Genomic DNA, 57,671 nt, shown 5'->3' with positions numbered 1-57,671 from the left:
GCCTTCAAGTACCCGCCGGAGGAGGTCACCACCAAGCTGCTCGACGTCGACGTCAACGTGGGCCGCACCGGCCGGGTCACCCCGTTCGCCGTTCTCGAACCGGTGCGGGTTGCCGGCTCCACCGTGGCGCTGGCCACCCTGCACAACGCCCGGGAGGTGGAGCGCAAGGGTGTGCTGATCGGCGACACGGTGGTGCTGCGCAAGGCCGGTGACGTGATTCCCGAGGTGCTCGGCCCGGTGGTCGAGCTGCGCCCGCCCGACGCCCGGCCGTTCGTCATGCCCACCACCTGCCCGGCGTGCGGCACCCCCCTCGCGCCGTCGAAGGAGGGCGACGTCGACATCCGTTGCCCCAACACCCGCAGCTGCCCGGCGCAGCTCCGCGAGCGGGTGTTCCACCTCGCGGGTCGCGGCGCGTTCGACATCGAGGTGCTCGGCTACAAGGGTGCCGCGGCGTTGCTGGACGCGCAGATCATCACCGACGAGGGTGACCTGTTCCAGCTCGACGCCGAGCAGCTGTCCCGGTCCCCGTTCTTCGTCAACAAGGACGGCAGCCTCGGCTCCAACGCCACCAAGTTGCTGGACAATCTGGCGGTCGCCCGTGAGCGCGACCTGTGGCGGGTGCTGGTGGCGCTCTCCATCCGGCACGTCGGCCCCACGGCGGCCCAGGCGCTCGCCCGGCACTTCCGCTCCATGGAGGCCATCGACGCGGCCAGCGAGGAGGAACTCTCCTCGGTCGACGGGGTCGGGCCGACCATCGCGGCCAGCATCCGAGAGTGGTTCGCCGTGGACTGGCACCGCGAGGTGGTCCGTAAGTGGGCCGAGGCGGGCGTACGGATGGCGGAGGAGGCGGTCGACGAGGGGCCGCGCCCGTTGGAGGGGCTGACCGTGGTGGTGACCGGCACGCTCGCCGGCTTCTCCCGGGACCAGGCGGCCGAGGCGGTGCAGAGCCGGGGCGGCAAGGTGAGCGGGTCGGTGTCCAAGAAGACGAGCTTCGTCGTGGTGGGCGACAACCCCGGGTCCAAGGCCGACAAGGCGGCCGGCCTCAAGGTGCCGGTGCTCGACGAGGACGGGTTCCGGCTGCTGCTGGACGAGGGTCCGGACGCCGCGCGGGGGGCCGCCCGGGTGGAGGGCTGATCGTCACCGGTGGCCGGCGGGCTGGCTGCCCGCGTATACCAACTTAATTACGACTACGACCGATTCGTGACTGTCATACCGGGAAACCGGGGGCCGAGGGCGTTTCATAGGGTCACGGCGTGCGCACCGCACGCCGACCGTCGGTCGGGAGGTGTGATGGAGGTCGCCGACCCGCGCAACTTCGTCCCTCCCGGACGGGTGGCGCCGTTCGCCGGCTTCGTCATCGGCATCCTGGCGGTCGCCGCCCTGACCGCCGCCGGTCCACTCGCGACACTGCCCGGCGAGTTGTCCCGGCTGCCGGTGGCGTTCTGGACGATGGCCGCGCTCGCCGTGGTCTGCGACGCCCGTCCGTTCGTCCCGCCGGGGCGCCGCCAGTCCTCCGCCGTCTTCCCGTCCACCTGCTTCACCTTCGCGATCCTGCTCGGGTGGGGGCTCGGTCCGGCCGTCGCCGTGCAGGCGGTGGGGGTGGTCGTGTCGGGCTGGCGGATGCGGCACGCCGCGTGGCGGACCGCGTTCAACGTCGGCCAGTACGCCTGCGCCCTCGCCGCCGCGTACGCGGTCATCCAGCTCGGGCCGGGCGCCATCTTCTCGGGCGGCCGGTTGCACTGGACCGACGTGGCCGCCGTCGGCGGCGCCACGATGGCCTGGTTCGTGGTCAACTACGGGCTGGTGAGCTGGGCGGTGCGGCTGCGCTTCGGCGGTCGGTGGTGGTCCACCGTCCGGCAGGGCCTCGGCTTCGAACTGCTCTCCACCGGCTCGCTGCTGCTGCTCGCACCGGTGCTGGTCGCTGCCGCGCGGGTCAGCGCGGCCCTCATCCCGCTGGTGCTGGTGCCGCTCTTCGCCGTCTACCGGATGGCCCGGCTCACCGTGGAGCAGCAGCACCTCGCCGCCGCCGACCCGCTCACCGGGCTGCCCAACCGCAAGGCGCTGCTGACCGAGGTGGCGGAGCAGGTGCACCTGCACGCCGAGCGGACCGCGCGCGGCGAACCCGACGGGCACCTGGCGTTGCTGCTGATCGACCTGGACCGCTTCAAGAACGTCAACGACGCGCTCGGGCACGCCGTGGGCGACCGGCTGCTGGTCGAGGTCAGCGCCCGGCTCACCGACGTGGAACCCCGACCGCAGATGGTCGCCCGGCTCGGCGGGGACGAGTTCGCCATCGTGATGACCGGGCTGACCGACGCGAGCCAGGCGCGTGACCTGGCCGACCGCGTGGTCGCGGCGCTGGCCGAGCCGGTCCCGCTGGACGGGTTGCCGTTGGACGTCGGCGGTTCGATCGGGATCGCCCTCTTCCCCGAGCACGGCGAGGACTTCGCCACCCTGATGCGCCACGCCGACGTGGCGATGTACGACGCCAAGCACCGCAACGACACGGTGGCGCTGTACGCCCCGGAGTCCGACCACAACTCCGCCGAGCGGCTCGGCCTCCTCGCCGACCTTCGCCGCGTGCTGGAGTCCGGCCCGTCGGCCGACGAGCGACTCGACTCCGGGCCTGCGGGGCAGACTCACCCGGCGGGGCAGGCCGACGGGAACGGCCCGGCTGAGCCGGAGCCGGCCGTCGACGTACCCCTCCCGGCGTTGGCGGAGGTGCGCGGCGGCGATGGTGCGGCCCTGCCCGACGGTGACCTGGCCGTCGAGGCCGCGCCGCACGCGGGTGCGGCCCCGGTGATCGCCGCCGCGCCGCGCGTCGGCGGCCGGTGGTGGGGTCGCCGGCCGCGGCCCGACGCCGGGTTGGTGCACGCTGACGAGCTGATCAACCGGATCGCCACCGGAGCGGACCCGATCCGTGGCCGCAACACCCGCGCCACGGTGGCCGGCACCCGCACCGGTCCGGCCCGGGACCGGCACTCCGGGGGTGGGCGGGGGCGTCGTTCGCCGAACGGAAGCGCGGCGCCGGCTCTCGCGCCGAGCGACGGAGGCCCCGGCCCTCGGCGTGACGTCGGGCCGGGTCTCGGGGGGCAACCGCTCGAATCGACCGGGTGGGCGCACCCCGGCGGCGAGCCGGCCGACGATGCCGGCGAGATCACCATGTACTACCAGCCCCAGATCGCCATCGCGACCGGCGAGGTGGTCGGCGTCGAGGCCCTGCTGCGGTGGCGGCACCCGCGCCGGGGCATGGTCGACCCGGAGGAGCTGATCCGGGTCGCCGAGCAGAGCGCGGTGATGCGGCTGCTCACCCGGCGGGTGGTCGACGACGTGGTGGAGCAGCTCGCCAAGTGGTCGGCGGCCGGCATCGGGCTGCGCGCGGCGTTGAACGTGAGCGTGCGAGACCTGCACACCGGTGAGATCGCCGACCAGATCGCCGACCGGCTCGCCCGCTACGGGGTGCCGGCCGAGCGACTGCAACTGGAGATCACCGAGGGTGCCCTGATGGCCGACCCGCGTCGGGTGCTGGCGACGATCTCCCGGCTGCACGGCATCGGGGTGGCCATCGCCCTGGACGACTTCGGCACCGGGTATTCCTCCCTGCAACACCTGCGTCGGCTGCCGCTGTCGGAGGTGAAGGTGGACCGGTCGTTCGTGCTCGGCATGGCCGACGACGCCGACGACGCGGCGATCGTCCGATCCATGATCGAGTTGGCCGGTGCGCTGGGCCTGCGGGTGGTCGCCGAGGGCGTCGAGGACGAGCGAACCTGGCGGATGCTGCACGCCGCGGGCTGCGACGCCGCGCAGGGCTGGTTCTACGCCCGACCGATGCCCGCCGAGGAACTGGTCACCTGGCTGGCCCGGTACCGGCCGGTCCGCCCGACCGGTGGCCCGGAACCGGACGGCGGCCGTCGTCCCACCCGTTGACCCGGCGGAGGGGGAGTCGGGGACGCGGCACGGGAGCGGAACAATAGACTCGCTCCGGTCACCGCGCGTCACGCTCCACCCGTCGCGCGGCCGGCACACCGCCCGACCAGCAGGACATCAGAAGGGGGCACGGATGGCCGCCATCTCCCGCGAGGAGGTCGCGCACCTGGCGCGCCTGTCGCGGCTCGCCGTCACCGAGGAGGAGCTGGACACCTTCGCCGGCCAGCTCGACGTGATCCTCCAGGCGGTCGCCCAGGTCGGCGAGGTCGCCGCGGCGGACATCCCGCCGACCTCGCACTCGGTGCCGCTGACCAACATCTTCCGCGAGGACGTGGTCACGCCGTGCCTGACCCCGGAGGAAGTGCTGTCGGGCGCGCCGGACGCCGAGGACCAGCGGTTCCGCGTACCGCGGATCCTGACCGAGGATGTGGCCTCATGAGCGAGCGTCAGCGAGCGAATCAGCGTTGCAGCGCGGTGGTGCCTCATGGCGTCACGGAGCGAAGCGGAGTGACGGCATGAGCGATCTGACCAGAATGACCGCGACGGAGATCGCCGCGCTGGTCGCCGGCGGTGAGACCTCCGCCGTCGAGGTGACCCGGGCCCACCTGGACCGGATCGCCGCCGTGGACGACCGGGTGCACGCCTTCCTGCACGTCGACACCGACGGCGCGCTCGCCGCGGCCCGCTCGGTCGACGAGCGCCGGGCCGCCGGCGAGGAGCTGGGCCCGCTGGCCGGGGTGCCGGTCGCGGTGAAGGACGTGCTCGCCACCCGTGGCGTGCCGACCACCGTGGGGTCGAAGATCCTGGAGGGCTGGCGCCCGCCGTACGACGCGACGATCGTGCAGCGGTTGCGCGACGCCGGCACGGTGATGCTCGGCAAGACGAACATGGACGAGTTCGCGATGGGCTCCTCCACCGAGTACTCGGCCTACGGCCCCACGCACAACCCGTGGGACCTGAGCCGGATCCCGGGCGGCTCCGGTGGCGGCAGCGCCGCCGCGCTGGCCGCGTACGAGGCGCCGCTGGCCATCGGCTCGGACACCGGCGGCTCGATCCGCCAGCCCGGCGCGGTCACCGGCACCGTCGGCGTGAAGCCCACCTACGGCGGCACCTCCCGCTACGGGCTGGTCGCCTTCTCCTCGTCGCTGGACACTCCCGGCCCGTGCGCCCGTACGGTGCTCGACGCGGCCCTGCTGCACCAGGTGATCGGCGGGCACGACCCGCGCGACTCCACCTCGATCCCCCAGCCGGTGCCGGACGTGGTGGCGGCGGCGAAGCTCGGCGCGACCGGCGACCTGACCGGCGTACGGCTCGGCATCGTCAGCGAGTTCGTCGGCGAGGGTGCCGAGCCGGGCGTGATGGCGGCGTTCCGGGAGTCGGTGGACGCCCTCGCGAAGCTGGGTGCGGAGATCGTCGAGGTGTCCTGCCCGACGTTCGCCTACGCGCTGCCGGCGTACTACCTGATCGCGCCGAGCGAGTGCTCCTCCAACCTGGCCCGGTTCGACGGTGTCCGGTTCGGCCTGCGGGTCGGCGACGACGGAAACCGGTCGCTGGAGGAGGTCATGTCGCTGACCCGGGAGGCCGGTTTCGGCCCGGAGGTCAAGCGCCGCATCATGATCGGCACGTACGCGCTGTCGTCGGGTTACTACGACGCCTACTACGGGCAGGCGCAGAAGGTCCGGACGCTCATCACCCGGGACTTCACCACCGCCTTCGAGCGGGTCGACGCGCTGATCTCACCGACCACCCCGTCGGTGGCGTTCCCGATGGGCGCGCGCACCGCCGACCCGTACCAGATGTACCTGGCCGACCTGTTCACCATCCCGACCAACCTGTACGGCGGGCCGGGCATCTCGGTGCCCTGCGGCCTCTCCGAGGGGCTGCCCGTCGGCCTGCAGGTGATGGCCCCGACGATGGCCGACGACCGGATGTACCGGGTCGCCGCCGCGCTGGAGTCCGCGGTCGGCACGTTCACCCCACCGGCACTGTGAGGCAGGAGCCCAGATGACGACGACGCTGCCCGCGTACGACGAGGTCGTCGCGCGCTACGAACCGGTGATCGGCCTGGAGACCCACGTCGAGCTGGGCACGAACACCAAGATGTTCTGCGGCTGCCCGACCGACTTCGGTGGCGAGCCCAACACCCGGGTCTGCCCGGTGTGCCTGGGCCTGCCCGGTTCGCTGCCGGTGGCCAACAAGGCGGCCATCGAGGCGATCATCCGGATCGGCCTGGCGCTGAACTGCTCCATCGCCGAGTGGTGCCGGTTCGCCCGGAAGAACTACTTCTACCCGGACATGCCGAAGAACTTCCAGATCAGCCAGTACGACGAGCCGATCTGCGTCGACGGCTACCTGGACGTCGAGGTCGGCGGCGAGACGGTGCGGATCGAGATCGAGCGCGTGCACCTGGAGGAGGACACCGGTAAGACGCTGCACGTCGGCGGCGCCACCGGGCGCATCCACGGCGCCACCGAGTCGCTGGTCGACTACAACCGGGCGGGCATCCCGCTGGTCGAGATCGTCACCAAGCCCATCGCGGGCACCGGCTCGCTCGCCCCCGACGTGGCCCGGGCGTACGTCGCCGAGCTGCGGGACGTGATCCGCACCCTCGGCGTCTCGGACGTGCGGATGGAGGAGGGTTCGCTGCGCTGCGACGTGAACACCTCGCTCAACCTGCCGGGGCAGGAGTGGGGCACCCGCACCGAGACCAAGAACGTCAACTCGCTGCGTTCGGTGGAGCGGGCGGTCCGCTCGGAGATGCTGCGCCAGGCCTCGGTGCTGGACGCCGGCGGCCGGATCACCCAGGAGACCCGGCACTTCCACGAGGACACCGGCGACACCACCCCGGGTCGCTCGAAGGAGACCGCCACCGACTACCGGTACTTCCCGGAGCCGGATCTGGTGCCGATCGCGCCGGACCCCGCCTGGGTGGCCGAGTTGAAGGCCGCCCTGCCGGAGCTGCCCCGGGTGCACCGGCGTCGGCTCCAGCAGCAGTGGGGGCTCTCCGACCTGGACATGCAGTCGGTGCTGAACGCCGGTGCCGTCGAGCTGATCGAGGCCACCGTCGCCGCCGGCACCACCCCGGCCGCCGCCCGCAAGTGGTGGCTGGGCGAGCTGTCCCGCCGGGCCAACGAGACCGGCGTGGAGCTGGCCGACATCGGCGCCACCCCCAACCAGGTCGCCGAGCTGCAGGGCCTGGTCGACGCCGGCAAGCTCAACGACAAGCTGGCCCGCGCGGTCCTGGAGGGCGTGGTCGACGGCGAGGGCTCGCCCACCGAGATCATGACCAACCGGAGCCTGGAGGTCGTGTCGGACACCGGCGCGCTCACCGCCGCCGTGGACGAGGCGATCGCCGCCAACCCCGGCATCGCCGACAAGATCCGCAGCGGCAAGGTCGCCGCCGCCGGCGCGCTGGTCGGCGCGGTCATGAAGACCACGCGCGGCCAGGCCGACGCGAAGACCGTCCGCGAACTGGTCCTGGAGCGCCTCGGCGTCCAGGGCTGAGACCCACCCGGAGCAGGCCGTCGCCGTGACCCGGCGGCGGCCTGCCACCCCTGTCGCGTACGCGGCCACCCCGCGTCCCCCTCGCGAGGGCGTCAACGGCGACGCCCGGATGGAGTCACCGTGAACCACCACGACCTCGACGTGCTCGACGAGATCCAGCGACGGGTGCTCTGGCTCGCCACCCGGATCGTGGACGCCGCCAACCACGACCGGGCCACCGGTGACGGGGTGAAGGTCGGCGGCCACCAGGCGTCCAGTGCCTCGCTGGTCACGGCGATGACCGCGCTCTGGTTCGCGCACCTGGACGCCGAGGACCGGGTGGCCGTCAAGCCGCACGCCTCCCCGGTCTTCCACGCCATCCAGTACCTGCTGGGCAACCTGGACCGCTCGTACCTGCCCCGGCTGCGGGCCCGCGGTGGCCTCCAGTCGTACCCGTCGCGCACCAAGGACCCCGACGAGGTGGACTTCTCCACCGGCTCGGTGGGTCTCGGCGCGGCGGCACCGCTCTTCGCCGCCGCCACCCGCCGCTACGTCGACGCGCACTTCGGCGCCCGGCCGCACTCCCGGTTCGTCGCGCTGATCGGCGACGCCGAGCTGGACGAGGGCAACATCTGGGAGGCGGTCGCCGACCCCGCCACCACCGGCCTGGGCAACGTCATGTGGCTGGTGGACTTCAACCGGCAGTCCCTGGACAGGGTGGTGCCGGGCATCCGGATCAACCAGTGGCGCGGCCAGTTCGAGGCGGCCGGCTGGCACGTCGTGGAGGTCAAGTACGGCCGCCGGCTCGCCGAGGCGTACGCCCGGCCGGGTGGCGCGGTGCTGCGCGACTGGATCGACGCGATGCCCAACGAGCAGTACCAGTCGCTGTTCGGGCTGGCCGGCCCGGCGCTGCGCAAGCAGTTCCTGGACGGCGCGCCGGCCGAGGTGGGCGCCTTCGTGGAGGGCATCGACGACGAGGAGCTGGGGCCGCTCGTCACCGACCTCGGCGGGCACGACCTCCAGGCGATGCTCGACGCGTACGCCCAGTGCGACGCGGTCACCGACCGGCCCAGCGTCGTCTTCGCGTACACCGTCAAGGGGTGGGGGTTGCCCATCGCCGGCAACCCGCGCAACCACTCGGCGCTGCTCAGCACCGAACAGGTCGACGCGTTGCGCGCCGCGCAGGGGTTGACCGCCGAGACCGAGTGGGACCGCCTCGACCCGGCGTCACCGGCCGGCATCCGGGCCGGCGCCCGCCGGGAGGCGCTGTCCCGCGCGCCCCGCGAGCGGGCGCTGGGGGTCACCGTCCCGGAGAGCACGGGAGTACGCGCCAACAAGCCGATCTCCACGCAGGAGGTCTTCGGCCGGGTGCTGGTGGACCTGGCCCGGGACCGGGAGGTCGGCCGCTACCTGGTCACCACCGCGCCGGACGTGGCCACCTCCACCAACCTGGCCGGGTTCATCAACAAGACCGGGGTGTTCGCCCCCACCGAGCAGCGTTCCTGGACCGAGGACCGGATGCTGCGCTGGACCGAGAGCCCCGCCGGGCAGCACATCGAGCTGGGCATCTCCGAGATGAACCTGTTCCTGCTGCTCGGCCAGCTCGGCCTGTCCTGGGACCTGTCGGGGCAGCCACTGCTGCCGGTGGGCACCGTCTACGACCCGTTCGTGCTGCGGGGCCTGGACGCGTTCCTGTACGGCACCTACTCCGGCTCCCGGTTCGTGGTCGCCGGTACCCCGTCGGGCATCACCCTGGCCCCGGAGGGCGGCGCGCACCAGTCCACCATCACCGCCTCCGTCGGCCTGGAGCTGCCCGGGGTGACCTTCCTCGAACCGGCGTACGCGGCCAGCCTGGACTGGCTGCTCTGTGACGCGCTCGGGCAGATCGCCGGCGGTTCCGCCCCGGCCGCGACCGCCGCACCCACCGAGGACGGGGCGTACTACTTCCGGTTGAGCACCCGGCCGCTGGACCAGGCGCCGTTCGAGACCGCCCGGGCCCGGCTCGGTGACGCGGTGCTGCGCCGGCAGGTGGTCGCCGGGGCGTACCGGCTGGTCGACGCGCATCAGGCGTACCCGCACCTGGCCGACGCCCCGGTGGTGCAGCTCGCCGCCTCCGGCGCGGTGCTGCCCGAGGTGCTGGCCGCCGCGGCCGAGTTGGCCGAGGAGGGCGTCGCCGCGCACGTGGTGGACGTGACCTCGCTGGACCGGCTCTACCGGGCCTGGCAGCGCACCCTGCGTCAGGGCGTGCGGACGGCCACGGTCCCCAGCGTGCCGGGCGCGCTGCGGTCCGCGTTCGCCGACCGGGTGCCGGTGGTGACCGTGCACGACGCCGCGTCGCACGCCATGGCCTGGCTCGGTTCGGCGCTGGGCGCGCCGGCGGTGCCGCTGGGGGTGGACGAGTTCGGCCAGTCCGGCAGCGTGGCCGAGCTGTACGAGCTGCACGACCTGCTGCCCGGCAGCATCGTCAACGCCGCTCTGGCCGCCCTCGCCCTGCGCTGACCTGCATGCTCCCGACGCCGCGACTTCAACCCTCGGGGCTCAGCGGGTCGGGGTGGGGGTGACCGAAGGGGATGGCGCGGCGGTCGGCCCCTCCACCACGTGGCGTTCCAGGTTGACCTGGGCCTGCCCGGTGCCGCCGACGGTGATGTCGTCGTACGCCTGGAGCATCTTCTGCTGGTCGAAGTAGAGCACGCTCATCGACAGCGGGGTCGGCTTCTCACCCTCCAGGCCGCGCAGCCCGGCACCGCCGGTGGAACCCTCCACCATGAGCGTGGTGGGCTGCTGACCGGGCTCCTGGGGCAGCTTGGAGACCTGCCGGGAATGGGTGTGCCCGGCCAGCACCAGCGGGCACGTGCCGGCGAGCGGCCCCGCCGACGCCGGATCGTGCACCAGCGCGATGTTCACCGGCTGCGGCGAGCGGCGCACCGTGGTGGCGAGCTGCTCGCCGGCCCCGATCACCTGGTCGGCCACCTGCTGGGTCAGGCCGCTGCCCGCCGGAGAGGTGTTCTTGTCCGGGGTGAAGCGGGGGTCGCCGATGCCGGCGATGGTCAGCCCGGCCACCGTGGTCGTCGTGTTGTTCAGCACGATCGCGTTCGGCTGCCGGGCCACCGCGGCGCCGGTGCGGCCCGAGTCGTGGTTGCCCCGGATGAAGACGTACGGCTTCTTCAGCAGGCCGATCGACCCGACGAAGGAGGCTTCCGGCTCGCTGCCCCAGTCGGTGATGTCCCCGGTGTCGATCACCACGTCGATGCCGAACTGCTCCACGACCGTCCGGATGAGCTGCCAGCCGGTCGGGTTGAGGTGCATGTCGGAGACGTGCAGCACCCGGGTCGTGCCCGGCGCCGGCTCGTACACCGGCAGCGCCGACACGGTCGTGTAGAGCTGGCTGACGTTGCCGACGATGCGTTGCAGCTGCTCGGCGTACTTGGTGTAGTCGTTGGCGATGCGCCGGGCGTCGCCCACGATCGCCGGGGCGTTGACCAGCAGCCCCTCGTAGCGCGGCTCCTCGATCGCCTGCGGCCGCAGGGTGGCCGCCGCCGTGCCGAGGCTGCCGGCGGTGACCAGCAGGGCGAGCCCGCCCGCCCAGGCCGTCCGCCGGGTGTCGCGGAAGATCAGCCCGGCCAGGATCAGGGTGACCAGCACCGCCGAGGCCAGAGTCCGCAGGCCGAGTCGCATCACCCCGGACCGGACGTCCTCGACGGCGCTCTGGCTGGCCCGGCTGATGCTGGCCGGGTCGTCGAGCAGGGCCTCCGTGCGCCCCTGGTCCAGCGCGCCCAGCCGCACCGTGAGGTGGGTCGGCCCGTCGTGGCTGTCCAGCAGCAGGGCGCCGAGCGGAGGCACGTCGACGGTGGTGCCGCCGTCGCTGGCGGGGGAGAGGCTGAGGTTGGCCCGGAACGGCCCGATGTCGGTGGCCACCCGGCCGCCGGCCAGCACCCCGAGCACCGCCCCGGCCAGGGCCACGGCGAGCACGGCGAGGATCACGCCGGTGCGGCGCACCGGACCCGGCCGGCCGCCACGAGCCGAGGGCCGCGTCTCGCCACCGGTCACCGGGTCGTCCCGGTCACCGGCGTCGTCGTGCTGCTCGTCGTGCTGCCCGTCCATGCTGAGATTCTGACCTGCCCGTCGGAGGATCTTGGCAAACCTGAACGGATGGTGACGAAGGTCAGCTCCGGCCGCCGTCGCCGCCGGCGAAGACCACCCGTAGGAGGCGGTCGTCGTCGGCCGCGGGGTTGCCGCGCCCGTCGTGGTTGGAGGTGCTCACCCAGAGCGATCCGTCCGGCGCGGCGGCCACCGCGCGCAGCCGGCCGTACCGGTTGGTGAGCAGCTCGCTGGGCTGACCGAGCAGCGTGCCCGTGTCGGTCAACTCCATCACCCACAGTCGCTTGCCGCGCAGGCAGCCGGTGACCAGCAGCCGGTCCGTGGCGGCCAGCCCGGAGCAGGAGGCGTCCGAGGTCCCCCACTGGGTGATCGGGTCGCTGAACTTCCGGTCGCCGGCCCGCCCCTCGACCTGCGGCCAACCGTAGTTGCCGCCCTTGGTGATCTGGTTGATCTCGTCCCAGGTGTTCTGGCCGAACTCCACGGCGTACATCCGCTTGGCGGCGTCCCAGGTGAAGCCCTGCACGTTGCGGTGCCCCAGTGACCAGACCGGGGACCCGGGGTACGGGTTGCCGGCGGAGGGCTTGCCGTCCGGCGTGATCCGCAGGATCTTGCCGCCGAGGCTCTTCGCGTCCTGGGCGGCGGGGCGCTCGCCGGCGTCGCCCGTGCTCACGTAGAGCTGCCCGTCCGGCCCGAAGCCCAGCCCTCCGCCGTTGTGGACGTTCGCCTTGGGGATGCCGGTGAGGATCGGGGTGGGCTGCCCGCCGAGTTGCAGCCGGACGACCCGGTTGTCCTGCTCGGTCGTGTAGTAGACGAAGAGCGTGCGGTCCTTGGCGTAGCCGGGGGAGACGGCGATGCCGAGAAGACCGCCCTCGCCCGCCGCCGCCACGTCGGTGATCGTCTGCACCACCCGGACCCGTAGCCCGTCCGGCCCGGACTCCGGGCCGACCTGGAGGATCCGGCCGCTGTCCCGCTCGGTGACCAGCGCGCCGCCGTCGGGCAGGAAGCCGATCGCCCAGGGCACGCGCAGGCCCTTGGCGAGCACGGTCGCCACCGCCTGCTGGCCGGCGCCGCCAGCGCTTGCCGGCGCCGACGGGGTGGGCAGGTTGGGCGGCTCACCGGCCGGGTCCGGCTCCGGCTCGCCGAAGCTGCAACCGGCGGCGAACAGCAGCGCCGCGCAGGACGCCGCGAGGGCCGCGCGGAGACGGCGGCTGCGGGAGTACGGGGGACGGGCGCTCACCCGGCCCAGGGTAGCCCGCCGGCGCACCCGGCCGTGCCCGACGCGATCCGACAGTCGCCGCTCGCAGCGACCGGGCGGCCCCGCCGGAGGACTCAGTGGGCCCGTACGGCCAGCAGCGCGGTGTCGTCCTCACGGTGCTGGATCGAGGCGAGCAGCAGGTCGCACAGCTCGTCGAGGGGCAGCTTGTCGCTGCCGGCCAGCCGGCTCCGCAGCTCGGACAGGCCGTCGTCGATGGACCGGTCCCGCCGCTCGACCAGCCCGTCGGTGTAGAGCAGCAGGGTGTCGCCGACGGCCAGACCGGTCGAGTGGCTGGTCCGCCGTACCGGCCGGGCCAGGCCGAGCAACGCCTCCGGCGGCGCCTCGAGGCTCTCCACCGTGCCGCCGGCGCGGATCACCAGCGCCGGCGGGTGACCGGCGTTGCACCAGGTCACCTCCCGGACGCCGGAGGACCGGGGACGGATGCGGACCAGCGTCGCGGTGGCCGCGATCGGGAGCCGCAGGCCGCGGATGGCGCCGTCCAGGTGCGTCATCAGCTCGCCGACCGCGTCCTGCCGGCCGAACGCGTTGCCGCGCACCAGGTTGCGCAGCTGACCCATGGTCGCCGCCGCCTCGATGTCGTGCCCGGCCACGTCCCCGATCGCCGCGATCAGGTCACCGTCGGGCTGGACGAAGGCGTCGTACCAGTCGCCGCCCACCTCCACCCGGTCGGCCGCGGGCTGGTAGCGGGCCGCCAGCTCCAGCTCGGGTACCAGGGGCAGCCGCGGCAGCATGCTGTGTTGCAGGACCTCGGCGACGTGTCGTTGCTCGCCGTACATCGAGCTGTTGCCGATCGCCTGCCCGGCCCGGCGGCCGATGTCCACCGCCGTGAGCAGGTCGCGGTCGTCGAACTGCTGGCGCTGCGGGCCGTTGACCAGGGTGATCGCCCCCAGCACGGTGCCACCGGCGGCCGACACCGGCACGCTCAGGTAGGAGGCGATCCCGAGGCGTCGGGCGATCGCCGCCATCTCCGGATCCGTGGTGCCACGTGCCACGTCGGCCACCGACGCCACGCCACCGAGCCGGGGCTGGCCGGTCCGCAGCACGGCCCGGATGACCGAGTCGGTGCTCAGCCCGGTACGCACCAGCTCGGCGAAGCGGTCCACGTCCGCCGTCCGGGCCGGGTCGCAGTGCACCGCGACCACCTCGCGGGGCAGGCCGGTCGGCCCGACCAGGGTGAGCAGGCACCAGTCGGCGAGCAGCGGCACCATCGTGGCGGCGAGCCGGCGCAATGCGATGCCCACGTCCAGCGTGCCGGCCAGCGTCTCACTCACCCCGGCGAGGAGTTCCAGTCGCTCGTGCGCCTGCACGGCCCGTCGGCCCGCCTCCTGCGCCCCGTCCAGCGCGATCCGCAGCCGCAGTTCCGACGAGCAGGCGGCGGCGAGGTCGGCCAGCGTCCGCAGCTGCCCGGCGCTCCAGGCCCGGGGCTTGCTGTCGATGGCGCAGAGCGCGCCGAGCACCCGGCCGGACAGGTCGGTCAGCGGCATCCCGGCGTACGCGACCACACCGAGGTCGGCGATGGCCAGGTTGTCGCGCACCCGGGGGTAGAGCCGGGCATCCGGCAGCACCATCGGCACCTCGATGTCGACCACGTGCTGACAGAACGAGTGGCTCAGCGGGGTCTGCCGGCGTTCCGCCCAGGGTTCGGGCAACCCGACCGCTCCGGGAAAGAACTGCCGGTCGGCGGAGACCAGGGAGACCAGCGCGACCGGCACGTCCAGCAGGTCGCTGACCAGGCGGGCGAACCGGTCGAACGCCTCGTCCGGAGCGGCGTCCAGCCCGGTGTCGGCGAGCGCCCGCAGCCGTGCGGGGTCGCCGAGCGCCGGGGGTGGGGCGGTCGCGCGTCGGGGGCGCGCGGTTGAGCCGTCGGTCATCGAGCACCTGTCTGCCGGGGCGGAGGCCGGGCGGCCGCCGACCCTTCGTTATACCTTCTCCGTGCCCGAGCCGAACCTCGGTGTGCCGAGTCTCGCCCGCCCCGACGCCGCGCGCCACCCGGCGGTTGCCGCCGTGCCCGCACCGGCCGCCCCGGCGGGGGCTATCGTCGGCGGACGTGAAGGTATGGATCCCGCACCAGGCCGGCCTGGACCTCATCGGCGAACTGCCCCCGGACGTGACGGTGGAGGTCGTCGAGCACGCCGACCGGCTGCCCTCGCCGGTGGCCGGCGTGCGGTTCTGGGTACCGCCGTTCCTCGCCGGTTCGGACGCGACCGCGCTGCTGCACGAGCTGCCCGACCTGGCGGCGGTGCAGCTGCTCTCCGCCGGCGCGGACGCCTGGGCGGGCCGGACACCCCCGGGTGTCACCTTGTGCGACGCCCGGGGCGTGCACGACCCGTCCACCGCCGAGTGGGTCGTCACCGCGATCCTCACCCAGCTGCGGGCGTTCCCGGCGTTCGTGCGGGCGCAGGCCGACCGTCGGTGGGCGTTCGGCGAGTTCGCCCCGACCGACGAGTTGACCGGCAAGCGGGTGCTCATCGTCGGTGCCGGCTCGATCGGCACCGCGGTGCGGGACCGGCTCGCCCCGTTCGAGGTGAGCTTCACCCTGGTCGCCCGCACGGCTCGGCCGGAGCAGCGGGTGCACGGCGTCGAGGACCTGCCCCGGTTGCTGCCCGAGGCCGATGTGGTGGTGGTGCTGGTCCCGCTCACCGACGCGACGCGCGGCCTGATCGACAAGGAGTTCCTGGCCGCGATGCCGGACGGTGCGCTGCTGGTCAACGCGGCCCGCGGGCCGGTGGCCCGTACCGAGGCGCTCGTGGCCGAGCTGAGCACCGGGCGGATCTCGGCGGCGCTCGACGTCACCGACCCGGAGCCGCTGCCCGCGGACTCCCCGCTGTGGACGATGCCGAACGTTCTGCTCACTCCGCACGTGGCCGGGTCGGTGCGGGGTCTGCTGCCGCGCGCCTACCGGCTGGTCGGCGATCAGGTGCGGCGGTTCGCCGCCGGCCAGCCGTTGATCAACACGGTGGTCGACGGCTACTGATCGGGTGGCTCAGCCGGTCGCGCCGGGCAGCGTCTGGCCGGTGGCCGAGACGAGCCGGGGCAGGTCGGTCCCGCGTACCGCCGGCAGGACGACCTGCTGGCCGTCGTCGAGCCGGGCGACCGCCCGCCCGCGCGGGTCGGTGGCCAGCTCGACGACCCGGTCCCAGGCGATGCGGCGCTGCCCGGCCAGCGCCCGCAGGCGCAGCTCCCGGGCGTCGGCGTCGGTGCCGGCCCGCCATGCCCACAGGCCGACGGCGAGCGGGATGAGCAGCACCGGCAGCAGGTACCCGCGGGCGTTGGCCAGCGGGAGGGCACCGATGAAGGCGATGACCGCCGCGGCCAGGATGGCTTGGTTGTACCGGAAGCGGACCGTGTCGGGCGTACTCACCCTCCGATGATCCCACCCCCGGCCTGTCCGGGTCGCGGCGGGCGGTGCCCGGTCGGCCCGGCACACCGTACAGTGACACGGGTCACTGGCTCCTCCGGTGACCGGCGCGTAACCGATTTGGCCGCCGCTCGTTCTCGACTGTTGGGCAGCGGACCCGCAACGTCCGATGCCCGCACCGCCGCACCGCCCCGTGCCCCCTCACGAAGGCGACCGCCGTGCTCCTCGCGTACCCGTTCCGCGTCCTCGTTCCCCGCCGAGCGGCGCCGGAGGCCGCCGTGTCCACGGCGGTGGCGCTGCTTGTCATCGCTGGCGCCGCCGACCTGGTCCCGACCTCGGTGGTGATCGCGCTGGCCGGTGGCGCGGGCGCCACCCTCGCCGGGGTACGGCTCTCCCGCCTGGCAACGCGCCGATCCACCGATCCGCCGCCCACCGATCCGCCGCCCACCGAGCCATCACCCGCCGATCCCTCGCCGCGTGCGGCGGGGGTGCTGCTCGACGCGGCGGTGGTGGCGGCCGGCCTCAGCGCCGCCGTGCTGCCACTGGTCGACACCGGGCACCGGGTCGCCGCGCTGGTCGGGTCGCTCGTCGTGGCGGCACTGTCGGCGGCCGGGCTGCTCCAGCTCCCGGGCCGGACGGCGCCACCGGCCCGAGCCACGGCGCGCTCGCTGGTCGAGGCGGCCGTCCCGGCGATCGGGCTGGCCCTCGCCGGCTGGCTGCTGCTGCCCCGCGACACGCTGCCGGTGCCCGGCCGGCTGGTTGCCGCGCTGGTCCTCGGCGTGCTGGGCATGGCCGCGCTCAGCGCGTTCACCGGCCCGCACCGGCGTGCGCCCGGCGCGATCTGCCGGGGTGGGGTCCTGCTCACCCTGGTCGGGTTGGCGCTGCTGGCCACCCTGCCGCCCGCACCGACCGACCGGGCGGCCCTGCTGGCCGTGCCGCCGTTGGTGCTGGGCATGCTGCTCACCGCACTCGGCGCGGGCGACGCGGTGGCCGGAGCCGGCGAGCAGCCAGGGCCGGTCGCCGCGGCCTGGCCCCGGGCGGTGCTCCCGGCAGCGGTGCTGCTGCTGGCGGCCGGCCTGCACCTGGGCGCCGGCCGGGCACCGGACCGGACGAGCGTGCTGCTGGCTCTGGCGGCGGTGCCGCCACTGGCGCTACGTGAGCTGCTGCGCGCCGGTGACGCGGCCGCCCCCGAACGGCGTGCCGCCCACCGGCGGCGCAGCGGCCGCGCGGTCCGGCACCGCCGAGCCGGCCAGCCACGCCGGCTCGGGGCGCCGACCGGCAGGACCGCCGACACGCCGGCCAGCTCCGACGGCGTCGGCTCGAGCTGGCCGCCCGACGGCGGTGCGACCTGGTCGTCGCTCGGCGGCCGGCCCGCTCCGGTCGGTGGCGGCGTTCCCGGAGACCGGGCGGCCCTGCTGGACGCCCTCGCCGCCATCGGCGACGTGCCGGTGCCGACCGGCGCGCTGCTGCTCGTGGACCTGCACGGGGCCGACGGGGTCGGGCCGACGGGCCGCGAGGACGTGCTGGCCGAGGCGGTCCGCCGGGCTCGCGCGGTCATCGCACCCGATGACCTGGTCACCGGGTGCACGAGTGCCGGCTTCGCCGTGGTCACGGCGGCGGGTCCGGTGGTGGCGTACGCGCTGGGCACCCGGCTGCTGACCGCGCTCGCCCCGCCGTACGACCTGGCCGGGGCTGTGCTGCGGGTGCAGTCGAGCATCGGGCTGGCCGAGGTGAGCGGCGCCGGGCCGGCCGACGTGCTCCGCCAGGCCGAGTTGGCCCGGCGGCGGGCCGTGCAACTGGGCCGGGACCGGGTCGAGTGGTACGACGCGTTCCTGGAGGAGCAGCTCGTCCGCCGGCTCGACCTGGAACGGGAACTGCCCGGAGCGGTGGCCCGCGGTGAGCTGGACCTCGTCTACCAACCGGTGCTCGACCTGGCCGACCGGCAGCCGGTGGGCGCCGAGGCGCTGCTGCGCTGGCGCAGCCCGGTGCTCGGCACGGTGCTCCCGGCCGAGCTGCTGCCGGTCGCCGAGGACCTGGACCTGGTCGGCGAGCTGGAGTGGTGGGTGCTGGACCGGGCCTGCCGCCAGTTGGCCGACTGGTCGGCGGGCAACCGGGAGTTGTGGATGGCGGTCAACGTCACCACCCGGGAGTTGACGACCCCCGACTTCGTGCAGCGTGCCGCGGCCGTGCTGGCCGCGTACGGGGTGTCGCCGGAGCGGCTGGTGGTGGAGGTGGCCGAGCCGAGGGTCGCCGCCGACCTGTCGACGGTGGTGGCCCGGTTGGCCGGCCTGCGGTCGCTGGGCGTCCGCACCGCCCTGGACGACTTCCGGGCCGAGCACGCCTCGCTGGCCCAGCTCCGCCGGCTCCCGATCGACCTGCTCAAGGTCGGCCCGGAGCTGGTGGGCGCCCGACCGGACGGGCAGCCGCCGCTGATCGACGTGGTGGTCAACGTCGGCGAGCGGCTGGGCGTGGAGATCGTCGCCGAGGAGTTGGAGTCAGCGGCTCAGGTCGAGGGGGCGCACCGGGCCGGCTGCCGGTACGGGCAGGGCTTCGCGCTGGCCCGTCCGGCGACGGCCGAGCGGGTCGAGGCGTACTTCGAGGAGTTTCCCTCGGCGTCCCGCTGACCCGCCCTCGGGGTGAACCGGTTCACCTGTCTCGGGGCGGTGCGGTGCTGCCACGCGGGGTGAGCTGCGGGGTCTCGTCCTGCACGCGGGTCGCGGGCTGCCCGGCGATGACGGCGAGCAGTTGCCGGGCGGCGTGTGCGCCGTACGCCGGGATGTCCCGGCCCAGCGCGGTCAGCGGTGGGTGCACCAGCCGGCAGAGCGGCGAGTCGTCCCAGGCCACGATGGACAGGTCGCCCGGCACGGTGAGCCCCATCTCCTGGGCCACGGAGAGCCCGGCGATGGCCATCACGTCGTTGTCGTAGATGACCGCGGTGGGTCGCTGCGCGGAGCTGAGCAGTCGGCGGGTGGCTCGGCCGCCCTCCTCGCCGGTGTAGTCCGACCAGACCGTGACCGCGTCGACCAGGCCGAGCCGCTGGCACACCGCCGCGAAGGCCTCGGTGCGGATCTCGGTGTGCCGCAGGTCGGGCAGGCCACCGACCCGGGCGATCCGCCGGTGCCCGAGCGCGACGAGGTACTCCACCGCCTCGGTGAGCGCGGCCGCGTCGTCGGACCAGAGGCTGGCCAGGCCGCCGGTGCCGCCGGGCCCGCCGATCACCACCGCCGGCAGTTGGAGCTGTTCCAGTGCGGGGATGCGGCGGTCGTCGGTGCGCAGGTCGCAGACGAGCACCCCGTCGACCCGGCGCTCGCCCCACCAGCGCCGGTAGACCGCGATCTCGGCGTCGTGGTCGGCCACCACCTGGAGGGTGAGCGCGTACGAGCGGGCGGAGAGTTCGGCCTCGACGCCGCTGATCAGCTCCATGAAGAACGGCTCGATGCCCAGTATCCGGGCGGGCCGGCAGAGGGCCAGGCCGACCGCCTCGGCGGTGGCGGCGGAGAGGGCGCGTGCGGCGCTGCTCGGGCTGAACCCGATCTCCTGGGCGATGGCCAGGATGCGCTGGCGGGTGGTCTCGGAGACGCCGGGTTGCCCGTTCAGCGCGTACGACACGGCGCCCTTGGACACCCCGGCGCGTCGGGCGACGTCGGCGATGGTCGGCCGCTTCACCGGCGTGCTCCTCCACTCTCCGCCCACGGGGGTCGGGTCGCTTCCCTGCCGCGGTCACGCGTGGTGCTTCGGCGGCCTCAACCTAGCGCAACCGACGCCGACGGCCACCGGCCGACCGTCCAGGGTCGACCTCGACCGGTGTACTTGCCCGGTTCAGCGTACCGGTGCGGGGTCGGTACCTGAGCGTCGCCAGGTGCGCGGAGCAGCGAGAGAAAGCGCTCCACCACGCCTGTTCGCGCTCCCACGGGCACCACCTTGGCGGTGGCCGTGCGCCTTCTTGACGAGCCGTTGACACTCCCGGAACCGGGCCGTACGGTGACGGCACTTATCCGGTTCAGTCAACGTCTCTCGATGTCGGGAGCGTTCCCACTTGCTCGGAGGATGCCATGAAACGCTCCTGGACCCGGTGGGCCCGCGCGGTCACCGTGGGCACGGTCGGTCTCGCCCTGGTCGCCGCGTGCAGCGGCAAGAGCGGGCAGGATTCCGGTGCGGCGGACGGGCAGGTCACCCTGAAAATCAACTTCTGGGGTGACTTCGGCCTCCAGGACCTCAAGACGACGTACGAGGCGGCCAACCCGAACGTCAAGATCCAGCTGAACTCCGGGGAGTACAACGCCCAGCACGAGGACCTGCAGAAGAAGCTGGTCGCCGGCTCCGGCGCGCCGGACATCGCCGCCATCGACGAGGGCTTCATGGTGCAGTTCCGCAGCCAGTCCGACAAGTTCGTCAACCTGCTCGACAAGGGCGCCGGGGGCTACGAGAGCAAGTACCTGCCGTGGAAGTGGAAGCAGTCGCTGTCGGCCGACGGCAAGACCCAGATCGGCCTCGGCACCGATGTCGGCGGCCTGGCCATGTGCTACCGCACCGACCTGTTCAAGGCCGCCGGGCTGCCCACCGAGCCTGACCAGGTCTCCGCCCTCTGGCCCACCTGGGACCGGTTCATCGAGGTCGGCCAGCAGTACACCGGCACGACCAAGAAGAAGTTCATCGACGCCGGCAGCAACCTGTTCAACCCGATCCTGGGCCAGCAGCCGGTCGGCTTCTACGACCAGCAGGACCAGCTCCGGATGGAGCAGGGCCCGAAGATCGCCTTCGACTACACGATCAAGGCGATCGAGGCCGGCCTCTCCGCCAACCTGGCCACCTTCCAGGCCGACTGGGACAAGGGCTTCACCAGCGGCTCCTTCGCCGTGCTCGCCTGCCCGGCCTGGATGCTCGGGCACATCAAGGACACCGCTCCCGGCACCCAGGGCAAGTGGGACATCGCCGCGGTGCCCGGTGGGGGTGGCAACTGGGGTGGCTCCTTCCTGACGATCCCCAAGCAGAGCCGGCACGCCGACGAGGCGTACAAGCTGCTGGAGTGGCTGGTCCAGCCGGAGCAGCAGATCGAGATCTTCAAGAAGGTCGGCAACCTGCCGTCGCAGCCGGCCCTCTACAGCGACCCGGCCATCGCCGACTTCAAGAACCCGTTCTTCAGTGACGCGCCGGTCGGCCAGATCTTCCCGAAGATGGCGCAGGGGCTGACCCCGCAGTACCTGGGCAAGAAGAACGGCCCGACCCGGGTGGCCGTGGAGAACGTGCTGATCCGGGTGCAGAACAGGACCCTGAAGCCCGAGGCCGCCTGGGCCGAGGCGGTCAAGGAAGCGGAGAAGGCCAGCACCTCCTGAGCCCGCCGGCGCGGGGGCGGGCCGAACAGCGGGCCGCCCCCGCGCCGCCCGCGCGTACCCCGTCTCTTCGGCCCTGGAGTGTCCCGATGTCCACCACCCGCGCCGCGCCCGCGTCGTCGGGCCGCCCTGCCGCCGCCGGGCGGCACGGCCCCGGCACCGACCCGGACGACCGCCGGCTCAGCTGGCGCGACCGGCTGTACCGGTTCGACATGCGCTACATGCCGTACGTGTTGATCGCGCCGTTCTTCCTGATCTTCCTGGTCTTCGGCCTGTTCCCGCTGGTCTTCAACGGCGTCGTCGCCCTGCGGAACTACCGGCTGGACGATCCGACGCTGACCGGCTGGGCCGGCCTGGCCAACTTCCGCCAGCTCTTCGGCGACGAGGACTTCTGGAACGCTCTCTACAACACCTTCGGCATCTTCCTGCTCTCCTCGGTGCCGCAGCTGCTGCTCGCGCTGATCGTGGCGTCGTTGCTCAACCGCCGGCTGCGGGCGCAGACCTGGTGGCGGGTGGGCGTGCTGCTGCCGTACGTCACCCCGATCGTCGCCTCGACCATGGTGTTCAGCGTCTTCTTCTCCCGCGACTTCGGGATGGCCAACTGGGTGCTCGGCCTGTTCGGCATCGGCGACGGCGAGCCGATCAACTGGCGGGCCGACAAGCTGCACGCCTGGATCGCGATCGCCACGATGGTCAACTGGAAGTGGATCGGCTACAACGCGCTGCTCTACCTCGCGGCCATGCAGTCGATCCCGCGCGACGTCTACGAGGCCGCCGCGGTCGACGGGGCCGGCCCGTGGCGTCAGCTCTGGCGGATCACCGTGCCGATGATCCAGCCGGTGATCGTGTTCACCGTCATCCTCTCCACCATCGGCGGGTTCCAGCTCTTCATCGAGCCGATGCTCTTCGACCTCAACGCCCAGGCCGCCACCGGGGGACCCGACGGCGAGTGGCAGACCATCGCCCAACTGATCTACAAGGTGGGCTGGAAGGACCTCAACCTCGGCTACGCGGCTGCGATGAGCTGGGCACTCTTCCTGATCATCCTGGTCGTGGCCGGGATCAACACGCTGCTGACCAACCGACTCTCCGGAGGGCGATCCAGGTGAGCGCCGTCGACACCGCACCGCCCCGGCCGGCGGCAACCAGGACCCGCCGCCGTCGGGCCGCCCTGATGGGCCGCGCCCCGCAGGACACCCCGGCCGGCGTCGGGACGTACCTGCTGCTGGCCACCACCATGCTGTTCGCGGCGTTCCCGCTGTACTGGATGTTCGTCATCGCCACCAGCAACGACGAGGCACTGGCCCAGATCCCGCCGGCCGTCACCCCCGGCGACCGGTTCCTGGTCAACCTGGACGAGGTCTTCTCCCTCCAGGACGTCTACTTCGCCGCCTCGCTGATCAACAGCGTCATCGTGTCGACCGTGGTTACCGTCTCGATGCTGTTCTTCTGCTCGCTGGCCGGGTTCGCCTTCGCCAAGCTGCGCTTCGCCGGCAGCCGGTGGCTGATGCTCTTCGTGGTGCTCACCCTCACCGTGCCCAACCAGCTCGGCGTCGTCGCGCTGTACATCGTGATGGGCAAGCTGGGCTGGAACGGCACCCTGCTGGCGGTCATCGTGCCCGGCCTGGTCACCGCGTTCGGCGTCTTCTACATGCGGCAGTTCATCGTCAACACCGTCCCCGACGAGCTGATCGAGTCCGCCCGGATGGACGGCGCGACCACCATGCGGGTCTACCGGTCCATCGTCCTGCCGGCGATCCGGCCGGCCCTCGCGGTGCTCGGCCTGCTCACGTTCGTGGCGACCTGGAACGACTTCCAGTGGCCGCTGATCACGCTGGGCGGCACCGACTACCCGACCTCGATGGTGGCCATCTCCGACCTGGCCAGCGGCAACTACGTCATCTACCGTCGGGTGCTCGCCGGCGCGTTCGTGGCTACCATCCCCCTGCTGATCATGCTGTTCATCGGTGGACGCCAGATCGTCCGCGGAATCATGGAAGGTGCGGTGAAGTCTTGAGCCGACAGGCACTTCACGACGGTTGGACCCTGCGGGCGACGCCCGGGGCGCAGGTGCCGGCCGGGATCGCCGGGTTGGACGTGCCGGCCACCGTGCCCGGTTGCGTGCACACCGACCTGCTCGACGCCGGGCTGATCGAGGACCCGTACCTCGACGACAACGAGCTGGCGCTGGCCTGGATCGGGCGCACCGACTGGAGCTACCGGACGAGCTTCCGGCGCCCGGCGGGCGATCACGAGCGGGTCGACCTGGTCTGCGCCGGCCTGGACACCGTCGCCACGGTCACCGTCAACGGCGTCGAGGTCGGCCGCACCGAGAACATGCACCGTGGCTACCGGTTCGACGTCCGGTCTCTGCTGCGCGACGGCGACAACGACCTGGTCGTCACCTTCGACTCGGCCTACCGCTACGCCGAGGCGCAGCAGCAGCGGCTCGGCGACCGGCCCAACGCCTATCCGGAGCCGTTCCACTTCATCCGCAAGATGGCCTGCAACTTCGGCTGGGACTGGGGGCCCACGCTGGTCACGGCGGGCATCTGGCAGGAGATCGGCCTGCACGCCTGGTCCACGGCCCGGTTGGCCACCGTCCGCCCGCTGGTGACCCTGGCCGGCCGGGACGGGCAGGTCGAGCTGCACGTCGAGGTCGAGCGGGTCGCGGACGTCCCGCTGACCGTCCGGGCCGCCGTCGCGGGCGCCGACGCCGAGGTGGTCGTCCCGGCCGGGCAGCGCACGGCCGTGCTGACCCTCACCGCCCGCGAGCCCGCGCTGTGGTGGCCCCGGGGGTACGGCGAGCAGGCGCGTCACCCGCTGGAGGTGACCCTGCACGCGCCGGACGGCGAAACCCTGGACAGCTGGTCCCGGCTCATCGGCTTCCGCTCGGTGCGCCTGGACACCACGCCCGACGAGCACGGCACCCCCTTCGTGTTGTCGGTCAACGACGTCCCGGTCTTCGTGCGCGGGGTCAACTGGATCCCCGACGACGTGTTTCCCAACCGGGTCACCCGGGAGCGGCTGGCCGGGCGGTTCGACCAGGCGGCCGAGGCCAACATCAACCTGCTGCGGGTCTGGGGCGGTGGCCGGTACGAGTCGACCGACTTCTACGACCTCGCCGACGAGCGCGGGCTGCTGGTCCAGCAGGACTTCCTGTTCGCCTGCGCCGCGTACCCCGAGGAGGAGCCGTTCGGCAGCGAGGTGGCCGCCGAGGCCACCGAGCAGGTGACCCGGCTGGCGCCGCACCCGTCGCTGGTGCTCTGGACCGGCAACAACGAGAACATCTGGGGCTGGCACGACTGGGACTGGCAGGAGCCGCTGGCCGGGCGCACCTGGGGTCGCGGCTACTACCTGGACGTGCTGCCCCGCATCGTCGGCGAGCTGGACCCGACCCGTCCGTACTGGCCGGGCAGCCCCTGGTCGGGCACCGAGGACATCCACCCGAACGATCCGGCGCACGGCACCACGCACATCTGGGACGTCTGGAACACCGACGACTACACGAAGTACCGGGAGTACGTGCCCCGCTTCGTCGCCGAGTTCGGCTACCAGGGCCCGCCCGCGTACGCCACGCTGCGGCGGGCGCTGAGCGACGAACCCCTCGCCCACGACTCACCCGGTATGGCGCACCACCAGAAGGCGACCGGCGGCGACGCCAAGCTCCAGCGTGGACTGGACGCCTACCTGCCCGCCCCGGCGGACTTCGACGACTGGCACTACCTGACGCAACTCAACCAGGCCCGGGCCATCCAGCTCGGGGTGGAGCACTTCCGTTCGCACCGGAGCGTGTGCGCGGGCACCATCGTCTGGCAGCTCAACGACTGCTGGCCGGTCACCTCCTGGTCCGCGGTCGACGGCGACGGCCGGCGCAAGCCACTGTGGTACGCGCTGCGCCACGCGTACGCCGACCGGCTGCTCACCGTGCAGCCCCGCGACGGCGGCCTCGCCCTGGTCGCGGTGAACGACGGTGGCACGCCGTGGCGGGCGTCGGCGTCCGTGACGCGGCTGACCCTCGCCGGTGAACCTCGGGCGAAGACCACGATGGAGCTGGAGGTCCCCGCGTACTCGGCGGTGACGCTGGCGCTGCCGGCGGAGCTGGCGCGGCCGGACGAGGCCCGGCGGGAGCTGCTGGTCGCCGAGGCGGGGGAGAGCGCTGAGCGGGCACTGTGGTTCTTCGCGGAGGACCGCGACGTCGACTGGCCGGCGGCGGCCTGGGACGCGACAGTCGAGCCGGTCGACGGTGGGCAGCGGGTCCGGGTCACCGCCCGCACCGTGCTGCGTGACCTGACCCTCTACCCGGACCGGCTGGACCCGTCCGCCGAGGTGGACGAGGCACTGGTCACCCTGCTGCCCGGCGAGTCGGTGACCCTCACGGTGCGCGCCGACGCGGCGTTGGACCCGGCCCTGCTGACCGCCCGCCCGGTGCTGCGCTGCGTGAACGACCTGGCGAAGAGCTAGCCCTCCGGGAACTCGCGACCGCCGGTCGCCTCTGCCGGAGCACGCAGTCGGACGAGCGTGATACCTCAGCGGCATTTTTATACCGCTGAGGTATCACGGTCGAGCGGGTCCGTCGATCGCGTGCCACGACCGGGACTCCGTGGCCCGCCGCTGTCGCATAGCGGATAGCAGAGGCCCTGCCGGCCGGGCGCGAGCGGTTCAATGACAGGTATGCGGGGGATCAGCGGCACGGCGACGGCGAAGGCACTCATCCTGGCGGCCATCCCGGCGGGCGCCGTCGGTTTCCTTCTCACCGGCCGGTGGGCGATCGTCGCGATCGTCGCCAACCTCGTGCTGCTCGCCGCCGGCGGCGGCCTGTGGTGGCTCGAGGTCCGGTGGGCACGGCGCTGGCCCCGCCTGCACCGGACCGGCCTACCCGTCGATCTTTCGGACCCCGAGGGCGACGGTGCCTACCGCGGCGCCGTCGACCACGGGGATCCCGAGTCGGTGGTGTTGGCCTCGCGGCGGGTCCGCAGGCATCAGCTGATGGTGTCGCCGACCAGCCGGGTCCGCCGGGCGGGCCTGCGGCGGTCGGTCACCGAAGAGTCGGCCGGTGGCGCCGGGGACCTGACGATGGTGGCGAGCACGGTGAGCCAGGTCCAGAGCGTGATCCAGTCGGCGCAGCGGACCGCCCGGTGGGAGCAGCTGTGGTGGTTGGTCGCGGGACTCGCGGCGTCCATTCCGATCGGTGTGGCCATCAACCTCGCCACCGGGTAGGTGGATCGGGCGCGCACCGCACCGGCCCGGCGACGGCGCGAGCGAGCGGTGGACCTGAAGGGACATTCCTCCAGGTCCACCGCTGGTCAGAAGCGCGGGTGTTCAGGCCCGGGCGGCGGCGAGCACCTGCCCGACCAGCGCCCCGGACGTGCCGGACCGCTCGTACTCGGGCCGGTGCAGGGTGCCGCCCATCAGCGGTGCCGGGTTGCGGTGCACCGCCGGGCTGTCCGAGCTGACCAGCGCCGCGAAGTGGTACTCGTCGGCGCCGGTCGCCTCGACGATCCGGGCGATGTTGCGGGGGGTGATGCCGCCGCCCGGCATGATGATGATCCGCCCGGCGGCCCGGCGGACCAGGTCGGCGATGAGCGGGGCACCCTCCAGCACGCTGACCTCCTGGCCCGAGGTGAGCACGCGGTGCACACCCAGCTCGACCAGTTGCTCCAGCGCCGCGTACGGGTCGCGCACCATGTCGAACGCGCGGTGGAAGGTGATGCTGGCGTCGCCGGCGGCGGCGATCAGCCGGCGGGTGGTCGGCACGTCGACGTCACCCTCGGCGGTCAGCGCGCCGATCACGATGCCGTGCGCGCCGGCGGCAACCGCGGCCCGTACGTCCCGCTCCATCGCCTCGATCTCCAGCGGCGAGTAGATGAAGTCGCCGGCACGCGGCCGGACGATCACGTGCACCCGGATCCGGGTGACGGTGCGCAGGGTCGTCTCGATGGTGCCCAGGCTGGGGGTCAACCCTCCGTCGAAGAGCGCGGAGCACAGCTCCACCCGGTCGGCGCCGGCCTCCTCGGCGGCGACCGCTCCCTCGACGCTGTCGATGCAGATCTCGAATGTGCTCATGATTCTTCCTTTTCGGTGCGAGACGGTGCCCGGGTCCAATCGATGGCGGCGGTGACGGCGCCGACCGGTTCGCCGCCGCCGAGCACCGGCACCCGGCGCAGCGCGTCGGCCCCACCGACCGGTACGCCCACGGCATCCAGGGCGGCGAGCACGACGGCGGTGGTGGCTCGCGGCGAGCCGTCGACCACCTTCACGGCCACCGCGTGACCGTCCGGCGTGGCCACGGCGAGGACGCCCTCGGCCCCGCCCTTGGCGAGCACACCGGGCAGCGCCCGCATCAGGTCGGTGTTCGGGTGCCCGTGCCAGCCGCCCACGTACTCGGGGTGCTGGCGCATGGCCTGCGCGACCCGCTCCTCGTGGCTGCCGGCGGGCGCCGTGACCAGCGCCTGGAACGTGCGGGCCAGGCCGGTCAGCGGCAGACCGAACAGCGGTGCGCCGCAGCCATCGACCGCCACGTGTGCGATGGGCGTGCCCGCCAGCCGTGCGACCGTGGCGGCGGTCTCCCGCTGGAGCGGGTGCTCGGGGTCGAGGTAGTCGTGCGTGCTCCAGGACCGGGCCACGCAGGCCACGAGCATCGCGGCGTGCTTGCCGGAGCAGTTCATCCGGATCCGCTCGCGCTGCCCACCGGCCCGGATCAGCCGGTCCCGGGTCGGCTCGTCCTCCGGCCAGTCCACGGGGCAGCCGAGTGCGTCCTCGGTCAGGCCCGCGTCGGCGAGCATCGCCCGGACCACCTCGACGTGCCGGTCGTCACCGGTGTGGCTGCCGGCGGCGAGGGCCAGCGCCGGACCGGTCAGCCGGTCGCCGCCGCCGAGCCCTCCGGCCGCCGCGACGCTGCAGGCCAGCGCCTGCACCGGCTTGAGGGTGGAGCGGGGGAGCACCGGCTCGTCGGGCACACCGGCGGCGCGGGCGACCGTGCCGTCCGGGGCGAGCACCACGACGCTGCCGTAGTGCCGGCTCTCGACGAAGCCGTTGCGGACGACCCGGGCCAGTTCGGCGTGACGGGGAGTGGTCACCGGATGGTGTTCCCTTCGATGAGCGGCGGCGGCAGATCCCTGGTTCGTCGGCCGCGCCGGCCGGTGAGCCGGCCGTTGCGGGCCTGGAGTACGCGGGCGAACTTCGACAGCGACGCGTTGACCACCAGGTAGATGAGCGCCACCACGAGGAATGTCTGGATCAGAAGATGGGTGTACGAGGAGAGCACCTGCCCGCTGTAGAGCAGCTCGGTGTAGCTGACCACGAAGCCGAGCGAGGTGTCCTTGAGCAGCCCGACCAGTTGGCTGACCAGGGACGGGGCGAGCTGGAGCAGCGCCTGCGGCAGGACCACCAGCGCCATGACCTGTCCCCGGCGCAGCCCGACCGCGAGGCCGGCCTCGGTCTGCCCCCGGTCCAGGGCCAGGATGCCGGCCCGGAAGATCTCCGCGAACGCCGCCGAGTTGGAGACCACCAGCGGCACCACGAGCTTCCAGAACAGCGGGAAGTTCAGTCCGTACTGCGGCAGCGCGAACAGCGTCACGTAGATGAGCAGAAGCGCGGGCACGGTGCGGAAGATCTCCACGTACGCGCCGGCCGCCCAGCGGAGCGGTCGGTGTACCGACAGCCGGCCGAGTGCCAGCAGCAGCCCGAGGGCGGAGCTGAGCACGGCGGTCGCTGCGGCGGCGCGGACGGTGGCCCAGAGGCCGGTGAGCAGGTACCGCCAGATCGGCCAGGTGGTGAACGGCTGCCAGCGCTCGGCGGCGAGTTCGCCGTGGCTGGCGAACTGGTGCACCGCCGCCGCGATGGCGCCGACCAGGACGAGCGCGCCCAGCACGGTGGCGATCCGGATGCGCCGCCGGGCGCGGGGGCCCGGCTCGTCGAAGAGGATCTGTCGGGTCTGGTTCATCGGACGATCGCCAGCCTTCGCTCGAGCAGGCCGGTGACCTGACCGATGATCAACGCCAGCAGCATGTAGGCGAGGCCCGCGCCGGTGAAGACGGCGATCGGCTGGGCCTCGAGGAGGTTCACGTTGTTGGCGGCCTGGGTCAACTCGACCACCCCGACGGCGGCGGCCAGCGAGGTGTTCATCAGCAGCGCGATGCAGATGTTGCCGATCGGCTGGATCACCGCCCGCAGTCCCTGCGGCAGGATCACGTGCCGCAGGGACTGGCCGAAGGTGAGCCCGATGGCGCGTGCCGCCTCCGCCTGGCCCACGCCGACCGTGTTGATCCCGGCCCGGATCGCCTCGGCCAGGTACGCCCCCTCGTAGCCGGCGATGACGATGGCGGCGGAGGTGAACAGCGGGAACGAGATGCCGATGGTCGGCAGCGCGAAGACGAAGAGCACCAGCAGCGCCAGCAGTGGCAGGTTCTGGAGCACCTCCACGTACGCCGTGCCGATGGCGCGCAGCAGCGGTACGGGGGCGATCCGCAGGGTGGCCACGATGATGCCGAGCAGCATCGCCCCGACGGTGGTCACGACGGTCAGTTCGACCGTCGTGACCAGGCCGTGGCCGAGTTCGCTCAGGTGGGCGGTGAGGGCGTCCATCGGCGTGGGAGGCTGCTCAGGATCCGTCGGCGGAACCGAGAGTCGGCGGGGTGGGCGCCCCGCCCTCGACCACCGAGCCGAGGGTGGCTTCCCAGACCTTCGCCCAGGTGCCGTCGGCCTGGATCTTCTTCAGCCAGTTGTTGATGAACTCCTTGAACTGCGCGTCATCCCGGTTCAGGCCGATGCCGTACGACTCGGTGGTGAAGGGCTCGCCGACCACCTTCATGCCCGGGTTGGCCTTGGCGTTGGAGGCGAGCAGGGTGAAGTCCTGCACGTACGCCTCGCCGCGGTTCTGCAGCAGCGCCTGCACCGCCTGCGGGTCGGTGCCGAACGCGACCTGCTTGGAGCCGGGGGCGGCGCTGGGCAGCGCGGTGACGGCGGGGGTGTTCGCCCCGACGATGACCGTCTTGCCGGCGAGGTCCTTGACGCTCTTGATCGTGGTGTCGTCCTTGCGGACCGCGACCGCCAGACCGGAGGTCAGGTAGGGCCCGGCGAAGGCGATCTGGGTGGCCCGCTGCGGGGTGATGGTGTACGTCTGGAAGACGACGTCCACCGACTTGGCCTGGAGCATCGCCTCCCGGGTCTGGGTGCCGATGGTGGTGGTCTTCACCTCGGGCTTGCCGGTGATGTACTTCGCCAGCAGCTTGGCCATGTCGGCGTCGAAGCCTTCGATGGTGCCGGTGACCGGGTTCTGCTGCGACAGCAGCGGGGCGTCCAGGGAGCCGCCGACGGTCAGGTAGCCGCGCTTGCGGATCGCGTCCATGGTGGAGCCGGCCGGGATGTCCGCGTCGGTTGCCACCGGAGCGGCGTCGTACACCGACTGGGCGACGACGCCGTCGCCGCCCAGGCCGGGGTTGCCGGGCAGGGCCGGTGCGCTGCCGCCGTCGCCGCCGCAACCGGCGGCGGCGAGGGCCACCGCCACGGCGGTGGCGCCCAGCGCGAGCGAGCGACGCCTGGTGAAGCTCGTCTTGAGGATTGACATGCCACCCTCCCGTTGGGGGCTAGTGCTGGAGGATCTTGGACAGGAAGTCGCGGGCCCGCTCGGTGCGGGGGGCTGCGAAGAAGTCGTCGGGTGCGCCGGATTCGACGATCCGGCCGTCGTCCATGAAGACGACCCGGTCGGCGGCGCGGCGGGCGAAGCCCATCTCGTGGGTGACCACGATCATGGTCATGCCCTCGGCGGCGAGGGAGACCATCACGTCGAGGACCTCGTTGACCATTTCCGGGTCGAGGGCCGAGGTCGGCTCGTCGAAGAGCAGCACCTTCGGTCGCATGGCCAGCGCCCGGGCGATGGCGGCGCGCTGCTGCTGCCCACCGGAGAGCTGGGCCGGGTAGTGGTCCGCCTTGTCGGCGATGCCGACCCGATCCAGCAGCGTCATGGCCTGCTGGCGCGCCTCGGCGCGGGAGATCCGGCGGACCCGGGTGGGGCCGAGGGTGATGTTGTCCAGCACCGTCTTGTGACCGAAGAGGTTGAAGGACTGGAAGACCATGCCGACGTCGGCGCGCAGCCGGGCCAGCGCGCGGCCCTCGGCCGGTAGCGGCTGACCGTCGATCTCGACGCTGCCCTGGCCGATGGTCTCCAGCCGGTTGAGGCATCGGCACAGGGTCGACTTGCCGGAGCCGGACGGCCCGACCACGACGACCACCTCGCCGGCGGCCACCGTGAGGTCGATGTCCTTGAGCACGTGCAGCGGCCCGAACCATTTGTGCAGGCCACGGACCGACACCATCGGTCGGTCCGGTCCTGTCGACCCGGCTCGGCCGGCGAGGTCGGACGCCGTCGTCGCTGCCACCACACGCCTACTTTCTTCGACTACAAAAGTAAGTTTGCTTCATATCGAAGCAACAGCGTCATCTAAAGGTAGACAGCAAACGAAGTCAACAGGTTGCCGGAACAAACTCCGGATGCTAAGAACCTGACGTGACGATTGACGACGCGCCGCGCGACGCCCTCCGGGGCGGCCCCCGGGAGCTGCTGCGGTGGGTGGCCAGCGGAGCGGCCGTCAGTCGTGCCGACCTGGCCCGGCTCTCCGGGCTGTCCCCCTCGACGGTCTCCCAGCGCGTGGAGGCCCTGATCAGCCAGGGTCTGCTGGAGGAGGCCGGCGCCGGCCGGTCCCGGGGCGGCCGGCGACCGCGCCAGCTCGCGGTGCCGACCGGCGGTGCCGTGGTCGGCGCCATCGACCTGGGCGCCCATCACGCGCGGGTCGGCACGCTGGATCTCTCCGGCCGGGTGGTCCAGGCCCGCACCCTGCCGGTGCGCATCGAGGACGGTCCGGAGGAGGTGCTCGGCGCGCTGCTCGCCGAGGTCTCCGCGCTGGTGGCCGCGCACACGGGACCGGACCACGAGGCGGTCGACGGCGCGCCGGCGACGGGCGCTCTGCGCGGCATCGGCATCGGAATCCCCGGCCCGGTGCAGCACGCCACCGGCCGCATCGTCAGCCCGTCCCGGATGCCCGGCTGGAACGGCTTCGACGTCACCGCCTTCTGCGGCGAGCGGGTCGAGGTACCGGTCATCGTGGACAACGACGCCAACCTCATGGCACTCGGCGCGCACCGCACGGCACACCCCGACCTGGACCATGCCGTCTACATCAAGGCCGGCACCGGGATCGGCTCCGGCGTGATCTCCGACGGGCGGCTGCACCGAGGGGCGCAGGGATCGGCCGGGGACATCAGCCACTGTCGGGTGGTGGCCGATCCCGCACCGCCGTGCAGCTGCGGCAACGCCGGCTGCCTGGAGGCGGTGGCCAGCGGCGCGGCCCTGGTCACGGCGCTACGTGACCAGGGCGTACCGGTCGCCGACCTGACCGGTGTGATCCGCCTGATCGACGACGGCGACCGGCACGCCACCGCGCTCGCCCGGCAGGCCGGCCGCGCCATCGGCGAGATCCTGGCCGTGGTGGTCAACTTCTTCAACCCGCAGGTGGTGGCCATCGGCGGTCGGCTCGCCGACTGCGAACCGCTGCTGGCCAGCATGCGGGCCACTCTCTACGAGCGGTGCCTGCCGCTGGCCACGCAGACCCTGCTGATCGAACGGGTCACCAGCGGCCAGGACGTCGGCATCACGGGTGCCGCCCACCTGGTGATCGACCAGGTCGTGGCAACCAGCTGACCCACCTGTCCGGCTTCTGGAACGGCACTGCCCGGCCGGTGGGTCACCTCGCCGGCCGGGCAGCGCTACGGCTCTGGTCAGCTACCGGCCGTCAGGCCCTTCAGCATCTCGGCGAAGTCCGTGGTCTCCGCCGGCGGCGGCGTCTCGATGGCCGCCGGCTTGCCGTAATCGGTGTAGTCGACCACCATGTCGCCCATCGCGCCCATGACGATGCCCGCCCGGCGCGGCCGGTACTGCTCATCGACCCACAGGTCGATCGTCAGCTCCTTGACGCCCTGCTTGGCCATCTCCTTCTCGACGCCCGCCCGCACCTTGGCGTCGACCTGTCCGAGGTAGGTCGCCACGGGGGTGGTGACCGTGTAGTGGACGGTCGGCGCACCGTTCACCGTCTCCTGGCCGACCACCGTCACACCCTCGGTGGCGAGCAGCGTCTTGACCTGCTTGATCGGGTCGACGTCCTCGAACTGCTTGGTGAAGTCCATGCCCGCCTGCTCGCCCACGGCGGTCAGGTCCATCTTCATCCAGCGCTTCCCGCCCATGGTCGCGCGGTCCTCGGCCGGAACCTCGACGTAGACCACGGCGCCGATCATCCGGACGGTGGTCGTGGTGCCGTCCGGGTCCGCCGTCGTCAACTCGGCCTTGAGCGGGCTGCCCAGGTCCACGACACCCTGCATCGAGACCTTCTCGCCGCCCGCCGTGCCCTTCATCGTCACGGTCACCGATTCGGTCTTGTCGGTGGCCTCGACCGTCTTCTGCAGCGACCCCTTGAGATCACTGGCGAGCAGCTCCAGGACGCTGGGCTGCTTGGGCGCCTCGGACGAGCCGGACTTCGCACCGCAGGCGGAGACAGCGAGCGCGGTGAGCGCCGAGACCGCCACAACCGCGGTCTTCTTCCAAAGTGACACGTGAGCTTCTTTCCCGTGAGGATTCTGGGATCTCCCCAGATAGACCGACGACACGCTAGCGGACGCTGCCGGCCTGGGGGCACCCGTTTCCGCCGGCCTACCCTCTCCCCAGCCCGCGACGGCGCCACCGTCCACACGGGATCGCTGATACCGGGGCGTCCACGTCGATGGGACGCCCCGATATCGCTGATCTCGTGTCGATCACGCGAGCGCAGCCGCGGGACCGCTCAGGCAGGCAGACCGGGTGGAACCCCGACGCTCACTCCGGGACGCGGCGGTAGGCGCCGTCGCTGGCCGAGGTGGCCATCGAGGCGTACGCGCGCAGCGCCGCCGACACCGGTCGCTGCCGATCGGTCGGGCTGTACGGCTTGTCGCGCTTCTCCTCGGCCACCCGGCGCGCCTCCAGCTCGTCGGACGGCACGTTCAGCTCGATGGACCGGCCCGGGATGTCGATGACGATCTCGTCGCCCTCGCGGACCAGGGCGATCAGCCCGCCGGAGGCCGCCTCGGGGGAGACGTGCCCGATGGAGAGCCCGGAGGTGCCGCCGGAGAAGCGCCCGTCGGTGAGCAGCGCACAGGACCGGCCCAGCCCGCGACCCTTGAGGAACGAGGTGGGGTAGAGCATCTCCTGCATGCCAGGACCGCCCTTGGGGCCCTCGTACCGGATCACTACCACGTCCCCGGCCACGACCTGCTTGGCGAGGATCGCCGTCACCGCGTCGTCCTGGGATTCGTAGACCTTCGCCGGGCCGCGGAAGGTCAGGCACTCCTCCGGAACGCCGGCGGTCTTCACCACGCAGCCGTCCGGGGCCAGGTTGCCGTGCAGGATGGCCAGCCCACCGTCGGCGGAGTACGCGTGCTCGCGGTCGCGGATGCAGCCGCCGGCCGCGTCGGTGTCCAGCGAGGACCAGCGGTTGGTGGTGGAGAACGGCTGGGTGGTGCGCACCCCGCCGGGCGCGGCGTGGAACAGCTCGACCGCCGTCGGCGTCGGCGAGCCGCCACGCACGTCCCAGTCGGTCAGCCACTGCGCCAGCGACGGCGAGTGCACGGCGTGCACGTCCCGGTTGAGCTGCCCGGCCCGGTCCAGCTCGCCCAGGATCGCCGGGATGCCGCCGGCGCGGTGCACGTCCTCCATGTGGTAGTTCGGCGAGTTCGGAGCGACCTTGGCCAGGCAGGGCACCCGCCGGGAGATCGCGTCGATGTCGACGACCCCGAAGTCCAGCTCCGCCTCGCGGGCGGCGGCGAGCAGGTGCAGCACGGTGTTGGTGGAGCCGCCCATCGCCACGTCCAGGGCGACCGCGTTCTCGAAGGCGGCCTTCGAGGCGACCGTGCGGGGCAGCACCGAGTCGTCGTCGCCGTCGTACCAGCGCTTGGAGATCTCCACGATGGTGCGGCCGGCCTCGACGAAGAGTGACCGGCGCGCGGCGTGGGTGGCCAGCGTCGAGCCGTTGCCGGGCAGCGCCAGACCGATGGCCTCGGTGAGGCAGTTCATCGAGTTCGCGGTGAACATCCCGGAGCAGGAGCCGCAGGTCGGGCAGGCGGAGCGCTCGATCTCGCCGAGCTGCTCGTCGGTGACCGCCTCGTTCGAGGAGGCGATCATCGCGTCGATCAGGTCGATCTTGCTGTGCACGACGCCCTCGATCGCCATCGTCTTGCCGGCCTCCATCGGGCCGCCGGAGACGAAGACGGTCGGGATGTTGAGCCGCAGCGCGGCCAGCAGCATCCCCGGCGTGATCTTGTCGCAGTTGGAGATGCAGACCAGGGCGTCCGCGCAGTGCGCGTTGACCATGTACTCCACCGCGTCGGCGATCAGCTCGCGGCTGGGCAGCGAGTAGAGCATGCCGCCGTGGCCCATCGCGATGCCGTCGTCGACCGCGATGGTGTTGAACTCCCGCCCCACCCCGCCGGCCTCGGCCACCGCGTCGGCCACCAGGCCGCCCATATCCTTGAGGTGTACGTGACCGGGCACGAACTGGGTGAAACTGTTGGCGATGGCGACGATCGGCTTACCGAAATCGTCGTCGGTCATCCCGGTGGCCCGCCAGAGGGCCCGGGCGCCGGCCATCGTCCGACCGTGCGTGGAGGTCTTCGACCGCAGCTCAGGCATGCATACCAGCATGACACCGCCAGCGCGCCGGCCGTACGGAGTGTGCGCGTGTCCCAACAGATGCACATCCGGTCCCCCACGACGAGCGCTCATCCGGCACTCTTGAGGGCGTGCACTTCCCCCCGGGCATGGTGGCCGTCTCGGCGCTGAGCGGGCTCGTCGCCGCCGCGGCTGCCGTGTTGCTGGCCGTGGTCGCCCGCCGGCGCACCGGGGCGCACCGGCCGGCGCACGTGCTGCTCGCCGTGGCCGCCGGGGCCGCCCTGCTCAGCCTGTTGGGCGGGGTGGGGGCCGCACTCGCCGCCAACGAGCACTGGGCACACGAGCAGGGGCAACGCACCGGCTGGGCCACGCTGGTCGCGATCGGCACGGCGGTGAGCGGGTTGGCCTTCGCCGCCGGCCTGCTCCGGTTGCCCGGGGTGGCCGCCACGGCGGCGGGGACCACCCGGCTGGCCCTGGACGGCTCGATCATGGCCGCCGCGCTGTGGTTCGTCGGCTGGGTGCTCTTCTCCGAGCCGACCCGGTTGCTCGGCGCCGCCACCCCGATGGCCTGCCCGGCGATCCTGTTGGCCACGGTGGCCGCCGCGCTCGGTGCCGGGCTCGCCGTGATCGTCGTCTTCCGGGCCGTCGCCCCGCGCGGGCGGCTGGCCGCGCTCGGCGCCGGCATCAGCGCGGTGACCTTCGGCGGGCTGGGTCTGGCCGCCGGGCTCTGCCAGGCCGGGCCGACCATGGCGCTGACCGGCGCGGCGGTGCTCGCCGCCGGCCTGCTCACCGTCGCGCTCGCGATGTACCGGGCCGACCGGCCGGGGCAGGTCGAGCTGGACCTGATCGGTCGCGACGGCGAGTACGCCATCGCCCCGATGCTGGCCATGGCCGCCTCGGCGATGTACCACCTCCTCCAGGACGGCCGGTTCACCGCGGCCGGCATCGTGGCCGGCAGTGTGGAGGGCTTCGCCCTGGTGGCCCGGCAGTACCTCACCCTCAAGGACGTGCGCGACTACGCCGGTCGGCTGGCCGAGCGCGAGGCGCACTTCCGCGAGCTGGCACACACCGATCCGCTGACCACGCTGGCCAACCGGCGGGGCCTGCTGCGCGCGCTGCACGACGGCGCGGCGGCGGGCAGCCCGTGTGTGCTGCTCGGTCTCGACCTGGACGGCTTCAAGAACGTCAACGACATGCGCGGCCACGACGTGGGCGACGCGGTGCTGGCCGAGGTGGGCCGTCGGCTGCGCGGCAACCTGCGCCCCGGTGATGTGGCGGCCCGGCTCGGCGGCGACGAGTTCGCCGTGCTCATGCCGGGCCGACCCGCCGACGCGGACCGGGTCGCCGAACGGCTGCTCGGCGTGCTCAACCGCCCGTACGACCAGCCCGAAGGGCCGGTCTTCCTCTCGGTGAGCATCGGGGTGGCCGGGTGGGCCGGCGAGCCGGACGTGGAGCTGCTGCTGCGCCACGCCGACCTGGCCCTGCGCTACGCCAAGCAGCGCGGCAAGAACCGGATCGAGCGCTACGACGCCACGTACGACCAGCTGCTGCGCCGGCGCACCACGCTGGAGCACGAGCTGCGCGGCGCCATCGAGCGCGACGAGCTGCGGTTGGCCTTCCAGCCGGTGGCGTCGCTGCCGTCGGTGCGGCCGGTCGGCGCCGAGGCGCTGCTCCGCTGGCACCACCCCGAGCTGGGCAACGTCCGTCCGGACGAGTTCATCCCGCTGGCCGAGGAGTGCGGCATGATCGCCACGCTCGGAGCCTGGGTGCTGCACCAGGCCTGCTACCAGCTCTCCCGCTGGCTGGCGGACGGGCACGACGTCTGGGTCTCGGTGAACGTGTCCCCGCGCGAGCTGCACGCCCCGGAGTACGTGGTCCAGGTCGCCGAGGCACTGCGCGCGCACCACGTGCCGCCGCAGCGGCTGGTGCTGGAGGTCACCGAGCACGCGGTCGCCACCGACCTCGACGAGCTGATCCGACGGCTGACCGCGCTGCGGCTGACCGGCGTACGGATCGCGCTGGACGACTTCGGCGCCGGCTACTCCTCGCTGGGGCAGCTGCGCCGGCTGCCGATCGACATCCTGAAGATCGACCACAGCCTGGTCGCCGAGCACGAGCCGGTCCGCCCGGTCGGCAAGGACGGCCCGGCGTTCGCGCCGATGGTCGACATCGTCATGCGCCTGGGCCACCAGCTCGGGCTGGAGGTGATCGCCGAGGGGGTGACCACGCCGACCGAGTTGGCCGCCGTGGTGGCGGCTGGCTGCCGCTTCGGTCAGGGCGCGCTCTTCGGCTGGGGTGTGCCGGCCGAGCACCTGGAGGCGATGTTGGAGGCAGCCACCTCACCGGGTGCGCGGCCCGCGCCACTGCCCGCGCCGCGCCGGGTTTCGGGTGGGTCCGGGCAGGTCATCCCGGTTGCCGAGGGCGCGTCGCAGGGCGACGCGCCGCAGTCCGTTAACCAACATGTGGGATCAGTTGACTCATCGCGTGAGATGCGTCAGGCTTAGCCCCATGTCGTCCCGGTCGCTGCGAGTACTTACCTGAGCGCACTCTCCCTCATCGAGAGTGCGCTGGCCCCGTGCATCTGCACGAGGGCCGTTTTTATTGCCATCGGAACCTGTCGGGGCGGGCCCCGCCCGCGTCGCAACGCTTGACAAGCCCCAGCCACTCCAGCCGAAGGCCAGAACCGCCATGACGAGACCAACGCCCGAGACCCTCGCCCACACCGCCCGGCGGGCCCGCGCGGCCACCGAGCCGGCCGCCGACGCCGCGCGTACCCCGGCCACCCCGGCCGTTCCGGCGGTACGGACACCCGCTCCGGCCCAGGTCTCCGGTGCTGGTTCGCTCGTGCGGTCCCTTGAGGCGCTCGGCGTCGACGTCGTCTTCGGCATCCCGGGCGGCGCCATCCTGCCGGCGTACGACCCGCTGTACGACTCCAGCGTCCGGCACATCCTGGTCCGGCACGAGCAGGGCGCCGGGCACGCGGCGACCGGGTACGCGCAGGCCACCGGCAAGGTCGGTGTCTGCATGGCCACCTCCGGCCCGGGTGCCACGAACCTGGTGACCCCGATCGCCGACGCGTACATGGACTCGGTGGCGATGGTGGCGATCACCGGTCAGGTGGCGCGCCCGTCGATCGGCACCGACGCCTTCCAGGAGGCGGACATCCAGGGCATCACCCTGCCGATCACCAAGCACAACTTCCTCGTGCAGTCTCCCGAGGAGATCCCGCAGGTGCTGGCCGAGGCGTTCCACCTGGCCAGCAGCGGCCGGCCCGGCCCGGTGCTGGTCGACATCCCCAAGGACGTGCTCCAGGCGTCGACCACCTTCACCTGGCCGCCGACCCTGGACCTGCCCGGCTACCGGCCGACCCTGCACCCGCACGGCAAGCAGATCCGGGAGGCGGCCCGGCTGATGGCCGCCGCCCGCCGGCCCGTGCTCTACGTGGGCGGCGGGGTGCTCAAGGCCGGTGCGACCGACGGGCTGCGCCGGCTGGCCGAGGAGACCGGCATCCCGGTGGTCACCACGCTGATGGCGCTCGGCGCGTTCCCCGACTCGCATCCGCAGCACCTGGGGATGCCGGGAATGCACGGCACCGTCGCCGCGGTCTACGGGTTGCAGAAGGCGGATCTGATAGTCGCCCTGGGCGCCCGGTTCGACGACCGGGTGACCGGCAAGCTGGACTCGTTCGCCCCGGACGCCACGGTGGTGCACGCCGACATCGACCCGGCCGAGATCGGCAAGAACCGGCACGCGGACGTGCCGATCGTGGGCGACGCCCGACACGTCATCGACGAGCTGATCGCCGCGGTGACCGCCGAGCGGTCGGCCGGGCACAGCACCGACCTGGGCGACTGGTGGACCCAGCTGGACGACCTGCTCAACCGCTACCCGCTGGGCTACGACGAGCCGGTCGACGGCACGCTCTCACCGCAGTACGTGATCAAGCGGCTGGGTGAGATCGTCGGCCCGGACGGGATCTTCGTGGCCGGCGTGGGCCAGCACCAGATGTGGGCGTCGCAGTTCATCTCGTACGAGAAGCCGTACACCTGGCTGAACTCCGGTGGCCTCGGCACGATGGGCTACGCGGTGCCGGCGGCGATGGGCGCCAAGGTCGGCAGGCCGGACACGGTGGTCTGGGCGGTGGACGGCGACGGCTGCTTCCAGATGACCAACCAGGAGTTGGCCACCTGCGCGTTGGAGGGCATCCCGGTCAAGATCGCCGTGATCAACAACGGCAACCTCGGGATGGTCCGGCAGTGGCAGACGCTGTTCTACAACGAGCGGTACTCCAACACCGACCTCGGCACCCACAAGCACCGCATCCCCGACTTCGTCAAGCTCGCCGAGGCGCTGGGCTGCGTCGGGCTGCGCTGCGAGAACGCGGACGACGTCGACAAGACCATCGCCGCGGCCATGGAGATCAACGACGCCCCCGTGGTGATCGACTTCGTGGTCGGCAAGGACGCCATGGTCTGGCCGATGGTCGCCGCCGGCACCAGCAACGACGAGATCATGTTCGCCCGGGGCGTCCGCCCGGCCTTCGACGAGGATGACATCTGACATGACTATGCACACGCTTTCGGTGCTGGTGGAGAACAAGCCCGGCGTGCTCGCCCGGGTCTCCGGCCTCTTCTCGCGGCGCGGCTTCAACATCGACAGCCTCGCCGTGGGAGAGACCGAGAACCCGGACGTCTCCCGGATCACCATCGTGGTCAACGCGGAGTCGTCCCCGCTGGAACAGGTCACCAAGCAGCTCAACAAGCTGGTGAACGTGCTCAAGATCGTGGAACTGGACCCGCAGGTCTCGGTCGCCCGGGAGTTGCTGCTGGTGAAGGTTCGCGCCGACCGGTCCGCGCGGACCCAGGTGCTGGAGACGGTCAACCTGTTCCGCGCCCGGGTGGTCGACGTCGCGCCGGACACGCTGACCATCGAGGCCACCGGCACCCCGGACAAGCTCGACGCGCTGCTGCGCGACCTCGAGCCCTTCGGCATCAAGGAAATGGTCCAGTCCGGGCTGGTGGCGATCGGGCGCGGCTCGCGTTCGATCACCGCCGGTCCCTCGCTGCGGGCCGCCTGACCCATCCACAAAGACCACGACGGGCCGCCCCGGCCGTCGTACGAAAGGGAAGCTCCAATGAGTGTTGAGGTGTACTACGACGACGACGCCGACCTCGGCCTGATCCAGGCCAAGAAGGTCGCGGTGATCGGCTACGGCAGCCAGGGCCACGCGCACGCGCTGTCGCTGCGCGACTCCGGCGTCGACGTGGTGATCGGTCTGCCGGAGGGCTCGAAGAGCCGCCCCAAGGCCGAGGAGCAGGGCCTGCGGGTGGTCACGCCGGCACAGGCCGCGGCCGAGGCCGACGTGATCATGGTGCTCGCGCCGGACACCGCCCAGCGTGCCCTCTACACCGAGTCGATCGCGCCGCACCTCGCCCCGGGCAAGGCGATCTTCTTCGGTCACGGCTTCAACATCCGGTACGGGCTGATCAAGCCGCCGGCCGAGGTGGACGTGGCGATGGTCGCGCCGAAGGGCCCCGGCCACCTGGTGCGCCGCCAGTACGCCGACGGCAAGGGCGTGCCCTGCCTGGTCGCCGTCGAGCAGGACGCCAGCGGCAACGCCCTCGCGCTCGCCCTCGCGTACGCCAAGGGGATCGGCGGCACCCGCGCCGGCGCGATCCGGACCACCTTCACCGAGGAGACCGAGACCGACCTCTTCGGCGAGCAGGCGGTGCTCTGCGGCGGCGCGGCGGCGCTGGTGCAGACCGGTTTCGAGGTGCTCACCGAGGCGGGCTACGCCCCGGAGGTCGCCTACTTCGAGTGCCTGCACGAGCTGAAGCTGATCGTCGACCTGATGTACGAGGGTGGCATCGCGAAGATGCGGTACAGCATCTCCGACACCGCCGAGTACGGCGACCTCTCCCGCGGCCCGCGAGTCATCGACTCCCGCGTCAAGGACGAGATGCGCAAGATCCTCTCTGAGATCCAGTCCGGCGAGTTCGCCCGCGAGTGGGTGGCCGAGGACGAGGCGGGCCGGCCCAACTTCACCAAGTGGCAGGCCGAGGGTGCGGCGCACCCGATCGAGGAGACCGGCCGGAAGCTGCGCGGCATGATGAGCTGGGTGGACCGTCCGATCACCGAGACCGCCTGACCGTCCGGCTCGACAGTACGACGATCGACCGACGGCCCCGGGGCCGGCGCTCTCACCGGCGCCGACCCCGGGGCCGTCCGGTCCCGTATGCCCACTTTCTGGGACCGGGTGACCAACGCCTCGACCAGCATCGGACCGAACCGCGCGAGATCGATGCGGGTCAGCTGTCGGAGCAGCGTGACGCGCATGACGAGCGGCACGAGTGGCTCCTCCCGGAGGGCTTCGCGTCCAGGTCGACCCCGCCATGGCAACCATGTCGGGCAGGTGAACGGGCCATGTCCGCCGTCCGACCCGGCGTGTGAGGGCCCTCACCCCGAAGACCGGAACATGCCGGCCAACGAGGCCCCTACGATCGCGGGTAGGTGCGCAGCCGGCACCTGACGGCCACGGCACGGATCAGCGCAGGGCGCAGTGCGGCGCCTTGCCGCCCCCGGCCGATCGCAAACACGACCTCTACGAGGACCGATGAATCCTGTCGTACTGATCGCCGAAGAACTCGCCCCCGCCGCCATCGAGGTGCTCGCCCACGACTTCGACGTCCGTCACGTCGACGGCACCGACCGTCCGGCCCTGCTCTCGGCGCTCTCCGAGGCCGACGCCGTCATCGTGCGCAGCGCGACCCAGATCGACGCCGAGGCGGTCGCCGCCGCGCCGCGACTCAAGGTCGTCGCCCGGGCGGGCGTCGGGCTGGACAACGTCGAGGTGCCGGCCGCCACCGCGCGGGGCGTCATGGTCGTCAACGCCCCCACCTCCAACATCGTCTCCGCCGCCGAGCAGGCCGTCGCGCTGCTCCTCGCCGTGGCCCGCAACACCGCCAGCGCCAGCGCCGCGCTGAAGGCGGGGGAGTGGAAGCGGTCGAAGTACACCGGCGTCGAGGTACAGGGCAAGACGGTCGGCGTGGTCGGGCTCGGCCGGATCGGGGTTCTCTTCGCGTCCCGCATCGCGGCGTTCGGCACCCGGCTGATCGCGTACGACCCCTACATCCAGCCGGCCCGCGCGGCGCAGCTCGGCGTACGCCTGGTCGGGCTGGAGGAGCTGCTGCGGGAGAGCGACTTCATCTCCATCCACCTGCCGAAGACCCCGGAGACCGTGGGCCTGATCGGTGAGAAGGAGCTGGCGATCGTCAAGCCGGGCGTGCGGATCATCAACGCCGCCCGTGGTGGTCTCGTCGACGAGCAGGCCCTCGCGAACGCCATCGCCGAGGGTCGGGTCGCCGGTGCCGGCGTCGACGTGTACAGCAAGGAGCCCTGCACCTCCTCGCCGCTGTTCGCCTTCGACAACGTGGTGGCCACCCCGCACCTGGGTGCCTCCACGCACGAGGCGCAGGACAAGGCCGGCCTGGCGGTGGCCCGGAGCGTGAAGCTGGCGTTGCAGGGCGAGTTCGTCCCGGACGCGGTCAACGTGCAGGCCGGTGGCGTGGTCGCCGAGGACGTCCGGCCGCTGCTTCCGCTGGCCGAGAAGCTCGGCCGGGCCTTCACCGCGGTGGCCGGCGGGGTTGCCGCCAGCGTCACCGTCGAGGTCCGCGGCGAGATCGTCAGCCACGACGTGTCGGTGCTCAAGCTCGCCGCCACCAAGGGTCTGTTCAGCTCCGTGGTCGAGGAGCAGGTCACCTACGTCAACGCCCCGCACCTGGCCGCCGAGCGCGGCGTCGAGGTCACCCTGGCCAGCCTGGCCGAGACGGCTGAGCAGCCCACCCTGGTCACGGTGCGCGGTGCGCTGCCGGACGGCCGGACGGTCAGCGTCTCCGGCACGGTCACGCAGTCCGGTGCCCGCGACGTCCTGAAGCTCACCGAGGTGGACGGCTTCGACGTGGAGATCGGCGCGGAGGGCATTCTGCTCTTCCTGCGCTACGCCGACCGGCCCGGCGTCGTCGGCACCGTCGGCACCCTGCTCGGCGAGGCGGGCATCAACATCGCGGCCATGCAGGTGGCCCGGCGCGAGGCGGGCGGCGAGACGCTGATGACGCTCACCGTCGACCAGGCGCTCGGCGCCGACCTGCTCACGTCGGCGGCCGACTCGATCGGCGCGACGGCGGCCAGCGCGGCGGATCTGCGCGACGAGTAGTCGACGGCAGCATCACGGGGGGCCCGGCGACGCGCCGGGCCCCTCGTCGTACCCGCCCTGGGTTGTCCTGCCGCCCGGTCAGCCGGGCAGCCGGGCCGGCGGCGGATAGACCGAGCCGTCCTGGGGGTCGAAGAGCATCAGCCCGTGCTCGCCGGCCAGCCGCTCGATGTCCAGCAGCACCTGGTCCGCGCAGGTCGGGTGCAGGTTCAGCTCGACATGGTCGTGGGCGGCGTGCAGCGGCGCCACCGCCCACGGGCTGTCCGGGCCGGGGTGACGGTCCGGGTACGAGGCGGTGATCGCCCGGTAGAAGGCGACCACTCGTGGGTCCGGGTAACGGTCCACGTGCCGCCCCTGCCGGCAACCCTCGACCGCGCCCCGCACGTCCTCGGGCGTCGCCCCGTCCTCCAGGGCCCACACGCTCAGATCGAAACTCACGGCGGACAGCGTGCCATCCGTCGTTCACCATGTCGAAACTGCCTCGCCGCAGGCCAATCACTGATGTGCCACGGTCCGCTCGCGACGGTCCGCTGTGGAGACTCTTGCGTCGAGTTGCGTCGATTCGCTAGCGTACCGACTGCGGTCACTGGCCGAGTTCGCGGCGCCGGCCCGTCTTCGGGTGGCGCGGTCGACGTCCGGCCCGACCGGTCCGCACCCCTCGATTGTGCGAGCCACGCGCACTCGTCGCTGACCGGCCCCCACGGCCGTTGCCGAGACCGTGGGGGCCGATCGCAGCCCGACCGGCCGGCCCGAGGGGCGGCCGAGGTGCGAATCGGGCTTCAGGAGACGCGCCGCAGCACCGCGGGGAGGCGGGCTCGGTGCGGCGACGTCCCGCTCAGCGACGGTGGGCGAAGAGCGCGCGGTAGTCGGAGCCGGCGCGGAACCAGGCCAGGCCGGTGGGGCCGGCGGCGTAGAGCGCGGTGGCGTAGGCGTCGGCGATCGCCAGGTCGGGGCCGACGACGGTGGCGGCGACAAGGTGGTTGGCCGGCTCACCGGTGTGCGGGTCCACCACGTGCCCCTGGCGCCCGGTCACCCCGGAGGTGCCGACCGCGCCGGCCGTCATCTCCAGCACCAGCGGTGCGCGTTCCGGTGCGGTGGGGTGGTGCACGGCCACCCGCCACGGCCCGCCGTGCGGCGCGCGGCCACGGACCACCAGGTCGGCGCCGGTGAGTACGGCGTAGTCATGGATGCCCGCCGCCCGCAACCGGGCGGCGGCCCGTTCGACCGCCCAACCGCCGAGCAGGCCGCCCGGATCGAAGCCGCCGGGCACCGCCCACGCGTCGAACCACCCGTCGGTGGCGGCCCGCATCGCCGTGCAGCGGTCGACCAGGTCGGCCAGCGGGGGGTACGAATCGGGGCTGATCTCGCCTCGGCGCAGCCGGGAGACGAGGCTCTCCGGCCGGTTCGGGCCGTAGGTGAGGTCGATGGCCCGCAACTCGGCGACGCTGTCCCGCAGTGCCTCGCCGACGCCCCGACGGCCGAGCCACTCGGGCGCGTTGAGCAGCAGGGTGTATTCGGCGGTCGGGGTGCGCACCGTGTGCTGCACCGCGATCCGGCCCTCGGTGGCGCCGGCGGGGTCGATCCGCTGCCGCCGGCTGCCGAGCCGGAGGTCCGGCCGGCGGTTCCGGAAGGCCGACGGGTCCGGCCAGCGGGTCCGCGGCTGCTCGTCGATGCGCATGGCACCTGCCCCCTCGCAGTTTGCGTCGCGTCGTCGGCGACCCCCGGTCGCGGGCCCCCGTTGACCCGCTGACCCCACGGTAGGCAGCGGAGATGACTGACTCATGGATCCCACCTGAGAGGTGGCTGTGTATCAGCATTTCCCATAGTTTGGACGATCCGTACCGGGAGGCGGGACGGAGACGTACCGTTGCCCGGTACGGGGCAGTCGAGGACGAGGAGTGCGGGCGTGACGCGGATCGCGGTGGTGGCCGGGGATGGCATCGGACCCGAGGTGGTCGCGCAGGCCCGCAAGGTCCTCGACGCCGTGCTGCCCGGCGTGCAGGCCACCGAGTACGACCTCGGAGCGGCTCGCTGGCACCGTACCGGAGAGGTACTGCCCGACTCGGTGCTGGCCGAGCTGGCCGGGCACGACGCCATCCTGCTCGGCGCCGTCGGCGACCCGACGGTCCCCCCGGGCGTGCTGGAGCGGGGCCTGCTGCTCAAGCTCCGTTTCGCCTTCGACCAGTACGTCAACCTCCGCCCGTCCCGGCTCTGGCCCGGTGTCGCCGGCCCGCTGGGCAACGTGAAGCCCGGCGAGGTCGACCTGGTCGTGGTGCGCGAGGGCACCGAGGGTCTCTACGCCGGGGCCGGTGGCTCACTGCACCGTGACACCCCCGCCGAGGTCGCCACCGAGGAGAGCCTGAACACCCGCCACGGCGTGGAGCGGGTCATCCGCGACGCGTTCGCCCGGGCCGGCCGCCGGGAGCGCCGCAAGGTCACCCTGGTGCACAAGACCAACGTGCTCACCCACGCCGGGTCGCTCTGGGCGCGCGCCTTCGACGCGGTCGCCGCCGAGCACCCGGACATCGCCACCGAGTACCAGCACGTCGACGCGGCCGCGATGTTCCTGGTCACCCAGCCGCAGCGCTACGACGTGGTGGTCACCGACAACCTGTTCGGCGACATCCTCACCGACATCGCCGCGGCGGTCACCGGCGGGATCGGGCTGGCCGCCAGCGGTTGCATCAACCCCGAGGGGGCGTACCCCTCGATGTTCGAGCCGGTACACGGCTCGGCGCCGGACATCGCCGGGCAGGGCGTCGCCGACCCGGTCGCCGCGGTCCTCTCCGCCGCGCTGCTGCTGGAGCAACTCGGGCACGCCGAGGCCGCGGCCCGGGTCAACGCGGCGGTCGCCGCCGAGCTCGCCGGCCGGACCTCGGGCGTGACGCTGCGTACCGACGAGGTCGGCGACCGGCTCGCCGCGCACGCCGTAGCCTGACCCGCCCCGGGGCCACCGGCGGCGCGCCGGTCCGGTCCGGCGCGGGCCCATTCGGGGTCCTCGATGACCCCGATCGGCGCTACCCGCTGAACGACCGTTCGGGGTAAGTTTCTGGCACAGCCATGTCGGTGTGCGATCCCGCATGCCGTTGTCCCGCAGGGAGGTCAGCGCGATGAGCGGTGGTGACAAGCTCGACTTCGAGATCCGTCCGAATCCCGCGCCGGTATCCGCCGCCGACCGGGCCGCTCTGCTGGCCAACCCCGGGTTCGGCCGGGTCTTCACCGACCACATGGTCACCGTCCGCTACGCCGACGGCAAGGGCTGGTACGACGCCCGGGTGGAGGCCCGCGGGCCGATCCCGATGGACCCGGCCAGCGCCGTCCTGCACTACGCGCAGGAGATCTTCGAAGGGCTGAAGGCGTACCGGACCGCCGACGGCGGCGTGACGATGTTCCGGCCGGACGCCAATGCCGCCCGGTTCGCCGCCTCGGCACAGCGGATGGCGATGCCGACGCTTCCGCCCGACGTCTTCGTCGACTCGCTGCACAGGCTCATCGAGGTCGACCGGGAGTGGATCCCCACCGGCGAGGACGGCAGCCTCTACCTGCGGCCGTTCATGTTCGCCAGCGAGGTCTTCCTCGGTGTCCGGCCCGCCAACGAGTACCTCTACATGGTGATCGCGTCGCCGGTCGGGGCGTACTTCACCGGCGGGGTCAAGCCGGTCACCGTCTGGGTCTCGCCGGACTACACCCGGGCCGCGCCCGGTGGCACCGGCGCGGCCAAGTGCGGCGGCAACTACGCGGCCTCACTGGCGGCGCAGGCCGAGGCCATCGAGGCCGGCTGCGACCAGGTCGTCTTCCTGGACGCGGTGGAGCGCCGGTTCGTCGACGAGCTGGGCGGCATGAACGTGTTCTTCGTCTACGACGACGACACCGTGGTGACCCCGCCGCTGACCGGCACCATCCTGCCGGGCATCACCCGCGACGCGGTCCTCACGCTGGCCGGGGCGGCCGGGCACCGCGTCGAGGAGCGGCCGGTCACGTTCGCCGACTGGCAGGCCGACGCGGCCAGCGGGCGGCTCCGCGAGGTCTTCGCCTGCGGCACCGCCGCCGTGATCACCCCGATCGGCGGGGTCCGCTTCCCGGACGGCGAGTTCCTGATCGGCGGCGGCGAGCCCGGCCGCGTGACGATGGCGCTCCGCCAGCAACTGGTCGACATCCAGCGCGGCAAGGCCACCGACCCGCACGGCTGGGTCCACAGAGTCCTCTGACGCCCACCCCCAGCCCGTTGATCCAGGTCATGCCGCCTGGATCAACGGGCTGGGGTGGGAGCGGGCGGAGCTCAGCCGAGCAGGTGGTCGCGGAGGGCGGCCAGTTGTTCGTCGGTCACGCCGGCGTGGCGCAGGTAGCCCTCGACCGAGCCGTGCCCCGCGCGGAGTTCGTCCAGGAAGATCTGCATCGCCTCGGCTGGTGAGGCGAGGAACGGCGCCGGCACGTTCACCTCGCCCACGGTGGCGGCCAGCCAGGCACTGTACCGGGCGGACGCCTCCGTGCTCAGCGCGTAGTCCGCGGCGATGTCGGCGTCGTCGACGCCCAGCACGGCGAGGGTCAGCGCGCAGACGATGCCGGTGCGGTCCTTGCCCGCGACGCAGTGCACCACCACGGGGGCGGTGGAGGAGTCCGCGATCAGCCCGACCGCCTCGGCCAGGCCGGCGGTGCCGGTCTGCGCGAGGTCGGCGTACCGGTCCGCGAGATAGCGGGCCAGGCTGACGCCCTCCTCGTGCGGCTGCTCGGCCCAGTCAGCGTGCTCCGGGTGGATGTGCCGGTAGGTCAGCCCCTGGTACGCCGGCACCCGACCGTCGCGGTCCACCTCGGCCGGACGGCGCAGGTCAATGACGGTGCGGATGCCGATCGCGGCGAACGCGTCGCGGTCCTGCTCGTCGAGGCGATGCAGCGAGTCGGAGCGGTAGAGCCGACCCCGGCGGACGGTGCGGCCGTCGTGGCCGGTGTAGCCACCGACGTCGCGGAAGTTGAAGGTCGCGGGCAGCGGAATGTGTCGGTTGTCGTCGATGGCGTCCACGCTCACACGGTAACGGCCGATGGGGTCGAGCCCCACCGGCCGTCGGGTCCGTTCGATCAGCGCGCGGTACCGGGCGGGAGCGCGCCGTACGTCTCGTCGTAGTAGCCGCCCAGCCGATCGCGGTAGGTCGGGTCGCTGTGGCTGGTCTCGTCGTACTCCGGGGCGGCCTTGATCTGGTCGCGGGTCCGGTCGACGGAGACGGTGCGCTGGTCGTGGTCGACCTGGTTGACCGTGCCGGCCGGCAGCATCACCTTCTTGCCGAAGATCCACGGGCCGGTGTCCACGACCAGGTAGCTGCCGTCCACCTCGTGGCTGGCGCTGTCGATCTTGCCGATGCCGCCGTCGGTGGCCTCGACCTTGTAGCCGACCAGGTCGGCGTCGGCCACCCCGGCCTGGTCCCGGTAGCGCCAGGGGTCGAAGGCGCCGGCCGGCGCGCCGCCGGGCACGGTGCCCTGGTCGCCGCCGCGCAGCGGGTCCGGCCCGGCGTGAGTGGCGTGCGGATCGATCCTGTCCATGCCGTTCACTCCTGACTGTCGCCGATCGTCTCGGCGTCGGTGGGGTGCGTCCTCCGAGGAGCTACCCGGCGGCCGGGGGCGGGAAACGGCGACGGGCCGACACCGCGGGTGCGGCGTCGGCCCGTCGGGCGTACCGGCTCAGGCCAGCGCGGCCTCGGCGTCCAGCGTGACGGCCGCGGCGTGCACGACGGCGGAGATCCGCAGCGCCTCGTGCACCTGTTCCCGGGTGAAGCCGCTGGCGCGCAGCCTCTTCTCGTGCGACTCCAGGCACACCCCGCAGCCGGTGATCGCCGACACGGCGAGGCACCACAGCTCGAAGTCGCCCTTGTCCACCCCGGGCCGGGCGATGATCTGCATCCGCAGCCGGGCGGGCATCGAGGCGTACTGCTCGTCGCCGATGAGGTGCTTGGCCCGGTAGTAGACGTTGGTCATCGCCATGATGGCCGCGGCGCCCTTGGCCGCCTCGACGCCCTCCGCCTTGAGGTGGCCGAGCGCCTCGGCGGCGATCTCGCGCAGTACCAGCGGATTGCGGGCGGCCACCGCGCAGGCCAGCGCGGTGCCCCAGGTCTGCACCGGGGTCAGCGTCGAGGCGCCGAGGGCGGAGCCGAGGTTGAGCCTGATGTCCTTGGCGTACTCGGGCAGGGCAGCCTTGATCGCGTCCAGACCACCGGGAGTCAGCAATGGTCCTCCTTGGGAGTGGCACAGGTGCCCCGTAACTTGATCAGTTCCAGATACTTCCTCAGGGTTGTTGTCGCCGGTGGGCGGCCAGGTGCCTTGTGAAGCCGATCACGAGCGGCGGGCTCCCCTCCCGACCCGACGGATGCCAGGTGATGGCAACCGTGCGTCAACGTCCCGCCATGTGGATTGTTCCTCCCAAAAACAGGGGAGGGGTGGCACAGTAGCGATCGTGACCAGCACCGCCCTGATTATTGCGACCTAGCGCGCCGGCCCTCCCCTCCGCCGAGCGCGCAGACCTCCCGCATCCGCGGGAGGTCTTTTTGTTGCTCCGAGAAAGGATCCTGATGACGTTCCAGGTCTTCGACACGACGTTGCGCGACGGCGCCCAGCGCGAAGGGCTCACCTACTCGGTCGTCGACAAGCTGGCCGTGGCCCGGCTGCTCGACGAGTTCGGCGTCGGCTTCATCGAGGGCGGCTGGCCGGGCGCCGTGCCCAAGGACACCGAGTTCTTCCGCAGGGCGCGCACCGAACTCGACCTGCGGCACGCCGTGCTCGTCGCGTTCGGCGCCACCCGCAAGGCCGGCGTCAAGGTCGCCGACGACCCCCAGGTGCGCGGTCTGCTGGACGCGCAGACCCCGGCGGTGGCGCTGGTCGCCAAGGCCGACATCCGGCACGTCGAGCGGGCGCTGCGCACCACCGGCGCGGAGAACCTGGCGATGGTCCACGACACCGTCGCGCACCTCGTCGGTGAGGGCCGCCGGGTCTTCGTCGACGGCGAACACTTCTTCGACGGCTACCGCCACGACCCGGCGTACGCCGCGGCCGTGGTGCAGGCCGCTCTGGCCGCCGGCGCCGAGCGGATGGTGCTCTGCGACACCAACGGCGGCATGCTGCCCTCCCAGGTGACCGCCGCGATCGTCGACCTGACCCAACGGCTCGGGGTCGACGCCGCGCTGTTCGGCATGCACGCGCAGAACGACACCGCGTGCGCCGTGGCCAACACGATCGCCGCCGTGGAGGCGGGCGTCCGGCACGTCCAGGGCACCGCCAACGGCTACGGCGAGCGGCCCGGTAACGCGGACCTCTTCGCGGTGGTCGCCAACCTCCAACTCAAGCTGGGCATGCCGGTCCTACCGGAGGGCTGCCTGGAACAGATGGTGCGGGTCTCGCACGCCATCGCCGAGATCGCCAACATCGCCCCCGACACCCACCAGGCGTACGCCGGGGCCGCCGCCTTCGCCCACAAGGCGGGGCTGCACGCGAGTGCGATCAAGGTCGACCCGTTGCTCTACAACCACGTGGACCCGTCGGTGGTGGGCAACGACATGCGGATCCTGGTGACCGAGATGGCCGGCCGGGCCAGCGTCGAGCTCAAGAGCCGCGAGCTCGGGCTGGACCTGGCCGGCCGTCCGGAGGCCCTGACCCGCGTCACCAACCGGGTCAAGGAGTTGGAGGCGGGCGGCTGGTCGTTCGAGGCCGCGGACGCCTCCTTCGAGCTGCTGGTCCGCTCCGAGCTGCCGGAGGGCCGGCCGGTCCGGCCGTTCACCCTGGAGTCCTACCGGGTGCTGGTCGAGCACCGCGAGGACGGCGCGGTCGTCTCCGAGGCGACCGTCAAGATCCGGGTACGTGGCGAGCGGGTGATCGCGACCGCCGAGGGCAACGGCCCGGTCAACGCCCTCGACGAGGCGCTGCGGGTCGGGCTGGCGCGGCACTACCCGCAGCTGCGCGACTTCGAGCTGGCCGACTACAAGGTCCGCATCCTGGAGGGCAGCCACGGCACCGGCGCGGTCACCCGGGTGCTGCTGGAGACGGCCGACGGCAGGGGCCGGGACTGGACCACCGTGGGCGTGCACCCGAACGTGGTCGAGGCCAGTTGGCACGCCCTCGTCGACGCTCTCACCTACGGGCTGGCGGAGGGCAGGGAAGGGTCGCCCACCACTCCGGCCGGCGCTCCCGGGGCGCCGGGCGGGCGCTGAGGGCGCTCGGGTCAGCCGGCCGGCAGGCCGACCGTGGCGAGGACGGGGCGGTGGTCGGTGTCGGGCAGGGCGAGCACCGTGACGGAGCGGACGGCGATGCGGCGGTCGACCAGCACGTGGTCGATGGTGACCGGCGGGATGAGATCGCCGTCGTAGGGGCCCCACGTGCCGGTCAGCCCCTCCCCGGCGGCGTCGGCGGCGTCGACGTACCCGGTGCGCAGCAGGGCCCGTAGCGGGCCGTGGTCGAGGGTGGCGTTGAAGTCCCCGGCGAGGATCCGCAGGCCACCGTCCGGGGTGGCCGGTGGCTGTGCGACGAGGTCGGCGCGCCAGGCGTCGACCTGGTCCAGCGCGTACGGCGCCGAGGGGTGGACGGACTCGACGCGTACCGGTGGCGCCCCGGGGACGGCCAGCGTTCCGTACGCCTGGCTGAAGCCCCACCCGCCGCGGTTGTGCCGGACGCCGGGGTCGGTGATGGGCCACCGCGAGTAGAGCCCGGACCCGGGTGTGCCGGTCGCCGGGTTGAGCTGTCGGTGGGGCAGCAGCTGGTCGAGGCCCAGTCGATCCAGGGCGGCCTGCGCGTCCGGGGTGAACTCCTGCACGGTGAGCACATCCACCCGGTGCCGCCGGACCAGCTCGACCAACGACCGCGCGTCGGCCGAGCCGGCGAGCAGGTTGGCGGTGAGCAGACGCACGGTGGGCCCGGCCACCGTCGGCTGCGGGGCGGCCAGCGCCCGGGGTGTCACCACGCCGAGCAGCGCCACCGTGGCCAACGCCGCGACCGCCGCCGGCCACCAGCGCCGGAGGGCGAGGGTGAGGGCCAGTGCCAGCACGCTCCAGCCCGCGACGTACGGCGTGAAGGCGAGCGCCTGCACCAGCGGCCCCCGGTCCAGGCCGGCCAGCCGGGCGACGGCCCAGGCGGCGGTCGGGACGACCGCCGACCAGGAGAGCACCGTACGGAGCCGGTCGGGGCGCCGGATCGGCGCGGGCGGAGCGTCGATGATCACGGCAATAGCGTAGCGGAACAACTTTCGCTATTTCGTGAATGGTGATGGGCTCACATTTCACTATTATCTGACAACTGACCGACAGCCCGACAAAGTGAGATCAACTATTGACGCTCGGCTTTTTCCAATGCTACGTTCCACCTGGCCCAAACGACGCAACTCTGAGTAGTAATCCCAGCTCAGAGCCGGAGCTAGATCGTCGAGAATCGACCTCACCAGGTGCGCGTGAGAGTGCTTCTTCCGGTTTGATTGCGGTCGTCCACCCATTTATAGGCAGTCATCCGTCCCGCCCCGCGGGTCGGCCGAATCCGCACGGTCACACAAGGGGGACCTGTCATGAAAACATCCTTCCGACGCAAGGCGGCAGCCGTCACATTCGCCGTCCTGGCGCTCAGCCTGGCCGGTGGGGGCATCGCTATCGCGCAGCCGTCGGCGAAGGCGCCGCAGGAGGCTGCCCAGCCGGCTGCCCGCGGCACGAACGCCCAACCGCCGGTGACGGCGGAGTCCGCCCGTAAGGCGAAGGCCGCGCTGAAGGCCAACTCGACGCTCCTCGCCAGCACCAACATCGTCGTCGTCAACGCCAACGGCACCAAGGCGCGCGGCGTCGGCACCGTGATCAAGTACGGCCCCGGCCAGTACGAGGTCCAGGTCGGCTACACCGTCACCTCCGGCGTCTTCGTGGCCACCATCGGTCGCGGGGACGCGTGCTGCGTTCCGCCGCCGGGCGAGATCTCCGTCGCACCCCGGCTGAGCACGCCGAACGCGGTCTTCGTGCAGACCCGCAACTCGGCCGGTACACCGACCGACCTGGGCTTCCACCTGGTCATCCACACCCCCTGACAGCACGGGTGCCGGCCCTGGTGGGCCGGCACCCGGTCGTCCGAACGAAGCCGCCGGCCCGGCCGGCGGCTTCGTCGTGCACCCGGTCTGCCGCCGATCGCGTAGCTCGTGCCGTTCCGGGCAGTTGTCCCCTGATCAGGCACTTCCTACCGAGCGAGGCCACCCCGGCGACTTCGGCACCGATAATCCGACGTTTGCCGGCTGCCGCCCCGGGAAGCAAGCACCGTGACGGACATCTCGGACACCCTGGCCAGCATGCCCAGCTCGGTCGATCCCGAGCAGAGCGGCGTCGAGCTGGAACAGACCCTCTTCGAGGTCAAACGCGTGATCGTGGGGCAGGATCGGCTCGTCGAGCGCCTGCTCACCGCCCTGGTCGCCAACGGGCACTGCCTCCTGGAGGGGGTCCCCGGCGTGGCCAAGACACTGGCCGCGCAGACCCTCGCCACCGTGGTCGGCGGCACCTTCTCCCGGATCCAGTTCACCCCGGACCTGGTCCCCTCCGACATCGTCGGCACCAGGATCTACCGGGCCTCCCAGGAGACCTTCGACGTCGAACTCGGCCCGATCATGGCCAACCTGGTGCTGGCTGACGAGATCAACCGCGCGCCGGCCAAGGTCCAGTCGGCGTTGCTGGAGGCGATGGCGGAGCGGCAGGTCTCCATCGGCGGGCGCAGCTGGCCCGTCCCGGCGCCGTTCCTGGTGCTGGCCACCCAGAACCCCATCGAGTCCGAGGGGGTCTACCAGCTCCCGGAGGCGCAGCGCGACCGGTTCCTGATGAAGGTGGTCGTGGACTACCCGAGCGACGCCGACGAGCTGGCCATCCTCTACCGGATGAGCACCGACCGGCCCAGCCCGCGCCGGGTGCTCGACGCGCAACGGCTGCTGGACCTCCAGGCCCGGGCGGAGCGGGTCTTCGTCCACCACGCGCTGGCCGAGTACGTGGTCCGGCTCATCCTCGCCACCCGTGATCCGGGCCGGTTCGGTCTGCCGGAGATCGCGCCGCTGCTGGCGTACGGGGCCAGCCCCCGGGCCACCCTCGGCCTGGTCGCGGCCGCCCGGGCACAGGCCCTGCTGCGCGGGCGGGAGTACGTGCTGCCCGAGGACGTCCGGGAACTGGCGGTGGACGTCCTCGCCCACCGGCTGGTGCTCTCCTTCGACGCCGTGGCCGACGGCGTGTCGGCCGAGAGCGTGGTCCGCCGCCTGGTGGAGGCGGTGCCGCCGCCCCGGCTGGCCACCGGGCACCCGCAGCAGACCCAGGACCTGGCCGCGGCATGAGGCGCACGAGCACCGGGCCGGCGGACCCCGGCCTGGCCGAGCTGGCTCCGGACCAGCGGCTGCGCCGCCTGGAGCTGACCGTCACCCGCAGGCTGAACGGCCTGCTGCACGGCCAGTACCGCGGCCTGCTGCCCGGGCCGGGCAGCGAGCCGGCCGGCAGCCGGGAGTACCGGCCGGGTGAGGACGAGGTCCGCCGGATGGACTGGGCCGTGACGGCCCGAACCGCCGTGCCGCACGTCCGGCAGGTGGACGCCGACCGTGAACTGACCACCTGGCTGCTGGTCGACTCCAGCGCCAGCATGGAGTTCGGCACCGCCGAGCTGGACAAGCGGGAGCTGGCAGTCGCGGCCGTCGCCGCGGTGGGCTTCCTCACCGCCGGTGTCGGCAACCGGCTCGGCGCTCAGGTGCTGCGCGCCGACGGGGTGCGTCGCTTCCCGGCCCGCAGCGGGCGTACCCATCTGCTCGGCCTGCTCCGCGCGCTGCTGGCCGCTCCGCGCGCCACCGGGCCGGGCGACGGGCCGGGGCGAGCGCCGTCGGTCGGGGCACCGGAGCTGACCGACGGGCTGGCCGCCCTGCACCGGGTCGCCAACCGGCGCGGCCTGGTCGTGGTGGTCTCCGACTTCCTCGACGGCCTGCCCGACGACCCCGACCAGCCGCCGCCCTGGGAACGGACCCTGCGCCGGCTGTCCGTCCGGCACCAGGTGCTGGCGATCGAGGTGACCGACCCGCGCGAGCTGGAGTTGCCGGACGTCGGTTTGATCACCCTGGTCGACCCGGAGACCGGCCGCCGCCGGGAGGTGTGCACATCGGACCGTCGGCTGCGGGAGCGGTACGCCGCGGCCGCCGCCGCCCAGCGGGAGCAGGTCCACCAGGCACTGCGCCGCAGCGCGGCCACCCACCTGGCGCTGCGCACCGACCGGGACTGGAGTGCCGACATCGTGCGGCACGTGCACGCCCAGCGCCGGCTGGCCGCCGCGCCGGTCGGCGCCGTCCGGGGAGGTGCCGCGTGACCTGGCAGTCGCCGCTGCGACTCTGGCTGCTGCTCGGCGTGCTCGCCCTGGTCGTCGCGTACCTGGTGATGCAGCGGAGCCGCAGCCGGTACGCGGTCCGCTTCACCAACCTGCGGCTGCTGGACCGGGTGGCGCCGGAGCGGCCGGCCTGGCGTCGGCACGTACCGGCCGGGCTGTTCCTGGCCATGCTGGCGCTGCTCGTGGTCGGCTTCGCCCGGCCCACCGCCGAGGTCCAGGTGCCCCGGGAACGCGCCACGGTGATGGTGGCGGTGGACGTGTCCACCTCCATGCTCGCCACCGACGTGGACCCGGACCGGCTGGCGGCGGCCAAGCAGGCGGCCCGGCGCTTCGTCGAGAGCCTGCCCGACGAGTTCAACGTGGGCCTGGTCGCGTTCGCCGGCAGCGCCGCCGTGCTGGTGCCACCCGGCACCGACCGCGACGCCCTGGACGAGGGGATCGACCGGCTCGTCGAGGGGGCGACGGGGGTGCAGGGCACCGCCATCGGCGAGGCCATCAACACCTCACTCGGTGCCGTCAAGGCCCTGGACAGCCAGGCCGCGAAGGAGCCGCCGCCGGCCCGGATCATCCTGCTCTCCGACGGGGCGAACACGTCCGGAATGGACCCGATGGAGGCGGCGGCGGACGCGGTGGCCGCGAAGGTGCCGGTGCACGCCATCTCCTTCGGCACCCCCTCCGGCTTCGTGGACCGGGGCGGACGGCCGATCCAGGTGCCGGTCGACGGGCAGACCCTCAAGGCGGTCGCCGACGAGACCGGCGGGATGTTCCACGAGGCCGGCAGCAGCGAGGAACTGCGGGCCGTCTACGACGACATCGGGAGTTCCGTCGGCTACCGCACCGAGCGGCAGGACATCTCGGCCCGGTTCATCGGCCTCGGACTGGTCTTCGCGATGGGCGCCGCCGCCGGCTCGATGCGCTGGTTCTCCCGGCTGCCCTGACCCGCCGCGCAACGACCTCGACCGGAAGGA

Annotated in this window: 45 protein-coding genes (1 of these 45 cut by a window edge); 26 read left to right on the top strand and 19 right to left on the bottom strand. The window is 72.6% G+C overall.

The window, feature by feature from the left end; genetic code table 11:
• The 6 genes from ligA to ACTWLT_RS15975 all read left to right on the top strand — a co-directional run.
• Positions 1 to 1,134 carry the 3' portion of an NAD-dependent DNA ligase LigA gene (gene ligA, locus ACTWLT_RS16000; RefSeq protein WP_445319058.1) on the top strand. It extends 1,002 nt beyond the left edge of the window, so only the last 1,134 of its 2,136 coding nucleotides appear in the window; its start codon lies off the left edge, out of view; the stop codon is at positions 1,132 to 1,134.
• 156 nt (positions 1,135 to 1,290) lie between these two features.
• On the top strand, positions 1,291 to 3,927 hold the full coding sequence (locus ACTWLT_RS15995; RefSeq protein WP_445319057.1) for an EAL domain-containing protein: 2,637 nt from the start codon (positions 1,291 to 1,293) through the stop codon (positions 3,925 to 3,927).
• Between the two features lie 133 nt (positions 3,928 to 4,060).
• Positions 4,061 to 4,366 carry an Asp-tRNA(Asn)/Glu-tRNA(Gln) amidotransferase subunit GatC gene (gene gatC, locus ACTWLT_RS15990; RefSeq protein WP_252419855.1) on the top strand — a complete coding sequence of 102 codons (306 nt, stop codon included), beginning with the start codon at positions 4,061 to 4,063 and terminating at the stop codon, positions 4,364 to 4,366.
• A gap of 76 nt (positions 4,367 to 4,442) precedes the next feature.
• Positions 4,443 to 5,918: an Asp-tRNA(Asn)/Glu-tRNA(Gln) amidotransferase subunit GatA gene (gatA, locus tag ACTWLT_RS15985; RefSeq protein ID WP_252419856.1), complete on the top strand. Its 1,476-nt coding sequence runs from the start codon at positions 4,443 to 4,445 to the stop codon at positions 5,916 to 5,918.
• Positions 5,919 to 5,931: 13 nt separating this feature from the next.
• Positions 5,932 to 7,431, top strand: a complete 1,500-nt coding sequence (gene gatB / locus ACTWLT_RS15980; RefSeq protein ID WP_445319056.1) for an Asp-tRNA(Asn)/Glu-tRNA(Gln) amidotransferase subunit GatB — start codon at positions 5,932 to 5,934, stop codon at positions 7,429 to 7,431.
• 120 nt (positions 7,432 to 7,551) lie between these two features.
• A complete protein-coding gene (locus tag ACTWLT_RS15975; RefSeq protein ID WP_445319055.1) occupies positions 7,552 to 9,909 on the top strand; it encodes a thiamine pyrophosphate-binding protein in 2,358 nt (785 codons plus the stop codon).
• Between the two features lie 39 nt (positions 9,910 to 9,948).
• On the opposite strand, the gene ACTWLT_RS15970 is transcribed toward ACTWLT_RS15975, so the two are convergent.
• The 3 genes from ACTWLT_RS15970 to ACTWLT_RS15960 form a co-directional block, all read right to left on the bottom strand.
• A complete protein-coding gene (locus ACTWLT_RS15970; RefSeq protein WP_445319054.1) occupies positions 9,949 to 11,511 on the bottom strand; it encodes a metallophosphoesterase in 1,563 nt (520 codons plus the stop codon).
• Positions 11,512 to 11,572: 61 nt separating this feature from the next.
• Complete coding sequence (locus tag ACTWLT_RS15965; protein WP_445319053.1) at positions 11,573 to 12,745, bottom strand: PQQ-dependent sugar dehydrogenase; 1,173 nt, start codon at positions 12,743 to 12,745, stop codon at positions 11,573 to 11,575.
• Between the two features lie 92 nt (positions 12,746 to 12,837).
• On the bottom strand, positions 12,838 to 14,655 hold the full coding sequence (locus ACTWLT_RS15960; protein ID WP_445319052.1) for a SpoIIE family protein phosphatase: 1,818 nt from the start codon (positions 14,653 to 14,655) through the stop codon (positions 12,838 to 12,840).
• A 176-nt stretch (positions 14,656 to 14,831) separates the two neighbouring features.
• On the opposite strand from ACTWLT_RS15960, the gene ACTWLT_RS15955 reads away from it, so the two are divergent.
• Entirely contained in the window at positions 14,832 to 15,758 is a 927-nt protein-coding gene (locus ACTWLT_RS15955) for a 2-hydroxyacid dehydrogenase (RefSeq protein WP_445319051.1), read from the top strand.
• Between the two features lie 9 nt (positions 15,759 to 15,767).
• Here the strand turns inward: ACTWLT_RS15955 and ACTWLT_RS15950 are convergent, their stop codons facing one another.
• Positions 15,768 to 16,145 carry a PH domain-containing protein gene (locus ACTWLT_RS15950; protein ID WP_445319050.1) on the bottom strand — a complete coding sequence of 126 codons (378 nt, stop codon included), beginning with the start codon at positions 16,143 to 16,145 and terminating at the stop codon, positions 15,768 to 15,770.
• A 215-nt stretch (positions 16,146 to 16,360) separates the two neighbouring features.
• On the opposite strand from ACTWLT_RS15950, the gene ACTWLT_RS15945 reads away from it, so the two are divergent.
• Positions 16,361 to 18,766, top strand: coding sequence for an EAL domain-containing protein (locus ACTWLT_RS15945; protein WP_445319049.1), 2,406 nt, complete (start codon positions 16,361 to 16,363; stop codon positions 18,764 to 18,766).
• A 22-nt stretch (positions 18,767 to 18,788) separates the two neighbouring features.
• Here ACTWLT_RS15945 and ACTWLT_RS15940 read toward each other — a convergent pair whose 3' ends face one another.
• Positions 18,789 to 19,808: a LacI family DNA-binding transcriptional regulator gene (locus tag ACTWLT_RS15940; RefSeq protein ID WP_445319048.1), complete on the bottom strand. Its 1,020-nt coding sequence runs from the start codon at positions 19,806 to 19,808 to the stop codon at positions 18,789 to 18,791.
• A gap of 386 nt (positions 19,809 to 20,194) precedes the next feature.
• Between ACTWLT_RS15940 and ACTWLT_RS15935 the strand changes: the two genes are divergently transcribed.
• From ACTWLT_RS15935 to ACTWLT_RS15915, 5 genes are all read left to right on the top strand, one after another.
• The gene (locus tag ACTWLT_RS15935; RefSeq protein WP_445319047.1) at positions 20,195 to 21,475 is read left to right on the top strand and encodes an ABC transporter substrate-binding protein; all 1,281 of its coding nucleotides are present in this window, start codon (positions 20,195 to 20,197) and stop codon (positions 21,473 to 21,475) included.
• Positions 21,476 to 21,561: 86 nt separating this feature from the next.
• Complete coding sequence (locus ACTWLT_RS15930; protein ID WP_445319046.1) at positions 21,562 to 22,581, top strand: carbohydrate ABC transporter permease; 1,020 nt, start codon at positions 21,562 to 21,564, stop codon at positions 22,579 to 22,581.
• 65 nt (positions 22,582 to 22,646) lie between these two features.
• Complete coding sequence (locus ACTWLT_RS15925) at positions 22,647 to 23,489, top strand: carbohydrate ABC transporter permease (protein WP_445319100.1); 843 nt, start codon at positions 22,647 to 22,649, stop codon at positions 23,487 to 23,489.
• The gene (locus ACTWLT_RS15920; RefSeq protein WP_445319045.1) at positions 23,486 to 25,936 is read left to right on the top strand and encodes a glycoside hydrolase family 2 protein; all 2,451 of its coding nucleotides are present in this window, start codon (positions 23,486 to 23,488) and stop codon (positions 25,934 to 25,936) included. The genes ACTWLT_RS15925 and ACTWLT_RS15920 overlap by 4 nt, the downstream gene beginning before the upstream one ends.
• A 210-nt stretch (positions 25,937 to 26,146) precedes the next feature.
• Positions 26,147 to 26,692, top strand: a complete 546-nt coding sequence (locus tag ACTWLT_RS15915) for a hypothetical protein (RefSeq protein WP_445319044.1) — start codon at positions 26,147 to 26,149, stop codon at positions 26,690 to 26,692.
• A 102-nt stretch (positions 26,693 to 26,794) separates the two neighbouring features.
• Here the strand turns inward: ACTWLT_RS15915 and ACTWLT_RS15910 are convergent, their stop codons facing one another.
• Genes ACTWLT_RS15910 through ACTWLT_RS15885 form a run of 6 tightly spaced genes read right to left on the bottom strand, consistent with a single transcriptional unit; the run spans position 26,795 to position 31,788 of the window.
• Complete coding sequence (locus ACTWLT_RS15910; RefSeq protein WP_252419870.1) at positions 26,795 to 27,538, bottom strand: copper homeostasis protein CutC; 744 nt, start codon at positions 27,536 to 27,538, stop codon at positions 26,795 to 26,797.
• The gene (locus ACTWLT_RS15905) at positions 27,535 to 28,551 is read right to left on the bottom strand and encodes an asparaginase (protein ID WP_445319043.1); all 1,017 of its coding nucleotides are present in this window, start codon (positions 28,549 to 28,551) and stop codon (positions 27,535 to 27,537) included. The genes ACTWLT_RS15910 and ACTWLT_RS15905 overlap by 4 nt, the downstream gene beginning before the upstream one ends.
• Positions 28,548 to 29,417, bottom strand: coding sequence for an amino acid ABC transporter permease (locus ACTWLT_RS15900; protein ID WP_445319042.1), 870 nt, complete (start codon positions 29,415 to 29,417; stop codon positions 28,548 to 28,550). The genes ACTWLT_RS15905 and ACTWLT_RS15900 overlap by 4 nt, the downstream gene beginning before the upstream one ends.
• Entirely contained in the window at positions 29,414 to 30,058 is a 645-nt protein-coding gene (locus ACTWLT_RS15895; RefSeq protein ID WP_445319041.1) for an amino acid ABC transporter permease, read from the bottom strand. Before ACTWLT_RS15895 ends, ACTWLT_RS15900 begins: the two co-directional genes overlap by 4 nt.
• 16 nt (positions 30,059 to 30,074) lie before the next feature.
• Complete coding sequence (locus ACTWLT_RS15890; protein WP_445319040.1) at positions 30,075 to 31,040, bottom strand: glutamate ABC transporter substrate-binding protein; 966 nt, start codon at positions 31,038 to 31,040, stop codon at positions 30,075 to 30,077.
• A 19-nt stretch (positions 31,041 to 31,059) separates the two neighbouring features.
• On the bottom strand, positions 31,060 to 31,788 hold the full coding sequence (locus tag ACTWLT_RS15885) for an amino acid ABC transporter ATP-binding protein (protein ID WP_445319039.1): 729 nt from the start codon (positions 31,786 to 31,788) through the stop codon (positions 31,060 to 31,062).
• 191 nt (positions 31,789 to 31,979) lie between these two features.
• Here ACTWLT_RS15885 and ACTWLT_RS15880 point away from each other — a divergent pair, with 191 nt between their 5' ends.
• Positions 31,980 to 33,170: an ROK family transcriptional regulator gene (locus tag ACTWLT_RS15880; RefSeq protein ID WP_445319038.1), complete on the top strand. Its 1,191-nt coding sequence runs from the start codon at positions 31,980 to 31,982 to the stop codon at positions 33,168 to 33,170.
• A 77-nt stretch (positions 33,171 to 33,247) separates the two neighbouring features.
• Here ACTWLT_RS15880 and ACTWLT_RS15875 read toward each other — a convergent pair whose 3' ends face one another.
• Both ACTWLT_RS15875 and ilvD read right to left on the bottom strand, forming a co-directional pair.
• Positions 33,248 to 34,075: an SCO4651 family lipoprotein gene (locus ACTWLT_RS15875; RefSeq protein ID WP_445319037.1), complete on the bottom strand. Its 828-nt coding sequence runs from the start codon at positions 34,073 to 34,075 to the stop codon at positions 33,248 to 33,250.
• 259 nt (positions 34,076 to 34,334) lie between these two features.
• Positions 34,335 to 36,182, bottom strand: a complete 1,848-nt coding sequence (gene ilvD, locus ACTWLT_RS15870) for a dihydroxy-acid dehydratase (protein ID WP_445319036.1) — start codon at positions 36,180 to 36,182, stop codon at positions 34,335 to 34,337.
• A 128-nt stretch (positions 36,183 to 36,310) separates the two neighbouring features.
• Between ilvD and ACTWLT_RS15865 the strand changes: the two genes are divergently transcribed.
• The 5 genes from ACTWLT_RS15865 (at position 36,311) to serA (ending at position 44,373) form a co-directional block, all read left to right on the top strand.
• The gene (locus ACTWLT_RS15865; protein ID WP_445319099.1) at positions 36,311 to 38,665 is read left to right on the top strand and encodes a putative bifunctional diguanylate cyclase/phosphodiesterase; all 2,355 of its coding nucleotides are present in this window, start codon (positions 36,311 to 36,313) and stop codon (positions 38,663 to 38,665) included.
• A 184-nt stretch (positions 38,666 to 38,849) separates the two neighbouring features.
• The gene (locus tag ACTWLT_RS15860) at positions 38,850 to 40,721 is read left to right on the top strand and encodes an acetolactate synthase large subunit (RefSeq protein WP_445319035.1); all 1,872 of its coding nucleotides are present in this window, start codon (positions 38,850 to 38,852) and stop codon (positions 40,719 to 40,721) included.
• A gap of 1 nt (position 40,722) precedes the next feature.
• Positions 40,723 to 41,238: an acetolactate synthase small subunit gene (gene ilvN, locus ACTWLT_RS15855; RefSeq protein WP_252419881.1), complete on the top strand. Its 516-nt coding sequence runs from the start codon at positions 40,723 to 40,725 to the stop codon at positions 41,236 to 41,238.
• 57 nt (positions 41,239 to 41,295) lie between these two features.
• Positions 41,296 to 42,309 (top strand): ketol-acid reductoisomerase, encoded by a 1,014-nt coding sequence (gene ilvC, locus ACTWLT_RS15850; protein WP_445319034.1) that lies wholly within the window; start codon positions 41,296 to 41,298, stop codon positions 42,307 to 42,309.
• A 465-nt stretch (positions 42,310 to 42,774) separates the two neighbouring features.
• Positions 42,775 to 44,373: a phosphoglycerate dehydrogenase gene (gene serA / locus ACTWLT_RS15845; protein WP_252419883.1), complete on the top strand. Its 1,599-nt coding sequence runs from the start codon at positions 42,775 to 42,777 to the stop codon at positions 44,371 to 44,373.
• Positions 44,374 to 44,451: 78 nt separating this feature from the next.
• On the opposite strand, the gene ACTWLT_RS15840 is transcribed toward serA, so the two are convergent.
• Together ACTWLT_RS15840 and ACTWLT_RS15835 are read right to left on the bottom strand one after the other, a co-directional pair.
• A complete protein-coding gene (locus ACTWLT_RS15840; protein ID WP_252419884.1) occupies positions 44,452 to 44,808 on the bottom strand; it encodes a hypothetical protein in 357 nt (118 codons plus the stop codon).
• A gap of 397 nt (positions 44,809 to 45,205) precedes the next feature.
• Positions 45,206 to 46,048: an FAD:protein FMN transferase gene (locus tag ACTWLT_RS15835; protein WP_445319033.1), complete on the bottom strand. Its 843-nt coding sequence runs from the start codon at positions 46,046 to 46,048 to the stop codon at positions 45,206 to 45,208.
• A gap of 228 nt (positions 46,049 to 46,276) precedes the next feature.
• Here ACTWLT_RS15835 and ACTWLT_RS15830 point away from each other — a divergent pair, with 228 nt between their 5' ends.
• Together ACTWLT_RS15830 and ACTWLT_RS15825 are read left to right on the top strand one after the other, a co-directional pair.
• Positions 46,277 to 47,308 carry a 3-isopropylmalate dehydrogenase gene (locus tag ACTWLT_RS15830; RefSeq protein ID WP_445319032.1) on the top strand — a complete coding sequence of 344 codons (1,032 nt, stop codon included), beginning with the start codon at positions 46,277 to 46,279 and terminating at the stop codon, positions 47,306 to 47,308.
• Positions 47,309 to 47,480: 172 nt separating this feature from the next.
• On the top strand, positions 47,481 to 48,578 hold the full coding sequence (locus ACTWLT_RS15825) for a branched-chain amino acid aminotransferase (RefSeq protein ID WP_445319031.1): 1,098 nt from the start codon (positions 47,481 to 47,483) through the stop codon (positions 48,576 to 48,578).
• A gap of 71 nt (positions 48,579 to 48,649) precedes the next feature.
• Here the strand turns inward: ACTWLT_RS15825 and ACTWLT_RS15820 are convergent, their stop codons facing one another.
• The 3 genes from ACTWLT_RS15820 to ahpD form a co-directional block, all read right to left on the bottom strand.
• A complete protein-coding gene (locus ACTWLT_RS15820) occupies positions 48,650 to 49,408 on the bottom strand; it encodes a tyrosine-protein phosphatase (protein WP_445319098.1) in 759 nt (252 codons plus the stop codon).
• Positions 49,409 to 49,443: 35 nt separating this feature from the next.
• Complete coding sequence (locus ACTWLT_RS15815; protein WP_252419888.1) at positions 49,444 to 49,902, bottom strand: PRC-barrel domain containing protein; 459 nt, start codon at positions 49,900 to 49,902, stop codon at positions 49,444 to 49,446.
• 138 nt (positions 49,903 to 50,040) lie between these two features.
• A complete protein-coding gene (gene ahpD, locus ACTWLT_RS15810; RefSeq protein WP_445319030.1) occupies positions 50,041 to 50,583 on the bottom strand; it encodes an alkylhydroperoxidase, AhpD family in 543 nt (180 codons plus the stop codon).
• A gap of 341 nt (positions 50,584 to 50,924) precedes the next feature.
• Between ahpD and cimA the strand changes: the two genes are divergently transcribed.
• The gene (gene cimA, locus ACTWLT_RS15805; RefSeq protein WP_445319029.1) at positions 50,925 to 52,556 is read left to right on the top strand and encodes a citramalate synthase; all 1,632 of its coding nucleotides are present in this window, start codon (positions 50,925 to 50,927) and stop codon (positions 52,554 to 52,556) included.
• 11 nt (positions 52,557 to 52,567) lie between these two features.
• Here the strand turns inward: cimA and ACTWLT_RS15800 are convergent, their stop codons facing one another.
• The gene (locus ACTWLT_RS15800) at positions 52,568 to 53,506 is read right to left on the bottom strand and encodes an endonuclease/exonuclease/phosphatase family protein (RefSeq protein ID WP_445319097.1); all 939 of its coding nucleotides are present in this window, start codon (positions 53,504 to 53,506) and stop codon (positions 52,568 to 52,570) included.
• 390 nt (positions 53,507 to 53,896) lie between these two features.
• Between ACTWLT_RS15800 and ACTWLT_RS15795 the strand changes: the two genes are divergently transcribed.
• The 4 genes from ACTWLT_RS15795 to ACTWLT_RS15780 all read left to right on the top strand — a co-directional run bounded on the left by ACTWLT_RS15795 (position 53,897) and on the right by ACTWLT_RS15780 (position 57,641).
• Positions 53,897 to 54,400: a hypothetical protein gene (locus tag ACTWLT_RS15795; RefSeq protein WP_445319028.1), complete on the top strand. Its 504-nt coding sequence runs from the start codon at positions 53,897 to 53,899 to the stop codon at positions 54,398 to 54,400.
• Positions 54,401 to 54,625: 225 nt separating this feature from the next.
• Positions 54,626 to 55,675, top strand: a complete 1,050-nt coding sequence (locus ACTWLT_RS15790) for an AAA family ATPase (protein WP_252419892.1) — start codon at positions 54,626 to 54,628, stop codon at positions 55,673 to 55,675.
• Positions 55,672 to 56,685 (top strand): DUF58 domain-containing protein, encoded by a 1,014-nt coding sequence (locus ACTWLT_RS15785; protein WP_445319027.1) that lies wholly within the window; start codon positions 55,672 to 55,674, stop codon positions 56,683 to 56,685. The genes ACTWLT_RS15790 and ACTWLT_RS15785 overlap by 4 nt, the downstream gene beginning before the upstream one ends.
• Positions 56,682 to 57,641 carry a VWA domain-containing protein gene (locus ACTWLT_RS15780; RefSeq protein ID WP_252419894.1) on the top strand — a complete coding sequence of 320 codons (960 nt, stop codon included), beginning with the start codon at positions 56,682 to 56,684 and terminating at the stop codon, positions 57,639 to 57,641. The genes ACTWLT_RS15785 and ACTWLT_RS15780 overlap by 4 nt, the downstream gene beginning before the upstream one ends.
• Positions 57,642 to 57,671 lie beyond the last annotated feature (30 nt).

The sequence above is a fragment of the Micromonospora yongxingensis genome, assembly GCF_052601155.1.
This window is presented reverse-complemented; position numbering and strand designations above follow the sequence as displayed.

What these genes read in the sequence shown, in the direction of transcription:
- gatA (WP_252419856.1), top strand. Translation starts at nt 4,443, where the DNA reads ATGAGCGATCTGACCAGAATGACCGCGACGGAGATCGCCGCGCTGGTC.
- serA (WP_252419883.1), top strand. Translation starts at nt 42,775, where the DNA reads ATGAATCCTGTCGTACTGATCGCCGAAGAACTCGCCCCCGCCGCCATC.
- ACTWLT_RS15960 (WP_445319052.1), bottom strand. Translation starts at nt 14,655, where the DNA reads ATGACCGACGGCTCAACCGCGCGCCCCCGACGCGCGACCGCCCCACCC.
- ilvD (WP_445319036.1), bottom strand. Translation starts at nt 36,182, where the DNA reads ATGCCTGAGCTGCGGTCGAAGACCTCCACGCACGGTCGGACGATGGCC.
- ACTWLT_RS15935 (WP_445319047.1), top strand. Translation starts at nt 20,195, where the DNA reads ATGAAACGCTCCTGGACCCGGTGGGCCCGCGCGGTCACCGTGGGCACG.
- ACTWLT_RS15825 (WP_445319031.1), top strand. Translation starts at nt 47,481, where the DNA reads ATGAGCGGTGGTGACAAGCTCGACTTCGAGATCCGTCCGAATCCCGCG.
- gatC (WP_252419855.1), top strand. Translation starts at nt 4,061, where the DNA reads ATGGCCGCCATCTCCCGCGAGGAGGTCGCGCACCTGGCGCGCCTGTCG.
- cimA (WP_445319029.1), top strand. Translation starts at nt 50,925, where the DNA reads ATGACGTTCCAGGTCTTCGACACGACGTTGCGCGACGGCGCCCAGCGC.
- ACTWLT_RS15860 (WP_445319035.1), top strand. Translation starts at nt 38,850, where the DNA reads ATGACGAGACCAACGCCCGAGACCCTCGCCCACACCGCCCGGCGGGCC.
- ACTWLT_RS15835 (WP_445319033.1), bottom strand. Translation starts at nt 46,048, where the DNA reads ATGCGCATCGACGAGCAGCCGCGGACCCGCTGGCCGGACCCGTCGGCC.
- ACTWLT_RS15885 (WP_445319039.1), bottom strand. Translation starts at nt 31,788, where the DNA reads ATGGTGTCGGTCCGTGGCCTGCACAAATGGTTCGGGCCGCTGCACGTG.
- ACTWLT_RS15910 (WP_252419870.1), bottom strand. Translation starts at nt 27,538, where the DNA reads ATGAGCACATTCGAGATCTGCATCGACAGCGTCGAGGGAGCGGTCGCC.
- ACTWLT_RS15815 (WP_252419888.1), bottom strand. Translation starts at nt 49,902, where the DNA reads ATGGACAGGATCGATCCGCACGCCACTCACGCCGGGCCGGACCCGCTG.
- ACTWLT_RS15995 (WP_445319057.1), top strand. Translation starts at nt 1,291, where the DNA reads ATGGAGGTCGCCGACCCGCGCAACTTCGTCCCTCCCGGACGGGTGGCG.
- ACTWLT_RS15925 (WP_445319100.1), top strand. Translation starts at nt 22,647, where the DNA reads ATGGGCCGCGCCCCGCAGGACACCCCGGCCGGCGTCGGGACGTACCTG.
- ilvN (WP_252419881.1), top strand. Translation starts at nt 40,723, where the DNA reads ATGACTATGCACACGCTTTCGGTGCTGGTGGAGAACAAGCCCGGCGTG.
- ACTWLT_RS15970 (WP_445319054.1), bottom strand. Translation starts at nt 11,511, where the DNA reads ATGGACGGGCAGCACGACGAGCAGCACGACGACGCCGGTGACCGGGAC.
- ACTWLT_RS15890 (WP_445319040.1), bottom strand. Translation starts at nt 31,040, where the DNA reads ATGTCAATCCTCAAGACGAGCTTCACCAGGCGTCGCTCGCTCGCGCTG.
- ACTWLT_RS15865 (WP_445319099.1), top strand. Translation starts at nt 36,311, where the DNA reads ATGGTGGCCGTCTCGGCGCTGAGCGGGCTCGTCGCCGCCGCGGCTGCC.
- ACTWLT_RS15915 (WP_445319044.1), top strand. Translation starts at nt 26,147, where the DNA reads ATGCGGGGGATCAGCGGCACGGCGACGGCGAAGGCACTCATCCTGGCG.
- ilvC (WP_445319034.1), top strand. Translation starts at nt 41,296, where the DNA reads ATGAGTGTTGAGGTGTACTACGACGACGACGCCGACCTCGGCCTGATC.
- ACTWLT_RS15795 (WP_445319028.1), top strand. Translation starts at nt 53,897, where the DNA reads ATGAAAACATCCTTCCGACGCAAGGCGGCAGCCGTCACATTCGCCGTC.
- ACTWLT_RS15895 (WP_445319041.1), bottom strand. Translation starts at nt 30,058, where the DNA reads ATGGACGCCCTCACCGCCCACCTGAGCGAACTCGGCCACGGCCTGGTC.
- gatB (WP_445319056.1), top strand. Translation starts at nt 5,932, where the DNA reads ATGACGACGACGCTGCCCGCGTACGACGAGGTCGTCGCGCGCTACGAA.
- ACTWLT_RS15930 (WP_445319046.1), top strand. Translation starts at nt 21,562, where the DNA reads ATGTCCACCACCCGCGCCGCGCCCGCGTCGTCGGGCCGCCCTGCCGCC.
- ACTWLT_RS15900 (WP_445319042.1), bottom strand. Translation starts at nt 29,417, where the DNA reads ATGAACCAGACCCGACAGATCCTCTTCGACGAGCCGGGCCCCCGCGCC.
- ACTWLT_RS15785 (WP_445319027.1), top strand. Translation starts at nt 55,672, where the DNA reads ATGAGGCGCACGAGCACCGGGCCGGCGGACCCCGGCCTGGCCGAGCTG.